Here is a 55,722-nt window from a genome sequence, read left to right as displayed (position 1 = left end):
CGCCGACTATGCCGGGAGCCACCTGCGCCGGAATGCCGCGGCCGACACCGAGGTCGCCCGACGTCTCGATGTCGACGGGATGATGACGACGCTCTCTCGTCAAGCCGAGATCGAGTCGACGAGCGTCGTCCTCGACGACCTCACCCGGGCGTCGGCAGTGGCTGCGGCACAGGCCTTCTCCGCGTCGGCGATACTCGCCGACGCACCCCGCAACGAGGCAGCGCTCTCCGACATCGGTGCCGATTTCGGCCGGATAGCGCACCTCTTGGACGCGGTCGACGACTATGACTCCGACGCCGAGCAGGGACGGTACAACCCACTCCGGTCCACCGGAACGTCGCCGGAGACCGCGCTCGAGCAGTGCCGGCGACTCGCCTCCGCGATCCGGACCCGCTACGCCGACCTCGAACTCGTCGACGACCGACTCCTACGAGTGGTGTTGCTCGACGGACTGCGCCACGCGATCCACAAGCGCATGCACCCGCACGCGGAGGCCCCTTCGGTGGTCGCCGACTCGCGCACCCAGTGGCCGCCGCACCGGCCGTTCGGCTATCCGACCGAGTGGCCGTACCCGCCACCCTTCAAACCGAATCGATCGTTCCACGAACGGATTCTGCCGTTCATCGGCGTCTCGTGCTTCGGCAAGGCCTGCTGCGTCGACCACTGGAATCACTTCACCGACAAGTACAAGGACGCGGTCTGCGACGACTGCGACTGCTGCGATTGTTGCGACTGCTGCGACCTGTGACCCGCCCGGGCGGGTCAATTGAGGAGCGAGCAATGCGCTCCCCCTGTGCTCCCTGAGCTGAGGTGCGAGCGAAGCGCCAACGCTCCTCGCACCTCAGGGGGCAATGGTTATGTCGTTCTTTCGGATCAGGGAGCAGAGGGGATCTAGCCGACGCCGCGGTCGGAGTCGGCCCAGTACTGGGACCGCAGCGCCTTCTTGTCCGGCTTGCCGAGCGCGGTCAGTGGCAGGGCATCGGCGAAGATCACCCGCTTGGGTGACTGCACCGCACCCTTGCGGTCTTTCACGGACTGCTGGATCTCGGCGGTGATCCGGTCCTTCGCCGCGTCGTCGGCGTCGGCATCGTTGCGCAGCACCACGATCGCGGTGACCGCCTCGCCCCACTTGTCGTCCGGGACACCGATCACGCCGACCTGACCCACTGCCGGGTGTTCGGCGACGACGTCCTCGACCTCGCGCGGGAACACATTGAAGCCACCGGTGACGATCATGTCCTTGGTGCGGTCGACGATGAACCAGAATCCGTCCTCGTCCTCGCGGGCCACGTCGCCGGTGCGCAGCCAGCCGTCGCGGAAGGTGTCCGCGGTCTGTTCGGGGAGGCCCAGGTACCCGCCGGCGAGAAGTGGTCCCGCGACGCAGATCTCGCCGGGTTCGCCCTGCGGGACGGGCTTGTCGTCGGGCCCGAGCAGGGCGGTACGCAGGAAGGCCGACGGCCGTCCGCAGCTGCTCAGCCGACGCTGGTCCTCACCGGGACCCGGATGGTCACCCTTCGCCAGGTAACTGATGACCATCGGCGCCTCGGACTGGCCGTAGTACTGCGCGAAGATCGGCCCGAAGCGCTCGATCGCCTCGGCGAGCCGGACCGGATTGATCGGCGACGCACCGTAGTACACAGTCTCCAGCGAGGACAGGTCGCGCGTCTTCGAGTCCGGGTGGTCCATCAGTGCGTACAGCATCGACGGCACCAGCATCGTCGCGGTGATCTTCTGCTCCTCGATCGTGCGCAGCACCTCGGCCGGGTCGAACTTGGACAGCACCACCATCGATCCGCCCTTCATGAGGGTCGGGACGAAGAAAGCGGCACCCGCGTGCGAGAGGGGCGTGCAGAGCAGGAACCGCGGGTGTTCGGGCCATTCCCATTCCGCGAGCTGGATCTGCGTCATCGTCGACATCGCGCGGGCTGTCCCGATGACGCCCTTCGGCTTGCCGGTGGTGCCGCCGGTGTAGGTGATGGAGACGACGTGGTCGGGTGAGAGATGCGCGGCGACAAGGGGCTTCGGCTCGAAGTTGTCGGCTTCGGCGATCACGTCCCGCGCGTGGGCGGCGAGTTGCTCCGGCACCGGCCCGAGGGTCAGCACCTGCTTGAGACCGGGAACCCGTTCGAGCAGTGCCGCGGCCCGCTCGACGAACATGGGCACCGGGTCGATGATGAGAGTCGACACGCCGGCGTCCGAGAGCACGTACGCGTGGTCGTCGAGTGAGCCCAGGGGATGCAGAGCGGTGCGGCGCCATCCCTGCGTCTGGCCGGCGCCGATCACGAACAGCACCTCGGGCCGATTCAGCGCAAGTAGGCCGACCGCGGTTCCCGTACCAGCACCCAACCCCTCGAACGCCTGGATGTAGCGGCTGATCGACGCCGCCATCTCACCGCCGGTCATCTCGGTGTCGCCGAGAGACAGCACGGTGCGGTCGGCGTGCCGCCGCAGCGCCGCGACCATCAGGTCGCCCATGTGCGTGCCCCCGCGCAGGTGATCGAAGTCGGCCGGTGCTGTCGTCGTACCCTCGTTCGTCATGACCACCAGACTAGGACGTGTTACAGCTCTAGGGAAGAATCTCCACCAAAACAGGCAGACCCAACGGTAGAACTTGTTCTAGATTTGCATTTCCGAGACGTCGTCCGACCCCCTGCGCACGCGCCGGATGTCCCCCACATGGGAACCACCGGTGACCTAGGATCGAGTCATGACTGATCTCGACCTCGCCACCACCCGGCGTGACATCGCCGACGCCCTGCTGACCGCCCTCGAGCGCCGCCACGAGGTCCTCGATGCCATCGTCGACGCCGAGAATCACGACGAGGCCGTCACCGCGATCGTCGACCTGCTCGGCAAATCCAAGCTCGGCGCCGAGGCCATCCTCGACATGAAGCTCGACCAGCTCACCAAGGACGACCGCCGCAAGAACCAGGCCGAACTCGACAACCTCAACAGCGCCCTCACCTTCACGCTCGCCGAACGTCCGGCCAGCAGTGGGGACACCCTTGATCTCCGTCCGTTCGACCCGTCCGCCGACGCCGAACTGTTCTCGGCGCGCACCAACGAGATCGGCACCGCCGGCGACGGTTCGGGCGCTCCCGCCGGCGATGTCGCGGCCGAGATCGATGCCGCCACCGCCCGGGTCGACGCCGAGGAAGCCGTCTGGCTGGTCGCCGTCGAAGGCGAGTCGAAGGTCGGCTTCGTGTTCGGCGAACTGAAGGACGGCGAGATCGACCTGCGCATCTGGATCCACCCGCAGTTCCGCAAGTCGGGGTACGGCACCGCAGCGCTACGCAAGTCCCGTTCGGAGATGGCGGCGTACTTCCCCGGCGTGCCGATGGTCGTCCGCGCGCCCAGCGCCTGACGGTCCACCTACAGTCGACGAACCCACCAGCCGTTCGGGGTGGTGGGTTCGTCTGTTGGTGGCGTGCCGGACGGTCAGGTCCGTTGGGGCCGCGGGAGGCCGAAGTGGGCGACGATCGCGCGGATCCGGTTGTCCTCGTCGACCACGAAGGTCTCGGACACGGTGGCACCCAGCCGAAGGGTCTTGGGTCGGACGTGGACGATGTAGCGCGTGGTGACGCTGTGCCCGTCCACCGTGGCGGTGAAGTCCGAGATCCGGTGGATGAGGCGGAATTGCGGGCCACGCGCGAGGCTGCGGGCGATGTGGTCGCCGTCGCGCCCGGTCCGCACACCGAACTCCACGCGGGTGCAGTCCGGGTGCAGGACGACCGACGACGGATCGTGACTCACCAAGGCGTCCACATAAGCGCGCGCCGCGGCGATCCGCTCGGCCGAGGGATCTCGGGGCGAGGTCATCGCGCGCCGTACACGGGCATCGGCACCGGCGCCTTGGCCAGGATCTCCTCGATCACCGGGCCGAGCTCGCCGGCCTCCCACCGAGAGCCCTTGTCCCGCTCGATGCTTCGCTGCCATCCATCGGTGATCGAGATCTTGCCGCCCTCGACTTCGAACACCCGGCCGGTCACCGAGCCCGCCGCGGGCGAACCCAGCCAGACCACGAGGGGCGAGACGTTCGCCGGATCCATCGTGTCGAAGGAACCGTCGGCGGGCGCCGCCATCTGAGCGGCCATCGCCTCACCGGCACCCATGGTCATCTGGGTACGGGCGGCCGGAGCGATCGCGTTCACGGTCACACCATACGACCCCAGTTCCGCGGCCGCCTGGATCGTCAGAGCCGCGATGCCGGCCTTCGCCGCGACGTAGTTGCCCTGCCCCACCGAACCGTACAGTCCCGCACCGGAACTCGTGTTGATGATGCGCGCCTGCGGAACGTCGCCGGCCTTCGCCTGGGCACGCCAGTGCGCGGCTGCGTGCCGCAGACCGACGAAGTGCCCTTTGAGATGTACGCGGACGACCGCATCCCACTCGTCCTCCGACAGCGAGACCAGCATCCGGTCGCGCACGAAACCCGCGTTGTTGACCAGTACGTCGAGGCGTCCGAACGCGGAGAGTGCGGTCTCGACCATGGCCGCACCCGAATCCCAGTCCGCGACGTCGCCCACCGACGCGACTGCCTGCCCGCCGGCGGCGACGATTTCGTCGACGACCTCACTCGCGGGGTCCTCGGCGTAGTCGTTGACGACGACCTTCGCGCCGTCGGCGGCGAACGCGAGGGCGTGGGCGCGTCCGATGCCCTGGCCGGCACCGGTCACGATGACGACACGACCCTCATTCAACTTGCTGGTCACTGATGTTCTTCCTTTCCGAAGTGTCTGCGGCCCCGAACCGCACACCGGGTCTCAGACTGCGTTACCGGCCGTGGCGGCGTCGAGGAATGCCGGCTTCTCGCCACCGCCGTGGACGGTCAGCGTCGACCCGGTGATGTAACCGGCAAGCGGTGACAAGAGAAAGGCGACCGCGTTGCCGACATCGGCGGGCGTGGCCATCCGCCCCATCGGGATGGTCTCGCCGACGGCTGCCACACCGGCGTCGTCCCCGTAGTGCAGGTGGGACTGTTCGGTGACGACCGGGCCGGCCACGACCGAGTTCACCCGAACCCGCGGCGCCCACTCGACGGCGAGCGAGCTCATCAGGTTGTCGAGTCCGGCCTTCGCCGCACCGTAGGCCGAGGTGCCGGGTGACGGCCGGTGGCCGCTCACGCTCGAGATGTTCACGATGGCACCACCATCGGACTGCGTCTGCATCACCGCGTTGGCCGCGCGGGCCACGGCCAGCGGGGCCAGCAGATTGAGGTCGACGATCTTGCTCGCGAACCGGGCCGACGCGTCGGCGGCCAACGCGAACGGGGAGCCGCCGGCATTGTTCACGACACCGTCGATGCGTCCGGCCCGCCCGATGATGTCGTCCATCATCGCCACGACCGCATCCGCGTCGCGGACATCGCAGGACACGAAGTCGAGATCGCGGAGGTCGTCGGCGAGATTGTCGGCGTTGCGACCACAGATCACCGGACGGGCGCCGAGCGAACCCAGGACGCGGGTGATCCCGGCACCCACCCCGCGCGCCCCGCCCGTGACCAGGATGACCTTCCCGACCAGGCCCAGCTCGACCTGTGACTGCGTCTGCATGGGTGCTACCCTACCAAACAACCAAGCACTTGCTTGGTGCGCTTCCGCAGTCCCCTCGGACTGTCCGGACCGCCCCATGAGAGGAGCCCGCGTGCCGATCACCACGACACGTTCCGATACCGGGATCGTGACCATCACCGTCGACTATCCGCCGGTCAACGCGCTGCCATCGGCCGCATGGTTCGAACTCGGCGACGCCATCACCGCCGCCGGCCGGGACCCCTCCACCCACGTGGTGGTGCTCCGCGCAGAGGGTCGGGGCTTCAACGCGGGCGTCGACATCAAGGAGATGCAGGCGACCGACGGCTTCGACGCCCTGATCGGCGCCAACCGCGGATGCGCCGCCGCCTTCAGCGCCGTCTACGACTGCGCCGTGCCCGTCGTCGTCGCCGTCAACGGGTTCTGCGTGGGCGGCGGCATCGGCCTCGTCGGGAACGCCGACGTCATCGTGGCCTCCGACGACGCCGTCTTCGGACTACCCGAGGTGGACCGCGGAGCACTCGGCGCCGCAACCCATCTCGCGCGGCTCGTGCCACAGCACATGATGCGCACCCTCTACTTCACCGCCAAGAACGTCACCGCCCAGCAACTCGAGCACTTCGGTTCGGTCTACCGGGTCGTGCCCCGCGAGGACCTGCTCGACGCGGCACTCGAGGTCGCAGAGGCCATCGCCGCCAAAGACACTCGCGTGATCCGCGCGGCGAAGGAGGCGATCAACAACATCGACCCCGTCGATGTCAAGGCGAGTTACCGCCTCGAGCAGGGGTACACCTTCGAGTTGAACCTGGCCGGCGTCGCCGATGAGCACCGCGACGCGTTCGTGTCGACCGGCAAGCCACTTGCCGCGAATTCCGCCTCGGATGGAGGACGTGCCTGACATGCCCACCGACAAGACAAGCACTTTCGACGACGTCATCGCCGAGCTACGCGACGGCATGACCATCGGCATCGGCGGATGGGGTTCGCGCCGCAAGCCGATGGCGTTGGTCCGTGCGCTCGCCCGCTCCGACGTCAAGGACCTCACCGTGGTGACCTACGGTGGCCCCGACCTCGGATTGCTCTGCGCGGCAGGGAAGGTGCGCCGCGCGTACTACGGCTTCGTCTCCCTCGACTCGGCCCCGTTCTACGATCCGTGGTTCGCCAAGGCGCGCACCAACGGCGAGATCGAGGTACGCGAGATGGACGAGGGCATGGTGAAATGCGGCCTCGAAGCGGCCGCCGCACGCGTGCCGTTCCTGCCCATTCGTGCCGGCCTCGGCTCGGACGTCCTCAACTTCTGGGAGGGTGAGCTGAAGACCGTCACCTCGCCCTATCCCGACGCCGACGGCCGGACGCAGACGCTGGTGGCCATGCCGGCACTGAAGCTCGACGCCGCATTCGTGCACCTGGATCTGGCCGATGCCCACGGCAATGCCGCCTACACCGGGGTCGACCCGTACTTCGACGACCTCTACTGCGCGGCTGCCGAACGACGCTATCTCGAGGCCGATCAGATCGTCTCCACCGAGGTGCTCGTCAAAACCGTTCCGCACCAGCGCCTTCTGCTCAACCGCATGGCCGTGGACCGGGTCGTCCACGCGCCCAACGGTGCGCACTTCACGTTCGCCGGTGACTACGGGCGCGACGAGAAGTTCCAGCAGTTCTATGTGGCGTCGGCGAAGGAGCCCGAGACCTGGGACGCGTTCTCGCGCCGATTCCTCCAGGTCGACGAACAGACCTACCAGCGAGAAGTGACCGCCTGGCAGGACGAGCAGAAGGAGACCGGACAGTGAGCACCGCCGAAACCGCGACCACGCCCGGTGAATCGTCCGGTACGGATGAACCCACCCGCGCCGAGTACTGCGTGATCTCCTGCGCCGACATCTTCGCCGGCGCCGGCGAGATCATGGCCTCGCCCATGGCGCCCACTCCCCTGCTCGGCGCCCGGCTCGCGCGTCTCACCACCGAACCCGACCTGCTGATCACCGACGGCGAGGCGCTGATCCTCGCCGACACCCCGCCGATCGGGAAGACCGGGCCGATCGAGGGGTGGATGCCGTTCCGCAAGGTGTTCGACGTCGTGGCATCGGGTCGGCGCCATGTTGTCATGGGCGCCAACCAGATCGACCGGCACGGCAACCAGAACCTGTCGGCGTTCGGTCCGTTGCAGCACCCCACTCGCCAGATGTTCGGTGTGCGTGGCGCGCCCGGCAACACCATCAACCACCCCACCAGCTACTGGGTGGCCCGCCACACCGCGCGCGTCTTCGGCGAGTCCGTCGACATCGTGTCGGGCGTCGGTTTCGACAAGGTCGATCCGGAGAACCCGGCCTTCGACGACCTGAACATCCATCGCGTGGTCACCAACCTCGGCGTCTTCGACTTCGGCGGACCAGGCCACACCATGCGGGCCCTGTCCCTGCATCCCGGGGTCGGCGCCGACGAGGTCGCCGAGAACACCGGCTTCGAGGTCGAAGGCCTTGCCGACGCACCCGAAACGCGCCGGCCGACGGCAGAGGAGCTCGGTCTGATCCGGGACGTCCTCGACCCGAAGGGCGTCCGCAACAAGGAAGTCCGATGAGCAGTCCCACCAGCGCACAACCGAGTCCCGCGCGCGCCGCCGGACTGTCGACGTCGTTCACCGAGCTCGTCGGCATCGAGTACCCGATCGTCCAGACCGGCATGGGATGGGTGTCCGGACCGTCGCTGACCTCGGCAACCTCGAACGCCGGCGGGCTGGGCATCCTGGCGTCGGCCACGATGACGTTCGCGGAACTCGAGGCGGCCATCGCGAAGACGAAATCGTTGACGGACAAGCCATTCGGTGTGAACATGCGTGCCGACGCGACCGATGCCCCCGAACGCATCGACCTGTTGATCCGAGAGGGCGTCAAGGTCGCCTCCTTCGCGCTGGCCCCGAAACCCGAACTGATCGCGAAGCTCAAGGACAACGGCATCGTCGTGATCCCGTCGATCGGTGCGGCCAAACATGCCGTCAAGGTCGCCTCGTGGGGTGCCGACGCAGTGATCGTCCAGGGCGGCGAGGGCGGTGGTCACACCGGACCGGTCGCCACCACCCTGCTGCTGCCGTCGGTGCTGGATGCGCTGTCCGCCAAGGGGATCGACATGCCGGTGGTCGCCGCGGGCGGGTTCTTCGACGGCCGTGGGCTCGCCGCCGCACTCGCCTACGGGGCTCAGGGTGTGGCCATGGGCACCCGGTTCCTGCTGACGTCGGACAGTGCCGTGCCCGACTCCGTCAAGCAGGCGTACCTCGCCCGCGGTCTCGGCGACACCGTTGTCTCGGTCAAGGTCGACGGCATGCCGCACCGCGTGTTGCGTACCCCGCTGGTAGAGGCGCTCGAGAGCGGGAGCCCGGCCCGGGCCCTCGTCGCCGCGGCCCGCAATGCCAACGAGTTCAAGCAGATGACCGGCATGCGCTGGACGACGATGCTCAAAGACGGGCGCACGATGAAGAAGTCGGGCGAACGCACGTGGCAGCAGGTCATCATGGCGGGCAACACCCCCATGCTGCTCAAGGCCGGCCTCGTCGAAGGTGACACCCGCGCCGGCGTGCTCGCCTCCGGCCAGGTCGTCGGCATGATCGACGACCTGCCCAGCTGTGACGAGTTGATCCAGTCCATCATGACCCAGGCGCACGAACGGCTGAAGGCTCTCGGGTCGTTGGGCTAGGGGCCGCGGCCGCCGGGCCTTCGAGGCTCGTCGCTTGCGCTCCTCACACCTCAGGCAGCGCAGGGCGGCCCGTCACCCCCCTCCCCCTGAGGAGGCCCGGAGCTTGCGGAGGGCCGTCACGAAGGGTCCGGTACCTTCGGACCGTGACGACCCCGGAAGTCCTGCGCCTCGATTCGGTCGACTTCGTGCGGCAGTCCCGCGCGATCCTCGCCGACATCGACCTCACCGTCCACGCCGGCGAGCGGTGGGCGCTCATCGGCCCGAACGGCGCCGGCAAGTCGACGATCCTGAGCCTGTGTGGCGCGGAACAGCATCCGACGCGCGGGACCGTCCATGTCCTCGGACACCAACTGGGGCGCGTCGAGACCCGGAAGCTGCGTGAGTCCATCGGCCACGTCAATCCGCGGCATCCGCTGCGGTCGCCGCTGTCGATCCGCGAGGTCGTGCTGACCGGTGCGACGGGCACGACCGAATTGATGGACCACCGGGAACCCGCACCGGAGACACTGGCCCGTGCCGACGAACTGATCGAGATGCTCGGCCTGAGCGCGCTCGCGTCGGCGCCGTGGACGAACCTGTCGCAGGGCGAGCGCGGCCGGACACTGATCGCCCGCGCGTTGCTGTCGGATCCTCGACTCCTGCTGCTCGACGAGCCGTCGACCGGCCTCGATGTGGCTGCCCGCGAGCGTCTTCTGCAGACCGTCGACCGGCTGCACCGGACACATCCCGATCTCGCGACGGTGCTCGTCACCCATCACCTCGAGGAACTCCCCGAGACGACCACGCATGCCGTGCTGGTGACCGGCGGCCGGATCCTCGCCGCGGGGCCGGTTCACGACATTCTCACCACAGCCCTGGTGACCGAGTGCTTCGACTACCCGATCGAGATCGCCCACGACGAAGGGCGGTGGTCGGCGCGGGGCGTCGCGACCACTTCTCCCTGAACTCAAGCACCGCGAGTGGTCCCCAGTGCGAAGGCCGCCGGCGACGAGATGGCCCCCTGCAGATTTCGTGCGCTCCGAGGTCGGTGGCGAACCCGGGCCCTCTTGTCGGCCAGCCGCTGTGTGACTGGTGGGGTGTCTGTTCACCACGGTTCACTGCGGTTCACCATCGGGACGTGTGTGACAGTGACTGTGGAACAACCATTTTCGACGAAATCGGGGTTGTGGAGAAATCTCGTCGTCGAACGTTCTGGCGAGTACCTTGGTGTCATGACCCCGATCACCGAGCTCCGCGACACCCTCATTGGTCTACAATTTCCACCCGACGACGGGAGTGGTCGAGCGACTCGACGAACTACGCGTGCTGCGCAACGTCCTCGATCACCAGATCGCCGTCCACATCGCCCTGTTGGAGGATTCGGGGGCACCGGCGCGAGCAGGGTCGACGACCCGATCCTGGCTTATCGAGATGGGCCTACCCCCGACGGCCGCGCACCGCGGTGCACGGATCGCCACCGGACTGGGATCGTTGCCGAAAGTCGCCGACTGCGCCGCCGACGGATATCTGTCTGTTGAGTGTGTTGATGCGATGGTCCGCGGTATCGCGTTCATCGACAAACAGGCAGCGACTGCGTTGTCCAGCGACGACCTATCGGCGTTCGAAAGCGAGCTGCTCGCGCAGGCCTTCTCCGGGGCCACCCCCGCCGAGATCAACACTCACGCCCGGAGCATCGCCACGCGGGTCGCCGATGACGATCCGCACGCGGTCGCGGCAGCCGATGATGCGTCGCTGAACACCTTGCACACCAGAGTGACCGACGAAGGCCGGGTCGCGATCACCGGCGATGTGACGGCGGTGATCGGCGAGAAGTTCCTGGCGATGATCGACGAACGCTCCTGTCCGCGTCCCGAACCCGACGGGGCCGACGACCGCCGTGATGTCGGGCAGCGTCGTGCGGACGGGTTGGAGCTACTGCTCGATCAGGCCGCGATCGGTGCGGCGATGACCACCGCAGGTGCACCCCGCACTCAGGTAGTGGTGACCATCCCCGCTGATGGTGTGGGCCCGGCGATTCTGCCGTGGGTGGGCGCGGTCACGGCATCGACGGCACGTCGGTTGTCGTGTGACGGCGGGGTCGCCGAGATCGTCCTCGACGACGAGGGGGTGCCGCTACGGATGGGGACGACGAAGCGGTTATTCCCGCATCATCTGCGTCAGGCGATCGTCGTGCGGGATGTGTGTTGCGTGAAATGCGGTGCACCAGCGGCGCATACGCAGGTGCATCATCTGGTGCCATGGGCTGACGGCGGACCGACTGATCTGGACAACGGATGTCTACTGTGTCAGCGCTGTCATACCCAGGTGCATCATCATGGGTGGGAGGTGATGATGGGCCCTGATCGTCATCCGTGGTTGATCCCACCGGCCGATATCGACCCGCGGCGTCTACCTCGGCCGGCTTACAACCGGCGCACCATGCGCCTGGACGACGCCCTCGTCTGACCTCACCCCGCCCCCACCAGACCCTCCGGCGTCGACACCGACCGACGCCACACGACCTTTGACAACTCCACAGCGTTCAACAAGCCCTGGCCGCCGGGGTCTGGTGGCGAAAATCTCTTGCGCGTTGCGCAATTTCGCTCCGAGATCCCGGTGGGCGGGGGGCGATCGGTCTCGGAACGAGGTCGACAGGTCCAGCCCGCTCTCACCGCCTCGGAAGGGCGCGCCTAAGCCGACGGCGTCAGCGTCCAGCCGGCAGCTGCGGTCCGCTGGTTCCAGAACTCGGTGTATCGCCCACCGCGGGTGAGCAGTTCGTCGTGGGTGCCGATGTCGTCGACGCCGCCCTGATCGTCGAGCACGACGATCTGGTCGGCGGCGATCACGGTGGACAGCTTGTGCGCGATGACCAGCACCGTGCTGCAGTCGGCGAGCCGGCGGATGGATTCCGCGACGTGGGACTCGTTCTCGGGATCGAGAGCGCTGGTCGCCTCGTCGAACAGCACGATCGGCGCGTCCTTCAGCAGGGCGCGTGCGATCGAGACTCGTTGCCGCTCACCGCCGGACAGGGCCGAACCGCCCTCACCGACGACGGTCTGCCAGCCATCGGGCAGCCGGTCGACGATCGAGGTGACCCCCGCGGTCTCGGCGGCTGCTCGGATCTCGTCGTCGGTCGCATCTGGCCGTCCGAGTTTGATGTTCTCCCACAGGGTGTCGTCGAAGAGGTAGACGTCCTGGAACACCTGGGACAACTGGCCCATGAGTGCACCGGTCTCCTGCTCCCGCACGTCGACGCCGCCGACCTTCACGACGCCGCCGTCGACGTCGTAGAACCGTGCGATGAGACGGAAGATCGTCGACTTACCCGACCCCGACGGGCCGACGAGTGCAGTCATCGTGCCGGGGCGGGCTCGCAGGGACACATCGCGCAGGACCTGCGCGCCGGTCTCGTACCCGAAAGCGACACCGTCGAGTTCGACAGCACCCGGTTCGGTGATCGGCGTGGGTTGATCGGGGGTGGGCATCCGGTCGGTGTCGAGCACCCCGGTGATGCGGTTGATCTCGTCGGTGGACATGCGCAGCGTCGAACCGAGTTCGGCGAGTTCGCCGATCGGGCCGAAGAAGCGGGCCGCGAGGCCGAAGACGGCGATCAGCAGGGCCGGCTCGATGTGGCCCGCCACGGCCAGCCCCGCGCCGAGCGCGAGCACGGCACTGAAGACGACCTGCACCGACAGTCCGTTCAGCAGGATGCCGAGGATCGAGCGCCAGAGCATCGACTTGCCCACGCGTGCTTGTTGTCCGAGTGCGTCGGCGAGCGGCTTGTGCGCGGAGTCCGAGTCGCCGAAGGCCCGCAGCACCGCCTGGCAGCGGGCGAACTCCAGGACCCGGTTGTTGACCTTGACGGCCTCGGCACGCTTACGGCCCTCGGACTTCGCGAGGAACGAACTCGACAGCTTGCCGACGTACATCAGCAGCAGCGTCCCTGCGACCATCAGAAGACCGATGCGCCAGTCGAAGAAGCAGATACCGATGACGACCACGACGGAGCTCACCATGTTGACGACGACCGGGGTGATGTAGTGCGCGCCGGTACTGCCCACGAACATCGTTCCCTTGACCGCGATCTGGGAGACGTCACCGACGCGGTCGCGGGTGAACCAGCCGAGCGGCAGCGTGACCATGTGATCGCCGAGACGGTGGTGCAGCATGCGCATCGCGTAGAGCGCCATCGTCATGCCCTTGAGCGACTGCACGTAGGCACTGACCGCACAGATGGCGACCAGAACGGCCAACGGCCACAACCACATCGCGGCGGCGGAGAGGTCACCGGTCAGCAGGTGTTCGACGATCGGGACCAGGGTCAGCATCGCCAGCCCCTGCGCGACGCCGTAGACGACCACCCAGGTCAGGAAGACGACCATCCGGGCACGTTCGGAACCCAGGATCGTATAGAAACCGCGGATCATCGTGCCGCCTCGCTGCTCGTGACCGCGCCCCGCGCGATCTCCTCGTCCTGCCTGGTGGTCCCGGCCTCGTAGGAGGCCCACATCGACGCGTACAACCCGCCGCGGGCAACCAGTTCGTCCTGCCGGCCCTGTTCGACGACCCGACCCCGATCCAGGACGACGATGTTGTCCGCGTGCGTGATCGAGCCCAGACGGTGCGCGATGACGAGCACCGTGCGCCCGACCATCAACGCGCCGATGGCCTGCTGGATCTGCGCCTCCGACTCCGGGTCGGCGAAGGCGGTGGCCTCGTCGAGGACGAGGATCGGGGTGTCGGCGAGCAGGGCCCGCGCGATCGAGACACGTTGCGCCTCACCGCCGGAGAAGTGCGCCCCGTCGCCGACCACGGTGTCGTAACCGTCGGGCAGCTCCAGGATGCGGTCGTGGATCTGGGCGGCGCGGGCGGCGTCATAGACCTGCTCGTCACTCGCGTCCGGACGGCCGAGCCGGATGTTGTCGCGCACCGACATCGTCAGCAGCTGCACGTCCTGGAGCACGAACCCGACGTGGCGATAGAGCTCGGTGGGCGCGATGTCGCGGACATCGACCCCACCGATGCGCACCGCACCGGAGTCGGGATCGCCGAAGCGGGGCAGCAGCGTCGCAAGCGTCGACTTACCGCTTCCCGACGGCCCGACGAGAGCGGTCACGGTTCCCTCGGCCAGTTCGACACTGACCCCGTCGAGCGCCTTCACCCCGGACGGGACACCGAGGCGCGGCGGGTAGGTGAAGTGCACGTTCTCGATCCGCACATCGTGCCCGGCGGGCACCTGGGGGTTCTCCGGAACCGTCAGCTCTGGTTCGGCGAGCAGCGAGGCGATACGCAGGGCGGCGGCCGAGGCCTGCTGACGGGTGTGGACCGCGGTCGAGACCGTGAGCAGCGCGGTCGGCAACACCATCGCGATCAGCGTCGACCCGACGAGCTCGATCGGCTGGACCCACCCGTTGTCGACGAGCCAGTACCCGACGCCGAGGTTGACCAGCAGGATCAGCGGCGCGCTGATCAGGACGGTGGTGACCGCCTGTACGCGGAGCATCGGCCCCATGTAGCCGGCGAAGTCGTCGTTGAACTCGTCGGCGGCATCGACGAACCGCCGGTGTGCCTTGCCGGTCTGCCCGAAGGTCTTCACGACGGCGACGCCCGAGATGAACTCGACGATCGTGGCGCTGATCCGCGCGACGCCCTTGTCCATCTTCTCCATCTCGGTCGTCAGGTCACGAGCCATGTAGGAGTACGTCAGCGCGTACAGCGGCACCGTCGCGATCGCGAGCAGCCCCAGGCGCCAGTCCAGGTAGAAGCAGTAGATCAGCGCGAAGATCGGCGACAGCATCGCGGCCGTGGCCTCGACGGTCGCGTGCGCGACGAGATAGTGCAGGTCGGCGACATCGTTCTGCACCGACTTGCGGACCGCACCCGAGCTGGTCCGGCTGAACCACCCCAGCGGCAGCCGACCCAGCTTGTCCGCGATGCGGATTCGAAGTTGCGCCTGGAGATCGAGATCGGCGAAGTGGGTGATCGCGAGCGCGAGGAAGCTGAAGGCGGCGCGAGCGCCGAGCCCACCGACCACCAGCCACACGACCATCCAGACGCGCCCGGAATCGACCGGTCCCGGTTCGAGCAGGATGCGCCCGAGTTCGACGATCCCGATGAACGGCACCACCGTGGCGGCGGAGGCGAAGACCTGGACGAACTGGGCGAGCAGCGTGCGCTTCTTCACCGGGGCCAGGACGTCGGCGAGGGCAGCGGCTTTCGCCTTGGACTCGGATCTGGCCTGAGCGCGCGCGGCTTTCGGATCGTCGGGTTCGACGTCGACGTCGGAGACTGGTGCCGGCGCGGCCACATCGGTTCCGCCAATTGTCATACGCGCACAATAACGGCCAGACGCTGGGAAAGGAAAGCTACCCTAACTTCGACGCGCGTGGTCAGCGCGGCAGGATGCCGTCGAGGACCACCGACAGGTACTGATCGGCGATCGAGTCGACCGTCATCGAGCCCCCGGGCCGATACCACCGCACGGCGACCCACACGGTGTCGCGCATGAAGCGGTAGACGAGTTCGACGTCGAGATCGGCCCGGAATTCCCCGTTTTCGACGCCGCGCTGCAGCACCGACTGCCACAACTGCCGGAACTCGACGTTCAGTTCGGAGATATAGGCGAAACGTTCCTGGCCCGAGAGACGCTTCGCCTCGTCCTGGTAGATCGCGACCGCGTTGCGTTCGGCATCGATGGACTCGAACGACGCGATGACGAGCCCCCGCAGGGTCTCGGTCGCCGACTTGCTCGACGCCGCGATCTGCCGGTAGCGAGCGAACAGGTCGTCGAGGAAACCCCGCAGGATCTCGTCGACCATCGACTCCTTCGAGTCGAAATGGTGATACAGACTCCCAGAGAGGATTCCCGCCGCGTCGGCGATGTCCCGGACCGTCGTCGAGCGCAGCCCTTGCTCGGCGAACATGCGCCCGGCGGTCGCCAACAACTCGTCCCGGCGCGACGAACGAGTCGGCGCGTCGGCGGCACTCGCAGCGGTCCGTCCGTTCGCGTCGATCCTGGTCTGACCTCGTGGTGACAAGCGCATCCTCCTGGAAGAGTCTGCGCTCACCCTAGCAAGCGCTTGGCCGGGACCGTCGGACGACGATCCCGGCCAAGACGACCGATGTTATGCGCCGAGGCGCTTGCGCACCTTCTTCATGGCGCGGTTGTTGAAGAACTTCCACAGCTTGAGCTGGTTGTTGGTCAGCCTGGTGTCCTTGGGCAGGAACGGCGGCGACATCATCTCGGCTACGCTGACCGGCAGCGTCGAGAACGCGACGGCCCGAGCATGGCTGAAGGTCTCGAAACCGGTGCGGCCGTGATACCCGCCCATTCCGCTGTTACCGACGCCGGCGAACGGCAGTTCGCCACTGAACAGGTGGATGGCGAAGTCGTTGCCGTTGATCGAACCACTGCGGGTGTTGTCGGCCAGCTTCTGGAACCGCTCGTTCTGATCGCCGCACCAGTACATGGTCAGCGGATGCGGGTGCGAGCCGATCTGGCTGATGACCTCGGACAGGTCGCGGTAGGGGTACACGGTCAGCACCGGACCGAAGACCTCGTCCTCCTCGATCTTCATGCCCGCCTTGACACCGGTGAGCAGCGTCGGCGGGATCTTGCGGCGTTCGGCGTCCGGTAGGGGTTCGCCGCCGGGGATCACCTGACGCTTGGTGGCGCCGAGCTGCTCTGCGTCGTCGATGAGCCCGAGGATCCGCTCGTAGTTCTTCTGGTTGATCGTCGACGTGAACTGCTCGTTGTCGATGATCGTCGGGAAGTTCTCGGTCCACCGCGCGACGACCTTGTCGGTGAACTCACCGAGCTTGGCCTCGGGAACGAAGACGTAGTCCGGGCACAGGCACACCTGGCCGCCGTTGACCATGCGGGCGTCGGCGAGCATCGTCGCGGCCTTGTCGATGTCGGCGTCGACGTCGACGACGGCCGGGTTCTTGCCGCCGAGTTCGAGGGTGACCGGGATCAGGTTCTTCGCGGCTTCCTGGGCCACCGAGGCGCCCACACCGGGCGAGCCGGTGAAGAACATGTGGTCGACCTTGAGTTTGGCGAAATCCGATCCGGAGCCGTGCTTGGAGGTGGCGATCGCCAACTCCTCGATCGAGAAGTAGTTCGGTGCGTGCTTGGCGATCACGTCGGTGGTCTTCGCGGTCACCGACGACGGTCGCATGATGACCCGGTTACCGGCGGCGAACGCCGAACCCGCGGGCACGACCGTCAGCTGCAGCGGGAAGTTCCACGGTCCCATGATGCCGACGACGCCCAGCGGGTCGTGGCGGATGCTCTGCTTGTACCCGAGCAGGCCCTGCACCTTCGCGACCTTGGACTCGGCCATCCACTCCTTGACCCCGCGACGCTGGTGGGCGAGGTCGATCATGCAGCCGGCCACATCGGCGGCGAGCGAGAGCTCGCGCGGGCGGGCACCGAAGTCCTCGGCCAGCGCGGCGGCGATCTCGTCGGCGTTGTCGAGGAGCAGGGCTGCAAGCCGCGTGATGCGGTCGATGCGCGTGTCGGCGTCGGGGATCCCGTCGCGCAGGAACGCCGCGCGCTGGATCTCGACCAGTTCGGTCAAACTATGCGCTTCCGACGAGACGCCACGCGTCGCGCCGGTGGCGCCGGTGCTGGTGTGCTCAGCAGGCTTGGTCATCGAGATCCCCTCAGCTAGGTCGTGCTTGCACCTGACGTGCGGCGGTTGGAACGAAATGGTCCGCGTGTGCCACACAATAGTATGCGCCAGATCACACCCGTATGTGGGCACGCCTGTTGTCAGAATGGTACGGCCTCGAGAGGGGAACGTCGAGGGGTGAACTCCGGCTCTAGTAGCAGAGGGGTCGCTCAGCCGAGCCGCTCGATGATCGTGACGTTGGCGGTCCCGCCGCCCTCGCACATCGTCTGGAGTCCGTAGCGGCCGCCGGTGCGCTCGAGTTCGTTGAGGAGGGTCGCGAACAGCTTGGCGCCGGTGGCGCCGAGGGGGTGACCGAGTGCGATGGCGCCACCGTTGGGGTTGACCTTCGCCGGGTCCGCGCCGGTCTCCTTGAGCCACGCGAGCACGACCGGCGCGAACGCCTCGTTGATCTCGACGACGTCGATGTCGTCGATGGACATGCCGGTCTTGTCGAGGGCGTACTTGGTGGCCGGGATGGGTGCGGAGAGCATCATCACGGGGTCGTCGCCGCGCACGGACAGGTGGTGGATGCGGGCCCGCGGTGTCAGGTTGTGTTCCTTCAGCGCGCGTTCGGAGACGACGAGGGTCGCCGACGACCCGTCGGCGATCTGCGAGGCGACGGCCGCGGTGAGCCGGGAACCGTCGGCGAGGACCTGCAGGCCGGCCATCTTCTCCATCGAGGTCTCGCGCGGGCATTCGTCGACGACGCAGTCACCGAGGGCGACGTTCTCGTTGTCGAACTTGCCGTCGGCGATCGCGGCCCGGGCCCGCTCGTGCGACTGCAGCGCCCAGCGTTCCATGTCCTCGCGACTGATGTCCCACTTCTTCGCCATCATGTCGGCGCCGAGGAACTGCGAGATCTGCGCGTCGCCGAAACGTTCCTGCCAGCCGGCGGATTCGGCGGTGGGCGTGGTGAATCCGAACTCCTTGCCGGAGATCATCGCCTGCGAGATCGGGATGGCGCTCATGTTCTGCAGGCCACCGGCGACGACGATGTCCTGGGTTCCGCTCATGATGCCCTGCGCGGCGAAGTGGATGGCCTGCTGGCTGGACCCGCACTGCCGGTCGACGGTGGTGCCGGGCACCTCGAGCGGGAGACCGGCTGCCAGCCAGGCGGTCCGGGCGACGTTGCCGGCCTGGCCACCGATGGTGTCGAGACAGCCGAACACCACGTCGTCGACGGCCGCCGGGTCGATGCCGGTGCGCTCGACGAGGGCGGAGATGATGTGGGCGCCGAGGTCGGCGGGGTGGGTCTTGGCCAGTGAGCCGTTGCGCTTGCCGACCGGGGTGCGGACGGCGTCGACGATGTAGGCCTGGGGTGTGGTCATGGTCGGTGCTCCTTGGTTCGGTGGAAGTCGTTGTCCGTCAGGCGCGTTGGCTGGAGATCGAGACGACCTCGCCGGTGAGGTAGGTGGTGTAGTCGCTGGCGAGCATCGCGACGGTCGCGGCGACCTCCCAGACCTCGGCGGCACGCCCGTAGGCTTCGCGGGAGGCGAGTTCGTCGAGGAGGTCGTCGCTGGTGACCTTCGCCAGGAACGGGTGTTTGGCGATCGACGGCGCGATCGCGTTGATGCGCACCCCGACGTCGGCGGCTTCGAGTGCGGAGCAGCGGGTCAAAGCCATGACGCCTGCCTTGGCCGCGGCGTAGTGCGCCTGTCCGCGCTGGGCACGCCAGCCGAGGACGGAGGCGTTGTTCACGATCACCCCGTTGTGTTCGACCGAGCCGAAGTACCGCAGGGCGGCTCGGGTGGCGCGGAAGGTGCCGGTGAGGGTGATGTCGAGGACGCGGTCCCATTCCTCGTCGGTCATCTCGGCGACCGGGGTCTCGCCGCCGAGACCGGCATTGTTCACCAGGACATCGATGCGTCCGAGTTGGGTTGCGGCGTCGGCGATCAGCGCGTCCACCTCGGCGGTGACCTGGACATTGCAGGTGCGCTGGGTGACCGTGCGGTCGGGGAATTCGGCCGCGAGCTTCTCGGCGGCCTCACCGAGACGCCGCTCGTGCCAGTCGCTGATGAGCACGTCCGCACCCTCGAGCAGTGCGCGACGTGCCGACGCGAAGCCGATGCCCGTTCCGGCGGCGGCGGTCACCACGACCTTCTTGCCCAGCAGCAGGCCGTGCCCGGCGATCTCGTCCGGCGGTGTGGCCAGCGGAGAGACCGCCCGGCCGTTGACATGCGCCCCGTTGAAGTCGATTCCGGTCATCTCAGCGTGCCTCTCGGGGTAGGCCGAGCACCCGCTCGGCGATGATGTTGCGCTGCACCTCGTTCGAGCCGCCGTAGATCGTGTCGGCGCGCGTGAAGAGGTACAGCCGTTGCCATTCGTCGAGTTCGACGTGCTCGGGGTCGGTGATGTCGTTGGCCCGACCCTCCGCCGTCGCGACGGGACCGATCAGCGCCGGTGCGCCGACGACGTCCATGGCGAGTTCGCCGAGATCGCGATGCCAGTTCGCCCACAACAGCTTCGAGACCGACGCCGCGCCGGCTTGCGAAGTGACATCGCCGTCGAGTGTCCGCTGGGCGTGGGCGCGCATGACCATCAACCCGATGTCCGCCCGGGCCAGCCGCGACGCGATCTCCGGGTCGTCCAGCGCCCCGTTGGCTCGCGCGAGATCGGTGAGATTGCCCAGCTCGCGCGCGAATCCGACCTGCTGACCCAGCGTCGACACCCCGCGCTCGAACTGCAGCAGCCCCATCGCCACCTTCCAGCCGTCGCCCGGGTCACCGACGATGAGATCGGCATCGGTTTCCGCGTCGTCGAAGAACACCTCGTTGAATTCCGAAGTGCCGGTGAGCTGTTGGATCGGACGGACGGTGACGCCCGGTTGGTCGAGCGGCACCAGCAGGAAACTCAGTCCGGCATGGCGCGACGATCCCTTCTCGGTACGCGCGATCACGAACACCCATTGCGCCACGTGGGCGAGCGAGGTCCAGATCTTCTGGCCGTTGATGATCCACTTGCCGTCTTCGAGCCGCGCCGACGTGGACACGCCCGCGAGGTCCGATCCGGCGCCCGGCTCGGAGTAGCCCTGCGACCACAATTCGGTGACATCGACGATGCCGGGCAGGAAACGCCGCTTCTGCTCGTCGGTCCCGTAGGCGATGAGCGTGGGGCCCAACAGTTCCTCACCCAGATGATTCACGCGCGCAGGTGCGTTGGCGCGTGCGTACTCGCGATGGAAGATGATGCGCTGTTCGAGCGTCGCACCACGACCGCCGTACTCGACCGGCCAACCGATGCAGGTCCACCCGGCGCGCGCGAGGTGACGATCCCATTCGAGGCGCTCGGCGAAGAACTCGTGTTCGCTGCCCGGCCCCCCACGACCCTTCAGATCGGCGAAGTCGCCGGCGAGGTTCTCGTCGAGCCACGCACGCACCGCGGCCGCGAACTCGGTGGTGGCGTTCGGTGTCGATTTCGCCCATTCACCCAGGTCGACGGCACGATCGGCGAGATTCGTCGTGGTCATGGGCGCTAGCATAACGCACCAAGCAAGTGCTAGGTTGGGCGCATGGCGCAGACCCCACTGCACGAGGTCCTCCCCACGCCCACGACCCCGGCCGCACTGCGCCGGGCGGCGCAGACCTGGCCCGACCGTATCGCTCTCGTCGACGGTCAGTGGCAGTCTTCGACGCATCCGCGCATCGAGTCGACCTGGACCCGTCTCCACGAGTCCGTCCGGGATTTCGCGGCAGCGTTGGTGTCCTCGGGTATCGAGGCCGGCGACCGGGTCGCCATCTGGTCGCCGAACAGCTTCCACTGGCCGATTGCGGCGCTCGGGGTCCACTACGCCGGTGCGACGCTCGTCCCCTTGAACACGCGCTACACCGCGGGCGAGGCGATCGAGATCATCGAACGGTCCGGGGCCCGGGCCGTCGTCGTGTCCGGCGAGTTCCTCGGTGCCGATCATGCGGCCGAGTTGTTGCGCGATCACCGCGCCACGATGCCCGACGTCGTGATCCGGGTGTCGCTCACGGACGACGCCGCCCCGCTCGACGGTGCCGTCGACTGGGATGAGTTCCTCAGTCGGGCGGCAACCCCCGACGCACTCGCCGAAGCCGACCGACGCGCCGATGCCGTCTCCCCCGACGATCTCTCCGACATCCTCTTCACCTCCGGCACGACCGGAAAGTCGAAGGGTGTGCTGGCGACCCACCGGCAGACCCTGACCGGCTCGTACGGCTGGGGCGCGAATGCCGGCCTGGGCCCGGACGACCGCTACCTGATGGTCAACCCGTACTTCCACACCTTCGGGTACAAGGCGGGCATCCTGCCGAGCGTGCTGTTCGGCGTGACCATGCTGCCACTTGCCGTCTATTCACCGGACCAGGCGATGAAGCTCGTGTCCGACGAGCGCGCGACGGTCTTCCCGGGCGCGCCCACCATCTTCCAGACCATCCTCGACGACCCAAAGCGCGCCGACCACGATCTCTCGAGCCTGCGCATCGTCATCACCGGCGCGGCGATCGTGCCCGTCGTCCTCGTCGAACGCCTCCAGCACGACCTGGGCGTCGACACCGTCATCACCGCCTACGGCCTGACCGAGGCGAGCGGCTTCGTCTCCACCTGCACCCCCGACGACGACGATGCGACGGTCGCCAACACCTGCGGACGTGCGTTCCCGGGTATGGAGATCACGCTCTCCGACGACGGTGAGGTGCTGGCGCGCGGAGACATGGTGATGGTCGGCTACCTCGACGACCCGGAGGCCACCGCCGCGACAATCGACGCCGACGGGTGGCTGCACACCGGCGACATCGGGACCCTCGACGAGCGCGGCAACCTCAAGATCACCGACCGGCTCAAAGACATGTACATCTGCGGCGGGTTCAACGTCTACCCCGCCGAGATCGAGCAGACCCTCGCGCGGCTCGACGGTGTCACCGAGTCCGCGGTCGTCGGCGTGCCCGACGACCGGCTCGGCGAGGTCGGCCGCGCCTACCTGACGGTCCGGGCGGACGCCGACCTCGACGAGGCGCAGGTCATCGCGTTCGCCAAGGAGCACCTCGCCAACTTCAAGATCCCCCGGTCGGTGGTCTTCGTCGACGAGTTCCCCCGCAACGCGTCGGGCAAGATCCTCAAGCGCAACCTCACCTGACCCCCAGGGATTTCGTAGCGCCAATGCGCGCTATTCACACACTGACGCTACGAAGTTCGGGGCTGGGAACCGGCCGGACGTGCGGTGCGTCGAAGTGTGTATGACCGACGACCTGCGCGCCATGATCGCTTCCCACGACGGCGTCTTCACCACGCATCAGGCACACTCGCACGGCGTATCGGCCGACGGCATCCGGCATCGGGTTCGGACCGGACAGTGGGTCCGGGTCACGCGAGGTGTCTTCCGGGTGGCCGACCGAACGGTCGACGATCGGATGCGGATGCGGCTCGTCGGGGTTCGCCACGCGCGCGGGCGATGCTGGAGGCGATGTCGTCGGGCGCGAGGTCGGAGGCGGAGCGGATCACCGCGAAGCTACTCGACGGCAGCGGGTTCACGGGGTGGTCGGCCAACACGCCGGCGTGTGGCTACGTCCTCGACTTCGCGTTCGAGGCGTCAAAGATCGCCATCGAGATCGATGGGATGGCTTTCCATAGTGACGCCGTCGCATTCCAGCGAGATCGCACCCGACAGAACGACCTCGTCGCCAACGGCTGGACTGTCCTCCGGTTCACCTGGAACACGGAAATCCGTAGCGTAGATGCGGATATAGCGCGTATCCGCGCTACGAAATCCCGTCAGGTGCGGGGCTTCACCAGCGGGAACAGGATGGTGTCGCGGATGCCGAGGCCGGTGAGGGCCATCAGCAGGCGGTCGATGCCCATGCCGGTGCCGGTGGTCGGGGGCATGCCGTACTCCATCGCGGCGAGGAACTCCTCGTCGAGGACCATCGCCTCGTCGTCGCCGGCGGCGGCCAGGCGGGCCTGGTCGGCGAAGCGCTCACGCTGGATGACGGGGTCGACGAGTTCGGAGTATCCGGTCGCCAGCTCGAAGCCGCGTACGTAGAGGTCCCACTTCTCCACGACGCCGATCTGCGACCGATGTGCGCGGACGAGCGGCGAGGTCTCGACCGGGAAGTCGCGGACGAAGACCGGACGGTCCAACTTCGCGCCGACCATGTGTTCCCACAGTTCCTCGACGAGCTTGCCGTGCCCGTATCCCTTGTCCTTCGGGATCTCGAGGCCGACGCGCGCCGCGATGGCCAGCAACTGCTCGACGGTGGACTCGCCGTCGGCGCCGGCCGGGACGATCTGCTCGCCCAGCGCCTCCGACAGCGACGGGTACATCTCGAGTGCGGTCCACTCGCCCGAGAGGTCGTAGGTGGAACCGTCCGGCATGGTCGGGGTCTGGGTGCCGAGCGCCGCCTGCGAAACCTCTTGCACCAGTTCGCGGATCATGACGGCGGAGTCGTCGTAGGTGCCGTAGGCCTGATAGGTCTCGAGCATCGCGAACTCCGGCGAGTGCGTGGAGTCGGCACCCTCGTTGCGGAAGTTGCGGTTGATCTCGAAGACGCGCTCGATGCCGCCGACCACACAGCGCTTGAGGAACAGCTCCGGTGCGATGCGCAGGAACAGGTCGATGTCGAAGGCGTTGGAGTGCGTGACGAACGGTCGCGCGGCCGCCCCGCCGTGCAGGGTCTGCAGCATCGGGGTCTCGACCTCGAGGAAACCCCGACGGCCCAGCGCCGCACGGAGTTCGGCGATCACCGAGATCCGGGTGCGGGCGATGCTGCGGGCCTCCGGGCGCATGATGAGGTCGACGTAGCGCTGCCGGACGCGAGTCTCCTCGTTCATGTCCTTGTGCGCGACGGGCAACGGCCGCAACGACTTCGACGCCATCTGCCAGCCGTCGGCCATCACCGAGAGTTCGCCGGTGCGCGAGCTGATGACCTCGCCCGAGATGAACACGATGTCCCCGAGGTCCACCTCGGACTTCCACCGCGCCAGCGCTTCCTCGCCGACGCCGTTGAAGCTGACCATCGCCTGCAGCTGCGTGCCGTCGCCCTCCTGCAGCGTGGCGAAGCAGAGCTTGCCCTTGTTGCGCAAGAAGATCACGCGTCCGCTCACGCCGACGTGCAGTCCGGTCTCGGTACCGGCCTCGAGGTCGGGGTAGGCGGCGCGGATCTCACCGAGGCTGTGGGTGCGCGGGATCGCGACCGGGTAGGCCTCACGACCCTCGGCCAGGATCCGCTCACGCTTCTCGCGGCGGATGCGCAACTGCTCGGGCGTCTGCTCGTCGGTCGCTTCGGGGGTGGCGGTGCTGGTCGGGCTGTCACTCACCCCACGCACCCTATCGGGGCCGGTCATCGACTCCAACTCACTGCCGCGTGGTGACCGCGGCCACAACCGGGTCGGCCTGGGCGGGTTCAGCTCTCGTGGGCGGAGATGACGGCGAGGTCGTCGGGCCGAATCCGACCGTTGACCCGTGCCGACCGCATCCGACGGTGCCCGCCGACGACGAACACCGCGCCGTGCACCCCGCGCGCCTGCAGGTGCCAGGCGAGCCATTCGGCCTCGTGCCCGTCCTCGCTGACGAGGATCCATCGTGATTCCGGCCGGGCGACGCGCAGTGAGTCCGGGGTGTCCGGGGTGAGCCGGTCGAGAACCTCGACGGCGTCGATGGCCAGGGCCCCGAACAGTGCGCCGTCGAGCTGACGGCGCCGGTGGGAGCGGACGTCGACGGGGGTGGCACCGGCGGCGACGGCGGACGCGTAGTCCTCGACCCGCAACGACAGCGGCGCAGACGGGGCCGGGGCGACGGTCGGCGGAACAGCGGCAAACACCGAAGCAGGGGCGAACACCGTACCGGCGGAAGAAGGACGAACAGAAGAAGCAACCGAAGCGGTCATGAGAGGGAGTCCTCAGGTGATCGAGATCGAGCGGGGAGCGCGAAGGAGGGCAGCCGCAGACGCGGTATCAGCCCTGACAACACTCCCGACAGCTCGTGATCACGACGACGAGTATGCCACAGCACACCCCCACCGGCCAGACCCCAATCGGACCGAGGTCGTCACACTTCCGGCGGCTGCCACCGCTGCACGCGTCGCATCTGTGCGTTCAGGACGGCGTCGGGCGTCATGCGCAGAGCGAGGTCGCGCGCCCAGACAGCGGGGCCGGCACGCAGTTGCCCGACCCGGCCGATCATCGACGCCTGCCGCGCGATCTGCTGGGTCCGCGGGCGTCGGAGCCGGTCGTAGGTGCGCAAGGCCTCGTCGAGGTCAGCGCGGCCGTGCCGGCGTAGCAGCGCGGTCAGGGTGGCCGCGTCCTCCATCGCCTGGTTGGCACCTTGACCCAGGTTCGGGGTCATCGCGTGGGCGGCGTCGCCGACGAGAACACTCGAGCACCCCCGGCCCGCTCTGACGAACGTGGGCAGCGGCTTGGCGAGCTCCTCGATCGGCAGGTATCCGACGGTCGCCGGATCGGTGGCGTCGAGCAACTCCCCGATCGGTCGATGCCACCCCGAAAACCGTTGCCGCACTGCATCGAGACCGCCCTCCGAGTCGCCCCCGTCGTCCGACACCGAGGCGAACCAGTAGACATGCCCGTCAGGGAGCGGCGCAATCCCGAAACGCGCCCCACGTCCGGTCGTCTCGCCGGCCGCGTCGACCGACACCGGGGTCGTCGTGATGGCCCGCCACGCGGAGTAGCCACATCGCCGGACGCCCGGGTCCTCGACGACCGCGGCACGCACCCGGCTGCGCAGACCGTCGGCGCCGACGATCAGGTCGCAGTCACCGATCTCGGTGCCGTCGGCCAGCCGCACGAGACCGCGGTCGGGCGCGATGTCGTCGACCCCGGAACCGGTCCTGATGTCCACGACGGCGGCCGCGGCGGCGAGGAGGGCCGCGTGGAGATCGGTGCGGCGGACGACGCGCATGTCGGTCAGCGACGCCGGATCGAACCGACTGAGCCATCGCCCGCCCGGTGTCCGGGTTCCGCTGGTCGGCGGGGTCGACGCTGCGGCGCCGCCGAGGACCGACCGCATACCCAATGCGTCGAGTGCGCGGACCCCGTTGGCGAAGATGCTCAGGCCGGCACCCCCGCCGCGTACCTCGGGCGCGCGCTCGACGACCGTCACCCGGGCACCCGTCGACGCCAGTCCGACCGCGGTACACAGGCCGGCGATCCCGGCCCCCACCACGACGACCTTCATGAGACTGTTCTCCACATGGAGAAGAAGCTAGCAGATAAAATTCTCCGCGTGGAGAAATCAGTCAATGGGTCGACACGCGATCTGCTACTGGACACCGGCATCACCCTCATCGGCACCGTCGGGAGCCGGCAGGCGTCGGCACGCGCGGTCGAAGACGCGTCCGGGGTGCCACACGGGAGCGTTCGGCATCATTTCGGCGGTCAGAGCGGTTTTCTCGCGGCTCTCGTCGAGCATGTGTTCAGCGCCGACCGCGCTGCGGAGGGCGAGTCGACCCAGGAGGTGATCGTCCGCTGGTTGGGCACCGACCGCGTCCGCACCAGGGCGCGGTACGAGCTCATGCTCCTGGCGACACGCGACGAGGACCTGCGACGGGCGATGGTCGGGCACCGTGAGCGCTACGTCGACGGACTCGTCGACGGCGGGTTGACCCGTACCGAGGCCCGGCAACTGGTCGCCGCGCTCGACGGCCTCGTCCTCGACGCGCTCCTGCGGAACTCCGACGGCACCGACGCCGACCACGATCCCACTCCCCTGCTGCGCGCGTTCCGCTGACGATCCGGGGTCACGTCGTCCCGATGAGATCGGCGGCCAGCGCACGGAGGTGTGCCGCGAGCTCGTCGACACCGGGCTGCTCGACCGGGAAGTGCCCGCACCCGGTCAGCAGATGGATGTCGGCGCGCGCCGCGATCCGGCGCGCGAAGCGCACGCTGACCTCCGGCGGCGTCCACGAGTCGGCCGCCGGATGGACCAGCAGCACCCGTGGACCCCGGTACCCCTCAGGGGTTGGCACCTCGTGCGTCATCAGGTCCGCCAGGAACCCCAGCGACACTGACGATCCGGCACCGAGACGGTCGTCGACGCAGGCCCGGGACAGGTCCGGGTCGAGACTCATCGCCGACATCGGCGCCACCCAGCGGATCGGAAACCGCATCCGGGCGAGCACCCCGACGCGGGCGAGCACCGGCATCAGCGGGGTGAGGCGACCGAGCGCCGGCGTACGCGCGACGGCTCGACGCGCGTCGGGATCCCCGGCCAGATCGAGCAGGCAGGTCGCGACGACCGCGGCCACCCGTCCGGTCCGGCTCGCGACCTCGTAGGCGAGCATCCCACCGAGACTCGCACCCAGCACGACGAGGGGACGCGGGTCATCGTCGGTCTCGGTCGTCACGAGATCGCAGATCAGATCGACCCAGTCCTGGTAGCGGACCCTGCCCGGACCGGCCACCCGCGTGCGTCCGTACTGCGGCAGATCGGGGGCGAGGACCTCGAACCCCTCGTTCGCGAGGATCGCGCCCAGCGGCCAGACCAGGGCACTGTGTCCGCCACCGCCGTGCAGCAGCAACACGCGCAGCGGTGCCGCGCTCGGGCTCGCCCGCAGGATGTGGACGTCGACCTCCCCGCACGCCCGGCCGGAGCTCGACGGCCAGGTCCACCAGGTGGATTCGGCCGCGACCCCGGCGGCGACGGACCGCCACGGCTCGGGCAGGAACCGAAGGTAGGATTCGGGGGTTCCGGATCGGCGGATCATGTATCCATCGTCGAACCGGCGGCGGGACTCCACAACTCGCATTCCCCGAGGATCGATCAGATGCGCAAAAGGCCACGGCAGCAACGCTCTTCGTTCACCGTCGACACGATTCTCGAGGCGGCCACTCAGCTTCTCGACACCGAGGGCGCGGAGATGACGACCAACCGCATCGCCGAGAAGGCCGGGGTGTCGGTGGGCTCGATCTATCAGTACTTCGGCGACAAGCAGGCGATCTTCGACGAACTGGCGCTCCGCCATCTCGACGCCGCCGCCGGGGCGATGACGGCCGTCCTCGACGACCACCCGCCCGGTTCGTGCCCGTGGCCGGAGGTGCTGCATGCGGTGATCGAGGTCGCGGTCCGCGAGAACTCGACGCACGGCCGCGCCCATGGGCGGCTGCGCGAACTGGCCGACCCGACACGCCTGGCCACGGAGTACACCACCCTGATCGATTCGCTGATCGACCGGTTGAGCGCTCATCTCGTCGCCGACGGCTGGACGGCGCAGTCCGCGGCAGCTGACCTCCGGCTCGCCTTCGCCGCGGTCGACGCACAGATCCACCAGCTGGCCGGCACCGACCTGACCGCCGGCGAACTGACCGACCGCATCACGGCCTACACCGAGGCAGCACTCCGCGCGCACCGTTGACGCGACGAATCCCCGTGCCGCTGTTCGGTTCGCCTAGTGTCCCGGGTCGGAAATTCGTTTCATGAGTTCGGCGGTCCAGGTGGATGCATCGCGAGGCGGCGGAGGACGCAGCTACTGGATGTACCTGCGACGACGCCAACGAAGCGAGGCGCCGCCTGGGCGTCGCAATCATCAACGAATTTCCGGCGCGGGACACTAGATCTACTTCCCGCGACGCGGATTCGCCTTGGCCCGTTCGTGGACCAGACGTAGACCATCCAGGGTCAGGTGCGGGTGATGATCGGTGAGGGAACGACACTCGTCGAACATCAGCGGGGCGAGAAATCCGGTGGCGACCACCGTCACGTCGTCGCCGTCGAATCCCGGGACGGTGTCGCAGACGCGGTCGACCAACCCGTCCACCTGACCGGCGAAGCCGTACAGGATGCCGGACTGCAACGCTTCGACGGTGTTCTTGCCGAGCACGCTGCGGGGCGGCATCAACTCGACCTTGCGCATGGTCACGGTGTGCTCCGACAGCGCCTCGACCGCGAGGTTGACGCCCGGTGCGATGGCCCCGCCGAGGAACTCGCCCGTCGCCGAGACCGCGTCGACGACCGTTGCGGTACCGAACGCGACCACGATGCAGGGCCCGCCGAATTCCGTGTGCGCGGCAAGGCAATTGGCGACCCGGTCGGTGCCGACCTCTTTCGGGTTGTCGACCAGGAGGGGAACCCCGGTCCGCACACCCGGTTCGAGCAGCACGTGTGGCCCGTTGCCGAAGTAGCGCGGCACCATCACGCGCAGTTCGCGCAGGAGCGACGGAACCGTCGACAGCGCACTCACCCCGGTCACCTGCTCGATGTCGTCGCCGAGCATGCCGCGGAACGCCCACGCCAGTTCGTCGGCGGTGCAATGCGGGTCGGTGTGGATTCGCCAATCACGCACCAGGCGCGCGTGATCCCCGACCCCGGCGTACACGCCGAGATGGATGTTGGTGTTGCCGACGTCGACGGTGAGCAGCATCGAAGGTCGTCGCCGCGTCAGAGCGAGGCGTCGGCGAAGATCGGGCTGTCGAGGTGACGCGGGTCGAGCAGGCCCGACCCCGCGGGTACGTCGGCCGGATCGTCGCCCGTGGTCACGATGCGGTTCTGCGCGTCGACGAACACCACGTTCGGCGAGTACTCACGCAGCTCGGCCGCATCGAGCATGCTGTAGGCGATGATGATGACGAGATCGCCCGGGTGGACGAGATGCGCTGCCGCACCGTTGATCCCGATGACACCGCTGCCACGCTCGCCGGCGATCGCATAGGTCACCAGCCGGGCGCCGTTGTCGATGTCGACGATCGTGACCTGCTCCCCCTCGAGCAGGCCCGCGGCGTCGAGCAGATCGGAGTCGATGGTCACCGAGCCGACGTAGTGCAGGTCGGCCTGGGTCACGGTGGCGCGGTGGATCTTCGAGGTCATCATGGTGCGCAACATGGTCATCGTCCCTCTGTCGTGGTTGTGGTGGCATTGGTCCAGGCGATTTCTTCTTCGAGCGCGGCGACGCCGCCGACCGTCACGCCGACGTTGTCGATCAGGCGTGCGCCGCCGAGCCGGGCGGCGACGAGCAGCCGTCCCGCGCCCTTCTCCGGCGGCTCCTCGAGCTGACGCCCGCGCAGGTCCAGGTAGTCGACCTCGATCTCCGGGACCGTGGCGAGCACCGACCGTGCGGCGGCGAGAATGGCATCGCGTCCGCCTTCGGCCGCATGGGCCCCCGCGACGAGCGACGCCGAGAGCGTCGTCGCCAGCTCCCGCTGCTCCGGGGTGAGATAGCGGTTGCGTGACGACATCGCCAGCCCGTCGGACTCGCGGACGGTCGGGACGCCGACGATGTCGACGTCGAGGTTCAGGTCGGTCACCATCTGCTTGATGAGCACCAGCTGCTGATAGTCCTTCTCACCGAAGAACGCCGCATTGGGTCCGACGATGTTGAGCAGCTTGAGGACCACCGTCAGCATCCCGGCGAAGTGTGTCGGCCGCGAGATCCCGTCGAGGATTCGGCCCACCTCGCCCGGGTGCACCGTCGTCCGCGGACCGTTCGGGTACATCGACGACGCGGACGGCGCGAACACCAGCTCGACGCCCAGCGGCTCGAGGAGCGCGAGGTCGGCGTCGAGGGTGCGCGGGTAGGCGTCGAGGTCCTCGCCGGCGCCGAACTGCAACGGGTTGACGAAGATGGACACCACCACCACGGTGTTGCCCTTCGCCTTGGCGGCCCGGACGAGCTGCAGATGGCCGGCGTGCAGGGCACCCATGGTCGGGACGAGCACGACACGTTTGCCCGCGGCCCGCAGCGCGCGGGTGACGCGGCTCAGGGACGCCGGCTCTCGATGCACGGTCATCTTGCCGGCCGAGTAGGTGGGCTGTGCGTCGGACGGGCCGCTCACGCCGTCTCCTCCGCTTGATGTCATCGGTCCTCCAATGCGTCGATCAACGCCTGCGGTGCGTGGCTGTGGTCCGCGGCGCGCCGGGCGAGTGTGCGATATGCCTCGGCGATGCCGTGCGGTCCCGGGCCGGCGGGGACGGTGCGCAGCGCCGCCAGGTGTCGGGCGACCGCGGGCGCGTCACCGCGGGCGACGGGCCCGGTCAGCGCCGACGGGCCGAGTTCCAGCACGTTTCGCAGCGACGCCGCGGCCAACGGCCCGAGGATGCGTTCGGCGAGGCGGTTACCGTGTCCGTCGACGGTCGCGGTGTCGCGGCCGGAGTGGTCGATGGCGGCGTTGAGTGCGAGGACCGCGTCGGAGATCAAGGCGATCAGGTGGTTGGCGCCGTGGGCCAGTGCGGCGTGGTAGAGCGTGCGCTCGGCTTCGGCGATCCGCACCGGGTCACCGCCCATTTCCAGCACCAGCGACGACGCGATGGCCTCGCCGACCGCATCGGCGGCGGTGATGGCGAAACAGGCGTTGGTGAGGCGCGCGGTGTCGTCCTCCGAACCCACGAACGTCATCGCCGGATGCAGTGCGATCCCCAGTGCACCGCGGTCGGTCAGCGGTTGCAGCACGGCCACCCCGTGCGCGCCCGCGGTGTGCGCGACGATCGTCCCCGGACGGAGCGAGTCGGACGCCGCGATCTCGTCGACCACGGCGGCGAGCTCGGAGTCGGGCACGCTGACCAGCAGCAACTCGGATCGCGCGACGACCGCGTCGAGGTCGAGGACCTCGGAATCGGGGAGTCGACTCACCGCGCGGGCCCGGGACTCGGGCGACCGCGCCACCACGGCTCCGACCACGTGCCCGGCCTTCTCCAGCGCCTCGCCTAGAGCCGTCCCGACGCGGCCGGCGGACACGAGGCCGACGGTGAGGCGAGCGGGCGTCGGCAGATTCGTCATGCCGGGGAAAGGGTCGGTGAGACCGGAACGGAGGTGCGAGCCATCGCCGAAGGCGTCATCGCCACCGGTTCGCCGTGCAGACGGCATACCGGCATCACCGCTCGGTGAGGTCACCGCTGTCCTCCAGAGTGTCGTTCCAGTCCCGCCTCCGCCGACACTTCCGTCGCATGAGCGGACTCATCGCGGCGGGGTCGGCACGGGTACCAGACGTTGCAGAGCAAGAGTAGGTCCGACACCGCGGCCGGTGCCAACGTCTGTGACAGGTGTCACCTCGTGGGCGGCCGGTCGATCCGCCGGTCGTGCCGACCGATCCACCGAACCACCGGTGACCTGCGCCGACGCGGCGTAGTCTGAGACAGCCGCAGTCCGCCCGGGATTGCCGGCCCGGACGACATCGACACACCCGCGCACACGAAGGTCCCGCCCATGAGCTTGGAACCGGGCACAGAGTTCGCCGGTTACCGGGTCGTGCGCAGGATCGGTGCGGGCGGGATGGGTGAGGTGTACCTCGTCCGCCATCCCCGGCTCCCGCGCCATGACGTGATCAAGGTCCTCGCCGAGCAGGTGTCGAACGATCCGATCTTCCGAGCCCGGTTCACCCGCGAGGCCGACCTCGCCGCCCAGCTGGACCACCCGTGCATCGTCAGTGTCTACGACCGGGGCGAAGTGGACGGACGACTCTGGATCTCGATGCAGTACGTGCCCGGCACGGACGCCGCGGCATTGCTCGCCACCAGCCCCGGCGGGCTCCCGCTCGCCGACGTCGCGGCCGTGGGCGACGCGATCGGCGCGGCGCTCGATCACGCGCACCGCTCCGGACTGCTCCACCGCGACGTCAAACCGGCGAACATACTGATCAGCCCCGAGGAGTCCGATCCGCGACTCCCCCAGCACGTCACCCGCCGGCGTATCCGGCTGGCGGACTTCGGGATAGCGCGCCCGACCGACGGTGGTGCCACCTCGCTCACCTCGACGGATCTCGTCATCGGCTCATTCCCCTATTCGTCACCCGAACAGCTCTCGGCCGAGACCCTCGATGCCCGCAGCGACGTCTACTCACTGGCCTGCAGCGTCTTCGAATTGATCGCGGGCACAGTGCCGTTCGCCGCACGGACGCCCGCCATGATGATCCACCACCACCTCAGCACCCCGCCCCCGGAGCTGTCCGACCTCCGGCCCGACGTGCCGCCGGCGGTGTCCGACGTGGTGCGCTCCGGTCTCGCAAAGAACCGGACGGACCGTCCGTCGTCGGCGGGGGCCTTTGCCGCCGAACTCCGTTCGGCGATCGACTCGACGGTATTCGCCCCGGCGCCACCGCGGCCGGAGCGCACCGTGCGCGGCCACGCCGCGGCGGCACCGATGTCCGGTCCACCGATGTCCCGACCCGCACCGCCGGCGCTGCCCCCGACCGCCTTCGCACCCACTGTTGCGATCCCGGTCACCGGTGCCACCCGGCCGGGGGACGACGGGTCTCGGCCCACCATCGCACGGGGCGCGACGGCGTACTCCGGACTCCCCGGACACGCTGTCCCCCAGCATGATCCCGGGTCGTCGACGGTCCGCGCCTCGCGCGATCTACCGGTGCTGGACCCACCTCGGCCCGGCCCGGGTGCGACCCGGCGGACCACCGCGTCGCTCGCATGCGGTGTGGCGGCGATCCCGTTGAGCGTCGTCGGTGGACTGGGCCTGCCGGTAGGCGTGGCCGGCTGGTATCTCGCCGGCCGTGGTCAGCCGGGTTCGGCCGGGCGGTTCGCCCGTGTGCTGTGCGTCCTGGGCGTCGTGCTGAGCCTGGGGTTCATCGCGTTCACCGTCGGACGCGCCGTGGCGATGCAGTTCTGACTTCGACGTCGTGGCAACGGATTTCGTCAGCGCCAGCTCCCCGGCCGGGACTGCTGCGGCTCACGCGCCTGCCTGGACAACGCGCCGAACACGGCGTCGACCACCCACAGGGTCAGGATGCCCGCCACGATGTCGACCACGTCGTCGAACGGTGAACGGAATCTCGGCGAGAACGGGTCCAGTACCTGCGAGGCCGGGACGTCGAGGAGTCTCCCGGTGCCGTCGACGATCGCGTCGACCGGGTTCGACGCCCAGCCCTCGTACGCGTTGATCGCCAGCAGCATGATGACCGGAATCGCCAGCACCCACCAGAATCCACGTCGACGCGCGACCGACCACGCCACGATCAGCATCACGACGAAGGCGGGCATGTGCTCCGAACAGAACGTGAGCACGGGGTAGTCTCCCGATCGCACCAGGACCGGGACCTGACCACCCCAGAATCCGAGTGCCCCGACCGCGCCGATCACCACCGCGATCCCCGACCGCATCGGATTACGAGCCCAGATCCCCAGCACGAGAACCATGTACAGCGGCATCAGAGCCGTCAGCGACCAGATGAGCAACAGGCTCGTCTCGGGACCGTTGGCCTGGAGGTTCGCGTGGTACTCGGGGAACGGGGTGCCGTCGAGCGGGTCGAAGGTGAAGAGCCACAACACCGTCGGCCACCACGCGATGACCGGCAAGAACACCGCGGTGCTCACCAGCGACTGCTTGACCGCGTTCCCGCGCTCGGTATGGCGGATCGCGGCCATCGACGGATCGGACCCCGGCCCGAGACCGAACTCCCCACCCGCGAGCGTCTCGCTCATACGGGAATACTAGGGCGATCGTCCAACTCGTATCGGCGAATCCGCGGCAACGCCGCAGATGCACCCGGACGGATGACACGGGCGTCGGACCGCAACCCGGCAGTGTCGCAAGCAGCCGGGCCCGCCCGGGGTCGCAAGCAGCCGGGCCCGCCCGGGGTCGCAAGCAGCCGGGCCCGCCCGGGGTCGCAAGCAGCCGGGCCCGCCCCGGCGGATCAGCCGTTCCGTCGGCGCCGTCCGCCGCCGGTGGACTCGGTCTGTGACCGCAGCTGGCTCAGGAGTTCGGAGACGGGCAACCCCGCCGAGTGTGCCGATTCCGCGTCGTCGGCGACCGCTCGGCGTCGACGACCACCGCCGAAGGACTCCGCGGGCCGACCGCCCGGCTGATTCTCGTGTCGTCCAGCGGACCCGAGGAAGGGCGGGGGCTCCACGTCGTCGGAAGCATCCGCGCCGTCCGGGGTCTCATCGCTCTCGGGTGCTTCGCCCGACGCCGACCGGGTCGACCATTCGTCGGTCGGGGTGTCGTCGGTGTAGAGCGGTTGATTCGCGTCCGCGACCGGCGACTGCGATCCCGGGCCTCGGGTATCCGACGCGTCGGCATCGCTTCCGAGGTAGAAGCCCCCGGAGAACGGCACGGACGCGGACTCTCCGGCGCCGGTTGACGCACCACTGTCCGCACCCGAGGTCTCGCCGCCGGCGGTGGCTTCCGTGCCGCCGGGGTGATCGGTGTCGACGATCTCGGCGTCGGAGACGTCCGCATCGGACGTCCCCGTCGCGGCATCGGGTTCGGCCGGCGCGCTCGTCGCCGCGGCCTCGTCGGGCGATATCTCGGTGGCGATGCGGCCCGAGATCGGGTCGTCGGTGACGACCGGGATCACCTCGGTCATCTCGTTGGGATCGACCGGTCCCGTATGCCTGCCGTCGTCCGCGGTCGGAGCCGTCGCCGCGAAGTCGCGCGCGGCGAGCACCCCGTCGTCGGCGTAGGTGGCGCCGTAGGACGACACGCCACCGATATCACCGGAGAAGCCACCGCCGTAGGGTGCACCGGATCGACGACCCGCGCGTGATTCGTCGTTCAGGCCCGAGGCCAGTTCGCGCATCTTCTCACTCGACAGGGCGACCCGCTGATCCGGGAGCGGTTCACCGAGGAGCATCTCCAGGCTGGAACGCAACGCCAGCACCTGGGCCTTGAGCTCGGAGAGTTCTTCGTTCGACTCGGCGGTGACCTCTTTGCGGATGGTCGTCTCGACATCGAGTTCGTACTGCCGACGCGCGGCGATTTCGCGTTCCAGCTGCAGTTCGTAGACCAACCGGAGGTCACGGCTCTTCGCCTCGGCGCTCTCGGCCTGTCGACGGAACTTCGTCACCAGGATCGCGCCGATGACGGCCGCCCACAACGCCGCGATGACTGCCAGCGAGCCGGTGATCGACAGCCTGTCCGTGAAGACCATCAGGATGCTGGCGATCAATGCGAGCACGATCAAGAGGCCGAGCAACCACTGAGCCGTCGACCGACTCGAGCGGCGCGAGTCGGCGGCACGGCCGTTCGAGGTCGTCATGATCGTGAATTTACCCGCTGTGAGTGCATTCGGACGGCAGGCGGGTGCGGAGTTTCTCCGATAGTCGACATGTTAGGCGACGAGTGCGCGGGGCGTCCGACACTCGCCCCGACCCTCACGGACCGCCGACGGCGGACGGATCGTCGGGTGCTCGGCAGCAGTACTCGAGCCACAGCGCGGCACCGACGAGGACCACCCCGCCGATCAGTCCGACGATCGCGCCCGGCCGGTCGTGGTCGGCAGCGGCCAGATCGTGTTGGCCGAGCAGGAAGGCCAGCAGACCCAGCCACACCCCGACGGCGATGGCGCCGAGGATCGCAGAAGCCTTGGCCAGGGCCAGCACTCGCGCGGCCGTGAGTGGATGGAGCTGTCCCCGCGCGCGACCGACATCCCGCGAATCAACCCGGGAACGGACGACGAAGGCGATGACGATCTCGAGTGCGGCAAGCACATACAGCACCACACCGGCGAGCAACGGCAGCGGCGGGAAATCGGAGTAGTTGTACCGCACCAGGATCCACGCGACGATCGCCGTGACCGCCGCGATGACGGCGAGATCGCGGACCCGGGTGGGACCGAGACCGGTCTCCTCGTCGTCCTGATCCGGCCGGCGCGGATCCGGCGCGGTCACGACTCGACCCCGGTCAGGCGGCCGACCGGACGCACCGCGTCCCGCTCTGCGGCGTCGAGCCCGGCCACGAGATCGGACACCGCGCACGTACCGTCCGGGGTCCAGAGGATGGCATCGGGTTCGATCTCGAGCCACGGGACGAGGACGAAAGCCCGTTGCGCGGCACGGGGATGGGGCAGTGTCAGGTCCGGGTCCCCGGACACGACGACCTGGCCGGACTCGGACACGGTGACGACGTCGACGTCGAGAGTTCGCGGCCCCCAGCGGATCTCGCGCGTCCGTTCGGCCGCCCGCTCGAGTTCGAATCCGCGCTCGAGCCACCCGCGCGCATCATGCGGGCCGTCGACGACGAGCGTGATGTTGCGGAAGTCCTCCTGCTCGACCCCGCCCCACGGCGGCGTCGAATAGACCGCGGACACCGCGACCAGGTCGTCGGCGAAAGCCTCGACGACCGAACGCAGGTGCGCGGTCGGGTCACCGATGTTGGAACCGGCCGAGAGCACCGCGCGGCTCATCGCGTCCCCTTGCGGGAACGTCTGGTCACCACCGCGACGTCGTCGAAGGTCAGTGGGATCGGCGCCGACGGCTTGTGCACGGTCACCTCGCAGGCATCGATGCGCTCGTCGGTCATGATCGACTCCGCGACCTCGGCCCCCACCTTCTCGATGAGGTTGCGCGGTTCGCCCCCGACGATGCCGGCGACCTGCTGCGCGAGCGTGCCGTAGTCGACGGTGTCGGCGAGGTCGTCGGACTCGCCGGCGGCCCGTAGGTCCAGCCAGAGCACGACGTCGATGTAGAAGTCCTGGCCGTCGGCCCGTTCATGGTCGAACACACCGTGATTGCCGCGCACCTTGAGGCCGCGCAGTTCGATCCGGTCAGCCATTCGAGTCTCCTACCGAGGACGAGGTTCGGGAACCGCCGGTGCGCCAGGCCGCCGCGACCGCGACCGCGTCGCGACTGCTCGCGACGTCGTGGACGCGCACCCCCCACGCGCCCGCGGCGGCGGACAGCGCCGAGACCGACGCGGTGGCGACATCACGTCCGGCGGGCGGCCGATCCGCACCGTCGCGACGCAGCAGCGACCCGAGGAAGCGTTTGCGGGAGGCTCCGACCAGCACCGGGAAGCCGAGCCCGGTGATGGTGGGCAATGCGTTGAGCAGGGCCCAGTTGTGCTCGGCGGTCTTGGCGAAGCCCAGCCCCGGATCCAGGATGAGGCGGTCGGCGTCGACGCCGGCCGACACCGCCGCGTCGACCTGGGCCAGCAGTTCCCCACTCACCTCGGCGACCACGTCCCGGTACCCGTCGACGTCTCCACTGCGGTGCGTGAACCGCCGGTCCGTGCTGTCCCCGGCCGGGCGCCAGTGCATCAGGATCCACGGCAATCCCGCGTCCGCGACGACCCGCGCCATGTCGGCGTCGGCACGCCCGCCGGACACGTCATTGACGATCGCGGCGCCGGCCCGGATCGCGGCGGCCGCGACCGGGGCGCGCATCGTGTCGACCGACACGGTCACCCCGCGCGCGGCGAGTTCGCCGATCACCGGGACCACGCGCTCCGCCTCGAGACCGGGGTCGACCCGGACCGCGCCGGGCCGGGTCGATTCGCCACCCACGTCGATGAGGTCGGCACCCTGCTCGATGAGTTCGAGCCCATGCGCGATGGCCGCATCGGCGTCGAGGTAGCGACCGCCGTCGGAGAAGGAGTCGGCGGTGACGTTGAGGACGCCCATCACGAGAGTCCGGTGCACACCGCCGCCGGCGGGGACTGCGTGCGCCTGCGTCACCGGGTGATCAGGTCGAGGGCTTCGCCGCGGGACACCGCACTGGTCTTGAAGATGCCGCGCACCGCCGACGTGGTGGTCGTCGCGCCGGGTTTGCGGATACCGCGCATGGCCATGCACAGGTGCTCGGCCTCGATCACCACGATCACCCCGCGGGGCTCGAGTCTGCGCATCATCGCGTCGGCGATCTGGCTGGTGAGCCGCTCCTGGACCTGCGGACGCTTCGCGTACAGGTCGACCAGGCGCGCCAACTTGGACAGCCCGGTCACCCGGCCCGAGGTGCCGGGGATGTAGCCGACGTGGGCGACACCGTGGAACGACACCAGGTGATGCTCGCAGGTGGAGTACATCGGGATGTCCTTCACCAGCACCAGCTCGTCGTGGTCCTCGTCGAACGTCGTGGCGAGGACCTCATCGGGCTCGGTGTACAAGCCGGCGAACATCTCCCGGTAGGCGTTCGCCACCCGCGTGGGCGTCCGGATCAGACCTTCCCGATCCGGGTCCTCGCCGACGGCGAGCAGCAACTCGCGGACCGCAGCTTCGGCGCGTGCCTGGTCGAAGTCGGACCGGGGTCCCTCGAGTACGGCGTCCCGCCGCTCGCTGATACTCATCCGGCCACTTTACGAACTCGGACGCGAGTCGTCGTCACCGGCGCGATGACCCCAGCCGTTCGTGTCGCCGTTGCGACCCGACCGCGGGTCGGGCTCGGGTGGCCAACCGGGTGCGGACCAATCGCGCGGCGCGCCGTAATCCGGACGCGTGCCGCCCCCGTACGGCCCACCCGACCCGGGTGCCGCCGTCCGGCCGTTGCCCGGGTCCGGATACTGCGGGTTGGGGTAGTTCGGGTTCGGATACTGGGGGTTCGGATATTGGGGATTCGGATAGTGGGGGCCGGGATCGGCCGGCGGATATCCGTGGTCGGGGAACCGCGGTTCCGGATTGCCCTGCGTCGGGGGTGTCGGACCACCCGGCTCGGGATACATCGGCGGGTAGTTCGGCACTTGGCCGGGGACCTGCGGCCCACCGGGATAACCGGCACCCACCGGCTCGGGGATCTTGGCCTGCTCCGGCGGCGGCCACGGCTCACCGCGTTCGATCGCCAGCTCTCCCGGCGTCTTCACCGGCGGTTTGTCACTCGGAGTGCGTTCGCCGAAGTCGTTGAACGCGGTGATCCGCGGACGCTTGTCGACGTCGGCGAAGATCTTCTCGAGGTCCTTGCGGGTCAGCGTCTCCTTCTCGAGGAGCTGCGTCGCGAGCACGTCCAGGGTGTCCCGGTACTCGGTCAGGATGGCCCAAGCCTCGGTGTGCGCGGCCTCGATGAGCCGGCGCACCTCGTCGTCGATCTCGCTCGCGATTTCCGCGGAGTAGTCGGTGTGCGAGCCCATGGACCGGCCGAGGAACGGATCGCCCTGGTCCTGGCCGTAGCGCACTGCACCCAACTTCGAACTCATGCCGTACTCGGTGACCATCGCACGCGCGATCTTCGTCGCCTGGTCGATGTCCGACGACGCGCCGGTCGTCGGCTCGTGGAAGACCAGTTCCTCGGCGGCACGGCCGCCCATCGCCATCACCAGCCGCGCGATCATCTCCGAGCGGGTCATCAGGTCCTTGTCCTGCTCGGGGACGGCGAGCGCGTGGCCGCCGGTGCGCCCGCGCGCCAGGATCGTGACCTTGTAGATCGGGTCGAGATCGGGCATCGCCCAGGCAGCAAGAGTATGGCCGCCCTCGTGATAGGCGACGACCTTGCGCTCGTGTTCGCTGATGATCCGGGACTTGCGGCGCGGACCGCCGATGACCCGGTCGACCGCCTCTTCGAGGGCCTCGGCGGTGATCGTCTGCTTGTTCTCCCGTGCGGTGAGCAGCGCCGCCTCGTTGACGACGTTGGCCAGATCCGCTCCGGACATGCCGGGCGTGCGCTTGGCCAGACCGTCGAGATCGGCGTCGGAGTCGATCGGCTTGCCCTTGGCGTGGACCTTGAGGATGGCCCGGCGACCGGCCATGTCGGGGTTGCCGACCGGGATCTGCCGGTCGAATCGGCCGGGGCGCAGCAGAGCCGGGTCGAGGATGTCGGGGCGGTTGGTGGCCGCGATCAGGATGATGCCCGAGCGGTCGCCGAAACCGTCCATCTCGACGAGGAGCTGGTTGAGCGTCTGCTCACGCTCGTCGTGGCCACCGCCGAGACCCGCGCCGCGCTGCCGGCCGACGGCGTCGATCTCGTCGACGAAGATGATGCACGGACTGTTGTTCTTGGCCTGCTCGAACAGGTCACGCACGCGCGACGCGCCGACGCCGACGAACATCTCGACGAAGTCCGAACCGGAGATCGTGAAGAACGGGACGCCCGCCTCGCCGGCCACCGCGCGGGCCAGTAGCGTCTTGCCGGTTCCGGGAGGGCCGAAGAGCAGCACACCGCGCGGGATCTTGGCGCCCAGCGCCTGGTACCGCGTCGGGTTCTGTAGGAAGTCCTTGATCTCGTAGAGCTCTTCGACGGCCTCGTCGGCGCCCGCGACGTCGGCGAAGGTCGTCTTCGGCATGTCCTTGGTGAGCTGCTTGGCCTTCGACTTGCCGAAGCCCATCACGCCGCCGCGGCCACCGCCCTGCATACGGCTCATCACGAAAAAGAACAGACCGAACAGCAGGATCATCGGCAGCACGAAGATGAGGATCTGCCACAGGACGGACTGCTCGTTGACGTTGGTCGTGTACGGGGCGCCGGTGCCCTGGACGGCCTCGAAGACCTGGTCCCCCGCCTGCGCCGGGTACTTGGCGCTGATCTTGTCGGCGTCGGCGTCGTTGACCTTGATCGGGGTGTTCAGCTCGATGCGCAGCTGCTGCTCGCGGTCGTCGATGCTGATGAACTTGGTGTTCTTGTCGTTGAGTTGCTGCAGTGCGACAGAGGTGTCGACGCCGCGGTACTCCCGACCGGAGTCGCTCATCACGCTCCAGCCCCACAGGGCGAGCAGGATGAGCGCCAGGATGGCGAGGTTGCGGAAGACTGTCTTACGGTTCATGCCAGTTGGTGGGGGTCGTGCGGGCTCACGGGATCGAGTCCCGGTGCCGACGCCGTTCCCATGTCCTTCCCGTCGACGTACACATTGAGGCTACCGGTCAACGATCGCGCTGGTGAAACCGTTCCCTCGCAGGTCGGACACGCGGGCGCCGCGTCATGCGCCGGCGATGGATCAGTGCGTGTACACCGACGGCTTCAGTCGTCCGATGTAGGGAAGGTCGCGGTATCGCTCCGCGTAGTCGAGGCCGTATCCGACGACGAACTCGTTGGGGATGTCGAACCCGACGTCGGCGACCCGGATGGTGGAACGCACGGCGTCCGGCTTGCGCAACAGAGCGCACACCTCCAGGCTGCGTGGCGACCGTGTGGCGAGATTCTTCATGAGCCAGGACAGCGTCAGACCGGAGTCGATGATGTCCTCGACGATCAGGACGTCGCGTCCCTCGATGTCGCGGTCGAGGTCCTTGAGGATGCGGACCACACCCGAGGACGAGGTCGACGACCCGTAACTGGAGACCGCCATGAACTCCATCTGCGACGGGATCGGAAGCGACCGGGCGAAGTCGGTCATGAACATGATCGCGCCCTTGAGGACACCGATGAGAACCAGATCCTCTTCGATGTCGGCGTAGCGCGACGCCACGGACTGGGCGAGTTCGGCGGTGCGCTCCTTGATCTCGTCCTCGGTGATCAGGACAGCGTCGATGTCGGCGGCATACGGATCGGCAAACTGCACGGTCCCAGCTTCGCATGTTTCGGCCGCACCGCGATGAACGGGGGCCGCACCGGGGTCGTCGCCATAGGCCGAAGAAATGACCGACCGTCCACCTGGGGGTTTTCCGAGAAATTCCTGCTCACATCATTGTCGCCCTTTCATATCGATATTTCGCCGAATTGCCGTGCAGATAACGGTCGCATAACAAGTCGCCACACCGGCACCAATCCGAGTGGTTGCGTTTCGGAGTGGATCAAGCGTCTGACATTCTCGAGAACAGAGATCTGAGTAACCAGGCCTCGAAATTCCCCTCCCTTCTCACGCCCTGTCCCCGTGTGGACAAGAAGGAGCGCTCGTGTCCCCCACTTCGCGTTCTCCCCTGCGCAGAAAACGTTTCAGCGCCATCCTGTGCCTGGTCACCGCGGTCGTCACCGTATTCGCCGCGACCGCCGAAGCCGCACCTCAGCGGGCCTCCGCCGCGACCTACGATGCGTCGTGGAATGCCTCGGCGCTCACTCTCACGGTGCACAACGCGTCGGTCAGCACGGCGAACGGAAATCTGACGATCCGGGACACCGCCGGCGCGGAACTCTTTCGCATGCCGCTCATGTATCGCAGCGAGTATCGGCAGTTCCCGATCGACACGCGGACCACGGGAAACAAGGTGACCCTCATTCCGTCCCGTGAGGTCGCACGTTCGACGACACTCAATCCGACCGCGGTCGATCAATTACGCGGGGCGGCCCGACACAATGTCGCGGCGCCGCAAACGCGCCAGGAGCGCGACGACCAGGCGCTCGAACGTTTCCGTTCGCAGCTCGCCGCGGGAACGTCGATCGGGACATTGGTCGGAACGATCGTCGGTGCCATTGTCGGCGGAGTGATCGGGTGCGTCATCGGTCTCGCAGCAGCCGTGGTGGGTTGCCTCGTGGGTGTCGCTCCGGCGGCGGCCATCGGCGGCCTGGTGGGACTCTCCCTGGTCGGTGGCGGCACGCTCATCGGTGCCGGCATCCACTACTTCCAGACGATCAACTCGCCGTTCACCCCGCCGCGTCGCTGATCGCCCGGGTCTTCACGACGGTCCGTCTCACCTCGCGGTGAGGCGGACCGTCAGTGTTTCCCCGGCACGTACGACGACGCGTCGTGCTCCGGGGTCGCCGCCGATGGCCACCTGCGACCGTGCGTTCCCGGTGGTCGCCATCAGATCGTCGACGGCCGAGATGACGCGGTGCGTCGGTTCGGTGGCGCCGACGCCGAGCAGCCAGGCGCGCAGGACACGCGTGCGGACCGCGAGCGGCACGGCGAGCAGCGGCGCAACCGCCAGCCCCTCGTCGCGCCCGGCCTCGGCGAAGACACTTGCCGCCCACTCGTCCAGCGCGTCGTTGTCGGCCCGCAGGCCCTCGGCGGTCCGGCCCAGCGCGTCGACGACTCCGCCGTGCAGGACCTCCTCCAGCAGCGTCAGCACCTCGGTCCGCAGACGGACGCGGGTGAACCGCGGATCGTCGTTGTGCGGATCGCGATGGGGCACGAGACCGAGTTCGGTGCAGGCCGCCAGCGTCTGCTGCCGGCGGACGCCGAGCAACGGCCGGGCCCAGGGGTCGTTCCACGCACGCATGCCGGCGATCGACCGCGCCCCGGAACCCCGGGCCAACCCGAGCAGCACGGTCTCGGCCTGGTCGTCGGCGGTGTGGCCGAGCAGGACGGGACGATCCGCACGGGCCTCGTCGAGCGCCGCATACCTGGCGTCGCGCGCACCGGCCTCGAGGCCGCCACGGCGCCCGACGCGCACCGGTAGCACCCGGACGCGGGCGCCCAGACCCCCTGCCACCTCTCCCGCCGTCGCGGCGACCTGTGCGGAGTCCGGCTGCAGTCCGTGGTCGACGATCAGCGCGGTGACGTCCAGACCGGCGCCGACGGCGGCTGCGGTCAGCGCGAGCGAGTCCGGTCCGCCGGAGAGGCCCACACAGACCTGCGGCCCCGAGAGATGAGCGGCCGCGAACTCCGCGACCGCCCGTCTCACAAGACCCGCTGAATCCATGCCTGCGGGTCGTCGATCTCGCTCGGCAGCGGCATCGTGTCCGGCGAGGTCCACACGACGTTGAACCGCTCCATCCCGACGGCCTCGACCACCACGTCGACGAAGGCCTTGCCGCGGATGTACTGCGCGAGCTTGGCGTCCATCCCGATGAGCGCCCGGATGAGTCGCTGGACCGGGTTCTGGGGAGCGGTGCGTCGTTTGTCGAACGCGGCTCGGATGCTCGCCACCGACGGCACATGCGCCGGACCCACGGCGTCCATGACATGGTCGGCGTGACCCTCGAGCAGCGTGCCCAGGACCATCATGCGTTGGAAGGCGGCGTGCTGCTCCGGGCTCTGCAGCAGTTGCATCGCCCCGATCACACCCTTTTCGCGCGGACCGTCGGAACCCTTGAGCGCCTTGGTCATCCGCGTGACGATCTCGGTGGTCGACTCGCCGGCGTCGGAGGTCAGCACGGCCACGTTGTCCTGCATGTAGTCGCGCAGCCACGGGTTGGCCGAGAACTGCACCCGGTGGGTGACCTCGTGCAGGCACACCCACAGGCGGAAGTCCGACGGGATCACCTTGAACTGACGTTCGACGTTGATGATGTTCGGCGTCACCACCATCAGCACACCCGGTTCGCCGGTCTCCGGGTCGGGCGTGAACGGGTCGTACTGGCCGAGGATCGCGGTGGAGAGGAAGGCGAGCAACCCGCCGGCCTGGAGGCCGCCGAATCGGGCCCCGAGTCCGGGCGATCCCGCATCGATCGACTCGTCGGAGCCGAGCATCGAGCGCATCGACCGGGACGCGGCGTCGATCCACCCGGCCCGGTCGAGGACCCGGGTGGTCGGTACGCGCAGGCCGTCGGCGAGCCCGGTGACCTCACGGACCGGGGCTTCGGCCCGGGTCGCGGCGTCGGCCAGTTCCGCACGGGCCGCCTCGTAGGTGTAGGCCGTGGTCTTGGGACCGGGACGGGCGAGACGTTTCGCGGTTGACGCCGCGAGCGACCAGTCGATCTGCGACCCGATGCCCGGTTGACGGTCGGCGGTCTCGGCGACCTCTGTGGTCCCGGCGTCGGTGACGTCCGACCCGGCGGTTCCTGAAGTGGTCATCGGCACCCGCACTCTCTCAGTTGACCCACCACGGCGTCGAGGGCGGGTCGCGCGTCCGCCGGCGAGGTGCCGCCGGACATCAGGGCGAACGACAGCACGCGGCCGTCGACTGTCTGCACTATGCCGGTCAACGAACTGACCCCGGTGAGTGTTCCGGTCTTGGCGCGCGCCCAGCCCGCGCCCGGGTTGCCGGGGGCGTCGAACCGGTCCGCGAGCGTGCCGGTGCCACCGGCGATCGGCAGCCCGTCGAGCATCGGGCGCAGCGCCGGCCGGCTGGGTCCGCTCGCGGCCGTCATCACGGCGTCGAGCAGTTCCGGCGTGGTGCGGTTGGCGTACGAGATCCCCGACGCGTCGTGCAGGGTGGTACCCGCCCACTGGTCCGGGAACATCGACGACAGCACCTGTTCGATCGCCTCGACGCCGCCGGCGTGCGTCGGCGGCCCGCCCCGGTGCACCGACAGTTCGATGGCAAGCGTCTCCGCGAGCACGTTGTCGCTGTAGCGCAGCATGTCGTTGACCCGGGTGACCAGCGGCGCCGACTGGACCTTCGCGATGACGCGGTCGTTCCCGGATGCGGGTGCGCCGGAACCGGTCACCTCCGTGACGGGACCCTCGACGCCGAGAGCCGCGGCCAGCGCCTCGCCGGCCATGATGCCCGGGGCCGCGGTGCGCGGCGAGTACTCGTCGAGCGGTTCGAGCCGGGCGCCGTCGACCATCAGCGATTCGATCGGCGCGATGTCGCCACCCTGGATGTCCCGGCGGTCCCAGGTGGTGTCCATCGTCGGACCCGAGAACGCGCGCAGGTCGACGGCCACCGACGTCACCGGGATCTCGGTGTCCTCGATCTGCCGCGCCAGGTCGGCGATGCGACCGGGGTCGGTGTAGAAGGTGTCGGTGCCGGCGGGCTGTGCGGACAGGGTCGGGTCACCCGCACCTCGGAGGATGATCTGCCCGTTGCTGCCGGCCACCACCGTCGTGGTCAGTCGCTGATCGTGCGGCACGGCTTCGAGCACGGCAGCCGCGGTCAGGATCTTGGCGTTCGACGCGGGGATCCGCGGACGCTCGGGGTTGCTGGTCCACAGGACGGTGCCGGTCAGCGAGTCGCTGATCATGCCGGTGAGTTCGCCGAGCGCCGGATCCCGCAGTGCCGGCGCGATGGCCCGCGACACACCGCTCGGCGTGGGCTCCGGCGCGGAGGCGACCACCGGGTCGATCCGGGGGTCGACGGCGATCGCGGCGGGCTGCGGGGGAACCCCCGGCGGCAGTTCGGGTTCCCGGTCGAGCCGGAGCGCGATGACCACCGAGGCCGTCGCGACGAGGGCCAGGATCACCACCGCGGTGATCGTCCACCACAGAAGTCTCCGACCGGAACGACCGCCGTTTCGGGTGGATGCGCCCACAAAGCCTCCGGGTCTCTCGCGGTTGACGGTCGATGGAACGGCCCGGACATACGCACAACGAGGGGTACGAACATCGAGGTCGCCGGACCAACAGTATCGTTGGGGCAGCGTGCGGGCGTTTCGGCCCGACGCGGCATCCCCGATCAAGACTGCCAGGAGGAACTGTGGAATTCGATGTGACCATCGAGATCCCCAAAGGTGGCCGCAACAAGTACGAGGTCGACCACGAGACGGGCAAGGTCTACCTCGACCGCTACCTGTACACCTCGATGGGCTACCCGGCCGACTACGGCTACATCGACGGCACCCTCGGTGAGGACGGCGACCCGCTCGACGCGATGGTCCTGCTCCCCGAGTCGGTGTTCCCCGGCATCATCGTGCGCGCACGGGTCGTCGGCATGTACACCATGACCGACGAGGCCGGTGGCGACGACAAGCTGCTCTGCGTCCCCGCCAAGGACGTGCGCTGGGACCACATCAAGGACATCTCCGACGTGTCCGAATACGAGCTGGGACCCATCGCCCACTTCTTCGAGCACTACAAGGACCTCGAGCCGGGCAAGGAGGTCGACCCGGGCGGATGGGTCGGCCGCGACCAGGCCGAGAAGATCGCACAGGAGGCCATCGATCGCCTCGCTGCGCACCCCGACGCGGCCAACGAGCCCTCGCGCGGCTGATCTCTCCCACACACGAGACCGCCGGCACCATCATCCGAGATGGTGTCGGCGGTCTTGTCTGGTCACCAGGTGGCTTCGACTCGGCGCCTCGACCTCCACGCGCTCCTTCGTCGCTTGCTCGGCCCGGCGGCTACGCTCGGTGCCGGCTCAACCAGCAGTGGGTCAGGCCACGCGGTACCGCTGCTCGGCGAGCACCGGCAGGATCTGTTCGCGGATGCGGCGTTCGGTGGCCGCGCCGTCGATCGGGATGAGGATCACGGCGTCGGCGACCTCGGCTGCGTAGATGTCGCGGACCAGCGTGATCAGTCCGTGTGTCGTCCCGATGTAGCGGATGGTCCCCGAGCCCGTCTCCGACGACGCGTTCACCGCCGCAGCAGCGGCCGTGCGCGCCGACGCGGCGTCCGGCGCGACGGCCACCTCCACCTCGAGTGCGACCACGAAATTGGCCTGATCGTGGCTGCCGGCCCGGAGCAGGGAGCGGGCGCGCTGCGCCTCGCGGAGGGTCTCCCGCCGCACGACGATCGGAAACGTCTGTGCGAGATCGTCTCCCGCGAGCGCGATCTGGAATCCCGGACGTCCGATGCTGATCGGGGCCGTCGGGGTGGCAGTCTGTGCGGCGATCACGGTGCCGCGGTCAGCACGTGCGTCGAGTTCGATGGTCATCTATTCACCCCTGGTCGAGTTCGGTCGGTCTGTTCGGTTCGCGCCCGGAATGCATCGAGAATCCGGTCGATGTCGTCGACGGTGGTGCCCGCTCCGAAACTCGCGCGCACCGTGTCGGCCGGCGGTGCGAGGCCGTCGACGGTGTAGCCCGCGACTCCCGCGCGGTCGGTGGAATCGGTGAAGATCCGCAGCGGCGTGAAGCTGCCGATCGCGGCCAGGCCGGCGTCGAGACGTTCGGCGAGGCGGCGTTCATGCAGGCCGATCGTCTCGGGTCCGAGATCGGCGAGCACCCGACACGCCTCGGCGACCGCGATCGCCCCGGGAACGCCGTCGGCGTCCGGCGAGGCATCGACATCGGCGGCGTCGAACCAGTCACGACGACCGATGAGAACGCCGGCGCCATCCGTCCTACGACCTGGTTCACCGAACGCCAGGTAGTCGATGCCGTGGCTGACGACGGAGACGGGCCGGTGCCCGACGAGTTGCGCGGCGTCGACCAGGATGCGGGCCCCGGACCGGTGCGCGAGCGAGGCGAGCCGGCCGATCGGCAGCACCTCGCCGGTGATGTCCGATACCGCGGTCACGACCAGGAACGATGCCGGCGCCGAGGCGAGCTCGGTCTCCAGCGCGACCAAGGTGTCCTCGATGGTCTCGCAGGCCGGGACGAACCGCGCCCGGTCGCGCCCCTGCCGTGGTGCGCACCACCGCAGCAGGTCGGCGCCCTGCCCGATGTCGAGGACGACGACGTCGCCAGGAGTGATGCGCGCCGCGAGGTCGAGGGCAACGGCGGCATCGCGGGTGAAGACGACGGTGTCGTCGACCCGCGCACGGACGAACTGCCGCACCGATTCCCGGGCGGCGTCGAAGCGGACGTCGACTGCGGGCGACAGGCGACCGGCGGGTGCGGACAGGACAGCGGTCACGGCAGGAAACTCCTCAGACAATTCGCGCTTGCCGCGTCCGGTCGGTACGCGGCCGGGTCGTCACCCGGAGCACCCCACCGCGAAGGAGGGTTGCCGACCAGCGAGCCGGGGCTTGTCACTGGCACTCATGACCTACGACCAAGGGTCGTCGATCTCGCGCGGACGTGTCAATTTTCACTCAACGTGATCGGAAGTTAGGGCACACTTACCTGTAGCGTGTCAGGGGTGTCAGCGACTGATGTGTTCGTGTTGTCCCGCCCGCACGGCACCGTGCGGGGCATGGGCGCGGTCCGTGCGTTCACCGACGTCGACGCCGCCTCGGCCGCCCTGCGCGCCGGGACCGTCGACGGTCTGACCGGCGCGATCCCCTTCGACCTCGCCGAGCCCGCCGCGCTGGTGGTGCCCGAAGTCCTGCACGTCGACGCGGCGCCGCTGGCAGGCACACCACCGCTGACGCGCACCCCGGTGTCGACGACCCTGCACCCCACGGCCGACGAGCACCGCGAACGTGTCGCACACGCGGTGAAGCGGATCGTCGCCGGCGACGTCGGCAAGGTCGTACTCGCCCGCAGCGTCGACATCGTGCTCGACGCCGAGGTCGAGCCTCTGCAACTCCTCGACGCACTGGCGGGCGGCAATGCCGGACACAACGCATTCGGTGTCGATCTCGGCGCGGCCACCGGCTCGGGTTCGTGGCTGTTGGGCGCGAGTCCCGAAGTGCTGCTGCGCAAGTCGGGTTCCGTCGTCACCTGCCACCCGTACGCGGGATCGGCGCCGCGGTCACCCGACCCGGTCGTCGACCGCGCCGCTGCCGACGGATTGTTCTCCTCGGCGAAGGATCTCGCCGAGCACGCCTTCGTCGTCGACCACCTGCGAGACCGGCTGGGACACCTCTGCGACGACGTCGACGCGCCGTCGACCCCGCAATTGCAGTCGACCGGGGAGGTCTGGCATCTGGCCACCCCGATCCGCGCGCGGCTTCGGGACCCGGCGACCACTGCGCTCGATCTCGCACTCCTGCTCGGCCCCACCCCGGCGGTCTGCGGCACGCCGAGTGATGTTGCTGCGCAGATCATCCGCGAGGTCGAGGGTGAGCGCGGCTTCTATGCGGGGGCGGTCGGCTGGTGCGACGCCGCCGGCGACGGGGAGTGGATGGTCACCATCCGGTGCCTCGAACTCGAGGCCGATCGTCGCAGCCTCCGGACGTGGGCCGGCGGCGGTATCGTCGAACACTCCGACCCGCAGGGCGAACTCGAGGAGACGGCGTTCAAGCTGCGGACGGTCCTGAACGCGTTGGGCATCGCCGCACTCGACTGAGCGGATCAATTGCGGACGCGCGCGATCTTCGCCCGTTACGCTCGTCGATGATGCCCGACGACCTGATCATCGCCCGAAATCCGGAACAGGGCTCCTCACTGCCCTTTCTGGTCCGGATTCCGCTCGGCAGTGACGGGATCGTCTTGAAGGTGAGGGAGACCTGGCCGCGAACCAGCAAGGTCTATTGTCATCGCGCCGACGAATGGCCGACCACACCGCAGATCGTCGAACGTCTTCCGGTTCGGTCGGTGACGCGGCGCGGGGCGGCGATCGATCTGGTGCTCGACCGCGCTCGCGAGAATCGGTCACAGTTCGTCGTCACGCGGGCTCGCGGACGCGAGATGATCTTCTGGCAGACGCGCAAAACCACCAAGCAGGCGCGTCCAAACGTCACGCTTCCCAAGGCTCGGGCACACGGCCAGGCGCTCGAGATCGTCGTCGACACAGGCGAGAAGTACGCCTACTCCTTCGGTCATCAACAGGCGACCACCACTCGACACCGCCTCGATGCCGGCGATTACGCGATCGTCGAGGACGACCAGGTGGTCGCCGCCGTCGAACGCAAGTCGATCGACGACCTCGGCAACGGTCTCATGAAGGGAACTCTCACCTACCAGTTGGCAGGTCTCGCGGGACTCCGACGCGCCGCGGTGGTCGTCGAAGCCTCATACAGCAAGGTGTTCACGCGCGAATACGTCAGCGGCGCCGCGCTGGCCGAGGCAGTCGCCGAGGCGCAGGTCCGGTTTCCGACCGTGCCGATCGTCTTTTGCGACAACCGCAAACTCGCCGAGGAATGGACCTACCGCTGGCTCGGTGCCGCGCTACACGAATGGCGGCTCACCGTCGGCAGCGAGCCCATCGTGCAGGGCCTGCACGGTCCACCGGCGACACCGTCGGAGATCAGGGCGTGGGCTCGCGCCCAAGGGATCGAGGTGCCCTCCAAGGGACGGATCCCGAGTACGGTGCGAGCGGCCTGGGATCGCCGGAACGACTGAATGGCACCACCCTCCGGGGACTCGGCCCCGCTCACCGAGGCGGATTCGCGCTGTGCCGCAACGGAATACGTCAGCGCTTACCCTCACCCCAGCGCGTGGTCCAGGTCGCCCAACAGGTCGTCGACCCCTTCGAGGCCGACCGACAGCCGCACCACCGAGTCACTCAGACCGATCGCCGCGCGTCCCTCGGGACCCATCGCACGATGAGTGGTGGTCGCCGGATGCGTGATCAGCGACTTCGAATCTCCGAGATTGTTGGAGATGTCGACGATCCGCAGGCCGTTGAGGACCTCGAAGGCGCGCTTCTTGCCGTCGATGCCGTCGTGGTCGTTGAGCTCGAAGGTCACCACCGTGCCGCCGCCGGACATCTGCGACTTCGCCAAGTCGTACTGCGGGTGTGACTGCAGGAAGGGGTATTTGACCCAGCGCACGCGCGGATCGCTCTCGAGGAACTCGGCGATCCGCAGCGCCGACGACACCGAGGCGTCGACGCGCAGACGCATCGTCTCCAGCCCCTTCACGAGGGTCCAGGCGTTGAACGGACTGAGTGCCGGACCGGTGTGTCGCATGAGTTGCTGCACCGGACCGTCGACGTACTCCTTGGTCCCGAGTACCGCGCCACCCATGACGCGCCCCTGGCCGTCGATGTGTTTGGTGCCCGAGTAGACGATGACGTCGGCGCCGAGTTCGAGACCCCGCTGCAGCAGCGGGGTGGCGAAGACGTTGTCCAGCACCACCTGTGCGCCCGCGGCGTGCGCCATCTCGGACACCTTCACGACGTCGACGAGGCTCTGCATCGGGTTCGACGGTGTCTCGAAGAACACCGCGTCGGTGGGCTTGGACAGGGCCCGCTCCCACTGCTCGAGGTCTTCACCGTCGACGAACTCGGTCTCGATCCCCCAGCGCGGGAGGATCTCGTTGCAGACCACGAAGCAGGAACCGAACAGGCTGCGGGCGGCGACGAGACGGTCGCCGGCCTTCAACAGTGCACCGAGCGCGACGAACACCGCGGCCATGCCGCTCGCGGTGGCGAAACACGCCTCCGCGCCCTCGAGCCGGCGCAACCGCTCCTGGAACATCTCGACGGTCGGATTTCCGTAGCGCGAGTAGACGAATCGTTCGTCCTCGCCGGTGAAGGCTCGCTCGGCGGCCTCCGCGGAGTCGTAGACGTAACCGCTCGTGAGATAGAGCGCCTCGGCCGTCTCGTGGAAACCCGAACGCGCCAGCCCGCCGCGAACCGCGATCGTGTCAGCCGAGAGCCCTTCAGGCAGTTCACGACTGACGGGCAGATCAGAACTCACGATTGCCTCCACGGCAGGTTCTCGGCACGCCAGCCCGACGTCCCGCGGTGGTCGTTCTCGTCGAGGGCGCCTTCGAACCCGTCGATCACGTTGTATGCCTTCGCGATACCGTCGGCGGTCGCGGCCTCCGCAGCGCCGATCGACCGGTGCCCCGAACGGCAGATGAAGATGACCTCCTGGTCGTCGGAGACACCGGAATCACGCAGCTGTGCCACGAAGTCGTCGTTGCGACGCCCCTCGGGGAAGGTGGTCCACTCGGCGAAGATCGCGCGCTTGCCCAGGACCTCGAGGTCGGGCACGCCGACGAACGACCACTCCGCCTGCGTGCGACAGTCGACCAGCACCGCATCCGGGTTGTTCTCGAGCTTCTCCCACGCCTCGCGCGGGGTCAGGTCACCGGCATAGCTCATGAGGAACACACCTTCCACTCGCCGTTCTCGCGCACCACGATCGTGTCCACGACGTTCACGTCATCGGGGGTCTTGTCATAGTGCCAATGAACCTTCGCGGTCGCCCGGTCACCGTCGACCACCAGCTCGGTGATCTCCGGGATCTCGATGTGACCGTTGGCGAGCAGCGACTCCCGGTTGTCGGCGAGGAACTGTTCCTCGGAGACGAAGTCGGCCGCCTCGACGTCGGCCGCGCAGGTGTTCGCCCGGTATTCGCCGAAGTTCGGACCGTTGCGCGCGGTGTAGATGTCGTTGATCGCGTACTGGACCTGAGCCGAGTCGCCGGCCCGGTCCTCGGCCGGACGGGTCACATTCGACAGCACGACGCCGAGCACCACGAGTCCCACGACGCCGGCCGCGACGAAGAACGGCCAGGCGTTCTTCCACGACGGGGGCTTCTGGTCGCCCTCACCTGCAGCTTCGGCCATGGCGGGCAGTCTATCGAGCGTCCCGGCGGCGGTTGAGACCGGCGTCGTCGGAGCCCGGACGCACCGGGCAGAGCGCCGAACGACGTCGACATCGAACACGTCCTGCGTAAGGTGGCCCTAAGTTCCGCGGCGAACGACGTCGCCGACCGCAACGACCAGCGAGGACCCGGATGCGCGCTTCCACCCACCGTTCCCTCATCCTTCTCGTCGGGCTGCTCGCGGCAGCCCTGGTGGTGACCTCGTGTTCGCCGCCGGACGAGACGGTCGACTCCGGCACGGCCCAGGTCCCCGCGCCCGAGGCCGGCGCGATCCCGGTCACCGTGCAGCAGGCCTACGCCCCCGCGACCGTCGACCAGGCACCCAAGCGCGTCGCCGCGATGGGCGTGGGTGACGGCGACACCCTCCTCGCACTCGGTGTCACCCCCACCACGATCGCCCCGTTCGCCGACCCCGACCAGGCGTCGGCGCCGTGGAACGCCGAACTCCTGGCGGACTCCGACCCGGTGGTGCTGCCGAACGCGTCCGGCGCGTTCGGCGACGAGATCCCCAAGGCGCTGGCCACCGAGCCCGACCTCATCACCGCCGTCGGCGCCGATCCCACCCGCGACCAGTTCGATCTGCTGAGCAAGACCGCCCCGACGATCCTGCGGCCCGCCCAGTTCCAGCCGTGGCAGGTGCCGTGGGACGCGCAGACCCGCCAGATCGGTACCGCCGTCGGCCTGCCCGAACTCGCCGATCGCAAGGTGACCGAGACCGAGCAGTTCCTCGCGAACGTGCGGGAGCAGAACCCGCAGCTGGCCGGGAAGACGGCGGTCGTGGTCACCGCCAGCCCCACCGGCGGCGTGTCGATCTACGGCCCCGGCGACGGGCGCGGACAGACCCTCACCGGTTACGGACTCACCTTCCCGCCCGCGCTGCAACCTTCGGTGACCAGCGGTTTCTACGGTGACCTGCCGGCCGAGAGCCTGAACCTGCTGGACTCGGCCGACGTCGTCGTCGCCGTCGACTGGCAGGGTTCCAACGACCGGCTCAAGTCCAACGCGGCGTTCAACCGGCTGGCGGTCGCGCAGTCGGGCCGCGTGGTCTATCTGCCCCAGGAGGTCGGCAGCGCGATGTCGGTGCCGACGGTCCTGACGATCCCGTGGGTCGCCGAGCAGGCCGTCGGACCGATCGCCGCGGCCGCCGGCAAGGCGTAGCGGGCCCGAACCCGCCGGACACCGCGCACCCGCCGAGTGAGGGTTACCTCACAGACGGATTTTGGTCGGGGACAGCAAGCGCCTACCGTAGAAGGGATAGGCCTTATCCATACGCGCGGACCTGGGGGTCACCGAGATTTGCTTGTCCTCGCGTGCTGAGCAACGGAAGACACCTACTCCATGAGCGACAACAGCCGCCCGCTGCGGGTTGCGATCGTCGGTGCCGGTCCCGCCGGGATCTACGCCGCCGACGCGTTGATGAAGTCCGACACCGCCAAGGACCGCGGGGTCAGCATCGATCTGTATGAGCGCATGCCTGCTCCGTTCGGTCTGATCCGTTACGGCGTCGC

Annotated in this window: 53 protein-coding genes, 3 pseudogenes and 1 riboswitch (2 of these 57 running past the window's edge); of the genes and pseudogenes, 20 read left to right on the top strand and 36 right to left on the bottom strand. The window is 68.5% G+C overall.

Going from position 1 to position 55,722, the window contains the following annotated elements; translation table 11 throughout:
• Nucleotides 1–748: the 3' portion of a DUF5685 family protein gene (locus ACFUEJ_RS04950; protein WP_388027879.1), read on the top strand. The gene continues 371 nt to the left of window position 1, outside the view; the window shows 748 of its 1,119 coding nt (coding positions 372–1,119); the start codon falls outside the window, past its left edge; its stop codon occupies nt 746–748.
• 143 nt (nt 749–891) lie between these two features.
• On the opposite strand, the gene fadD8 is transcribed toward ACFUEJ_RS04950, so the two are convergent.
• Nucleotides 892–2,538 carry a fatty-acid--CoA ligase FadD8 gene (gene fadD8 / locus ACFUEJ_RS04945; protein ID WP_058253926.1) on the bottom strand — a complete coding sequence of 549 codons (1,647 nt, stop codon included), beginning with the start codon at nt 2,536–2,538 and terminating at the stop codon, nt 892–894.
• Between the two features lie 169 nt (nt 2,539–2,707).
• On the opposite strand from fadD8, the gene ACFUEJ_RS04940 reads away from it, so the two are divergent.
• Entirely contained in the window at nt 2,708–3,364 is a 657-nt protein-coding gene (locus ACFUEJ_RS04940; RefSeq protein WP_065629767.1) for a GNAT family N-acetyltransferase, read from the top strand.
• A 74-nt stretch (nt 3,365–3,438) separates the two neighbouring features.
• Here ACFUEJ_RS04940 and ACFUEJ_RS04935 read toward each other — a convergent pair whose 3' ends face one another.
• The 3 genes from ACFUEJ_RS04935 to ACFUEJ_RS04925 are packed head-to-tail and all read right to left on the bottom strand — an operon-like array spanning nt 3,439 to nt 5,552.
• Nucleotides 3,439–3,819 carry a hypothetical protein gene (locus ACFUEJ_RS04935; protein ID WP_065629768.1) on the bottom strand — a complete coding sequence of 127 codons (381 nt, stop codon included), beginning with the start codon at nt 3,817–3,819 and terminating at the stop codon, nt 3,439–3,441.
• Nucleotides 3,816–4,712: an SDR family oxidoreductase gene (locus ACFUEJ_RS04930; protein WP_065629769.1), complete on the bottom strand. Its 897-nt coding sequence runs from the start codon at nt 4,710–4,712 to the stop codon at nt 3,816–3,818. Before ACFUEJ_RS04930 ends, ACFUEJ_RS04935 begins: the two co-directional genes overlap by 4 nt.
• A gap of 51 nt (nt 4,713–4,763) precedes the next feature.
• Complete coding sequence (locus tag ACFUEJ_RS04925) at nt 4,764–5,552, bottom strand: SDR family oxidoreductase (protein ID WP_137810457.1); 789 nt, start codon at nt 5,550–5,552, stop codon at nt 4,764–4,766.
• A 91-nt stretch (nt 5,553–5,643) separates the two neighbouring features.
• Here ACFUEJ_RS04925 and echA20 point away from each other — a divergent pair, with 91 nt between their 5' ends.
• The 6 genes and pseudogenes from echA20 (at nt 5,644) to ACFUEJ_RS04895 (ending at nt 11,666) form a co-directional block, all read left to right on the top strand.
• Complete coding sequence (gene echA20, locus ACFUEJ_RS04920; protein WP_388027873.1) at nt 5,644–6,429, top strand: (7aS)-7a-methyl-1,5-dioxo-2,3,5,6,7,7a-hexahydro-1H-indene-carboxyl-CoA hydrolase; 786 nt, start codon at nt 5,644–5,646, stop codon at nt 6,427–6,429.
• A gap of 1 nt (nt 6,430) precedes the next feature.
• Nucleotides 6,431–7,324, top strand: a complete 894-nt coding sequence (locus ACFUEJ_RS04915; protein ID WP_137810459.1) for a CoA transferase subunit A — start codon at nt 6,431–6,433, stop codon at nt 7,322–7,324.
• Nucleotides 7,321–8,112, top strand: a complete 792-nt coding sequence (locus tag ACFUEJ_RS04910) for a CoA-transferase subunit beta (RefSeq protein ID WP_078113609.1) — start codon at nt 7,321–7,323, stop codon at nt 8,110–8,112. The genes ACFUEJ_RS04915 and ACFUEJ_RS04910 overlap by 4 nt, the downstream gene beginning before the upstream one ends.
• Nucleotides 8,109–9,221, top strand: a complete 1,113-nt coding sequence (locus ACFUEJ_RS04905; protein ID WP_205333804.1) for a nitronate monooxygenase family protein — start codon at nt 8,109–8,111, stop codon at nt 9,219–9,221. The genes ACFUEJ_RS04910 and ACFUEJ_RS04905 overlap by 4 nt, the downstream gene beginning before the upstream one ends.
• Before the next feature lie 143 nt (nt 9,222–9,364).
• Nucleotides 9,365–10,165 carry an ABC transporter ATP-binding protein gene (locus ACFUEJ_RS04900; RefSeq protein WP_388027869.1) on the top strand — a complete coding sequence of 267 codons (801 nt, stop codon included), beginning with the start codon at nt 9,365–9,367 and terminating at the stop codon, nt 10,163–10,165.
• Between the two features lie 267 nt (nt 10,166–10,432).
• Nucleotides 10,433–11,666 (top strand): annotated as a pseudogene (locus ACFUEJ_RS04895) (DUF222 domain-containing protein).
• Nucleotides 11,667–11,890: 224 nt separating this feature from the next.
• Here ACFUEJ_RS04895 and ACFUEJ_RS04890 read toward each other — a convergent pair.
• The 7 genes from ACFUEJ_RS04890 to ACFUEJ_RS04860 form a co-directional block, all read right to left on the bottom strand.
• Nucleotides 11,891–13,627, bottom strand: coding sequence for an ABC transporter ATP-binding protein (locus ACFUEJ_RS04890; RefSeq protein WP_058249911.1), 1,737 nt, complete (start codon nt 13,625–13,627; stop codon nt 11,891–11,893).
• Nucleotides 13,624–15,528, bottom strand: a complete 1,905-nt coding sequence (locus tag ACFUEJ_RS04885) for an ABC transporter ATP-binding protein (RefSeq protein WP_226513979.1) — start codon at nt 15,526–15,528, stop codon at nt 13,624–13,626. The genes ACFUEJ_RS04890 and ACFUEJ_RS04885 overlap by 4 nt, the downstream gene beginning before the upstream one ends.
• Before the next feature lie 61 nt (nt 15,529–15,589).
• The gene (locus ACFUEJ_RS04880) at nt 15,590–16,237 is read right to left on the bottom strand and encodes a TetR/AcrR family transcriptional regulator (RefSeq protein WP_068971993.1); all 648 of its coding nucleotides are present in this window, start codon (nt 16,235–16,237) and stop codon (nt 15,590–15,592) included.
• An 87-nt stretch (nt 16,238–16,324) separates the two neighbouring features.
• Complete coding sequence (locus ACFUEJ_RS04875; protein ID WP_068971976.1) at nt 16,325–17,854, bottom strand: aldehyde dehydrogenase family protein; 1,530 nt, start codon at nt 17,852–17,854, stop codon at nt 16,325–16,327.
• Between the two features lie 188 nt (nt 17,855–18,042).
• Nucleotides 18,043–19,200: an acetyl-CoA C-acetyltransferase gene (locus ACFUEJ_RS04870; protein WP_058249908.1), complete on the bottom strand. Its 1,158-nt coding sequence runs from the start codon at nt 19,198–19,200 to the stop codon at nt 18,043–18,045.
• A gap of 37 nt (nt 19,201–19,237) precedes the next feature.
• Nucleotides 19,238–20,077: an SDR family oxidoreductase gene (locus tag ACFUEJ_RS04865; protein WP_137809931.1), complete on the bottom strand. Its 840-nt coding sequence runs from the start codon at nt 20,075–20,077 to the stop codon at nt 19,238–19,240.
• Between the two features lies 1 nt (nt 20,078).
• Nucleotides 20,079–21,338 carry an acyl-CoA dehydrogenase family protein gene (locus ACFUEJ_RS04860; protein WP_068971974.1) on the bottom strand — a complete coding sequence of 420 codons (1,260 nt, stop codon included), beginning with the start codon at nt 21,336–21,338 and terminating at the stop codon, nt 20,079–20,081.
• Nucleotides 21,339–21,380: 42 nt separating this feature from the next.
• Here ACFUEJ_RS04860 and ACFUEJ_RS04855 point away from each other — a divergent pair, with 42 nt between their 5' ends.
• The 3 genes and pseudogenes from ACFUEJ_RS04855 to ACFUEJ_RS04845 form a co-directional block, all read left to right on the top strand.
• Nucleotides 21,381–22,967, top strand: coding sequence for a FadD3 family acyl-CoA ligase (locus ACFUEJ_RS04855; protein WP_388027862.1), 1,587 nt, complete (start codon nt 21,381–21,383; stop codon nt 22,965–22,967).
• A 100-nt stretch (nt 22,968–23,067) separates the two neighbouring features.
• Nucleotides 23,068–23,160, top strand: a pseudogene (locus ACFUEJ_RS04850) (hypothetical protein); the annotation flags it as partial.
• A gap of 122 nt (nt 23,161–23,282) precedes the next feature.
• Nucleotides 23,283–23,507, top strand: a pseudogene (locus ACFUEJ_RS04845) (endonuclease domain-containing protein); the annotation flags it as partial.
• 95 nt (nt 23,508–23,602) lie between these two features.
• On the opposite strand, the gene lysS reads toward ACFUEJ_RS04845, so the two are convergent.
• From lysS to ACFUEJ_RS04830, 3 genes are all read right to left on the bottom strand, one after another.
• A complete protein-coding gene (gene lysS, locus ACFUEJ_RS04840) occupies nt 23,603–25,171 on the bottom strand; it encodes a lysine--tRNA ligase (protein WP_388027859.1) in 1,569 nt (522 codons plus the stop codon).
• Between the two features lie 59 nt (nt 25,172–25,230).
• A complete protein-coding gene (locus ACFUEJ_RS04835) occupies nt 25,231–25,713 on the bottom strand; it encodes a rhodanese-like domain-containing protein (protein ID WP_226513987.1) in 483 nt (160 codons plus the stop codon).
• Between the two features lie 161 nt (nt 25,714–25,874).
• Complete coding sequence (locus ACFUEJ_RS04830) at nt 25,875–27,017, bottom strand: FAD-dependent monooxygenase (RefSeq protein WP_247450116.1); 1,143 nt, start codon at nt 27,015–27,017, stop codon at nt 25,875–25,877.
• 81 nt (nt 27,018–27,098) lie between these two features.
• On the opposite strand from ACFUEJ_RS04830, the gene ACFUEJ_RS04825 reads away from it, so the two are divergent.
• Nucleotides 27,099–27,569, top strand: coding sequence for a TetR/AcrR family transcriptional regulator (locus ACFUEJ_RS04825; protein WP_068971992.1), 471 nt, complete (start codon nt 27,099–27,101; stop codon nt 27,567–27,569).
• Nucleotides 27,570–27,579: 10 nt separating this feature from the next.
• Here the strand turns inward: ACFUEJ_RS04825 and ACFUEJ_RS04820 are convergent, their stop codons facing one another.
• Entirely contained in the window at nt 27,580–28,545 is a 966-nt protein-coding gene (locus ACFUEJ_RS04820) for an alpha/beta hydrolase (RefSeq protein WP_068971991.1), read from the bottom strand.
• A 60-nt stretch (nt 28,546–28,605) separates the two neighbouring features.
• Between ACFUEJ_RS04820 and ACFUEJ_RS04815 the strand changes: the two genes are divergently transcribed.
• Nucleotides 28,606–29,193 carry a TetR/AcrR family transcriptional regulator gene (locus tag ACFUEJ_RS04815; protein WP_259935968.1) on the top strand — a complete coding sequence of 196 codons (588 nt, stop codon included), beginning with the start codon at nt 28,606–28,608 and terminating at the stop codon, nt 29,191–29,193.
• A gap of 201 nt (nt 29,194–29,394) precedes the next feature.
• Here the strand turns inward: ACFUEJ_RS04815 and ACFUEJ_RS04810 are convergent, their stop codons facing one another.
• Genes ACFUEJ_RS04810 through ACFUEJ_RS04795 form a run of 4 tightly spaced genes read right to left on the bottom strand, consistent with a single transcriptional unit; the run spans nt 29,395 to nt 32,661 of the window.
• Nucleotides 29,395–30,198, bottom strand: a complete 804-nt coding sequence (locus tag ACFUEJ_RS04810; protein WP_338855783.1) for a type III pantothenate kinase — start codon at nt 30,196–30,198, stop codon at nt 29,395–29,397.
• A gap of 17 nt (nt 30,199–30,215) precedes the next feature.
• Nucleotides 30,216–30,656, bottom strand: a complete 441-nt coding sequence (panD, locus tag ACFUEJ_RS04805; RefSeq protein WP_338857790.1) for an aspartate 1-decarboxylase — start codon at nt 30,654–30,656, stop codon at nt 30,216–30,218.
• 2 nt (nt 30,657–30,658) lie between these two features.
• The gene (gene panC, locus ACFUEJ_RS04800) at nt 30,659–31,606 is read right to left on the bottom strand and encodes a pantoate--beta-alanine ligase (protein ID WP_338855784.1); all 948 of its coding nucleotides are present in this window, start codon (nt 31,604–31,606) and stop codon (nt 30,659–30,661) included.
• 20 nt (nt 31,607–31,626) lie between these two features.
• Entirely contained in the window at nt 31,627–32,661 is a 1,035-nt protein-coding gene (locus ACFUEJ_RS04795; RefSeq protein WP_165629656.1) for a Rossmann-like and DUF2520 domain-containing protein, read from the bottom strand.
• Between the two features lie 312 nt (nt 32,662–32,973).
• Between ACFUEJ_RS04795 and ACFUEJ_RS04790 the strand changes: the two genes are divergently transcribed.
• Complete coding sequence (locus tag ACFUEJ_RS04790) at nt 32,974–34,386, top strand: serine/threonine-protein kinase (RefSeq protein ID WP_165629655.1); 1,413 nt, start codon at nt 32,974–32,976, stop codon at nt 34,384–34,386.
• Nucleotides 34,387–34,412: 26 nt separating this feature from the next.
• Here ACFUEJ_RS04790 and ACFUEJ_RS04785 read toward each other — a convergent pair whose 3' ends face one another.
• The 9 genes from ACFUEJ_RS04785 to hpt all read right to left on the bottom strand — a co-directional run bounded on the left by ACFUEJ_RS04785 (nt 34,413) and on the right by hpt (nt 42,912).
• On the bottom strand, nt 34,413–35,198 hold the full coding sequence (locus tag ACFUEJ_RS04785; protein WP_165629654.1) for a hypothetical protein: 786 nt from the start codon (nt 35,196–35,198) through the stop codon (nt 34,413–34,415).
• Nucleotides 35,199–35,410: 212 nt separating this feature from the next.
• On the bottom strand, nt 35,411–36,754 hold the full coding sequence (locus ACFUEJ_RS04780; RefSeq protein ID WP_165629653.1) for a DUF6779 domain-containing protein: 1,344 nt from the start codon (nt 36,752–36,754) through the stop codon (nt 35,411–35,413).
• Nucleotides 36,755–36,869: 115 nt separating this feature from the next.
• Nucleotides 36,870–37,385, bottom strand: a complete 516-nt coding sequence (locus ACFUEJ_RS04775; RefSeq protein ID WP_068971963.1) for a DUF3180 domain-containing protein — start codon at nt 37,383–37,385, stop codon at nt 36,870–36,872.
• Nucleotides 37,382–37,900 carry a 2-amino-4-hydroxy-6-hydroxymethyldihydropteridine diphosphokinase gene (gene folK / locus ACFUEJ_RS04770; protein WP_165629652.1) on the bottom strand — a complete coding sequence of 173 codons (519 nt, stop codon included), beginning with the start codon at nt 37,898–37,900 and terminating at the stop codon, nt 37,382–37,384. The genes ACFUEJ_RS04775 and folK overlap by 4 nt, the downstream gene beginning before the upstream one ends.
• Entirely contained in the window at nt 37,897–38,268 is a 372-nt protein-coding gene (folB, locus tag ACFUEJ_RS04765) for a dihydroneopterin aldolase (protein WP_058249892.1), read from the bottom strand. The genes folK and folB overlap by 4 nt, the downstream gene beginning before the upstream one ends.
• Nucleotides 38,261–39,115: a dihydropteroate synthase gene (folP, locus tag ACFUEJ_RS04760; RefSeq protein ID WP_058249969.1), complete on the bottom strand. Its 855-nt coding sequence runs from the start codon at nt 39,113–39,115 to the stop codon at nt 38,261–38,263. The genes folB and folP overlap by 8 nt, the downstream gene beginning before the upstream one ends.
• Nucleotides 39,116–39,165: 50 nt before the next feature.
• The gene (folE, locus tag ACFUEJ_RS04755; protein WP_058249891.1) at nt 39,166–39,777 is read right to left on the bottom strand and encodes a GTP cyclohydrolase I FolE; all 612 of its coding nucleotides are present in this window, start codon (nt 39,775–39,777) and stop codon (nt 39,166–39,168) included.
• A 9-nt stretch (nt 39,778–39,786) separates the two neighbouring features.
• On the bottom strand, nt 39,787–42,177 hold the full coding sequence (gene ftsH, locus ACFUEJ_RS04750; RefSeq protein ID WP_058249890.1) for an ATP-dependent zinc metalloprotease FtsH: 2,391 nt from the start codon (nt 42,175–42,177) through the stop codon (nt 39,787–39,789).
• A gap of 171 nt (nt 42,178–42,348) precedes the next feature.
• Nucleotides 42,349–42,912: a hypoxanthine phosphoribosyltransferase gene (gene hpt, locus ACFUEJ_RS04745; protein ID WP_058249889.1), complete on the bottom strand. Its 564-nt coding sequence runs from the start codon at nt 42,910–42,912 to the stop codon at nt 42,349–42,351.
• A 334-nt stretch (nt 42,913–43,246) separates the two neighbouring features.
• Between hpt and ACFUEJ_RS04740 the strand changes: the two genes are divergently transcribed.
• Nucleotides 43,247–43,951 carry a glycine zipper family protein gene (locus ACFUEJ_RS04740; protein ID WP_388027847.1) on the top strand — a complete coding sequence of 235 codons (705 nt, stop codon included), beginning with the start codon at nt 43,247–43,249 and terminating at the stop codon, nt 43,949–43,951.
• 27 nt (nt 43,952–43,978) lie between these two features.
• Here ACFUEJ_RS04740 and tilS read toward each other — a convergent pair whose 3' ends face one another.
• Genes tilS through dacB form a run of 3 tightly spaced genes read right to left on the bottom strand, consistent with a single transcriptional unit; the run spans nt 43,979 to nt 47,423 of the window.
• On the bottom strand, nt 43,979–44,911 hold the full coding sequence (gene tilS / locus ACFUEJ_RS04735; RefSeq protein ID WP_388027844.1) for a tRNA lysidine(34) synthetase TilS: 933 nt from the start codon (nt 44,909–44,911) through the stop codon (nt 43,979–43,981).
• On the bottom strand, nt 44,908–46,023 hold the full coding sequence (locus tag ACFUEJ_RS04730) for a zinc-dependent metalloprotease (RefSeq protein ID WP_388027842.1): 1,116 nt from the start codon (nt 46,021–46,023) through the stop codon (nt 44,908–44,910). The genes tilS and ACFUEJ_RS04730 overlap by 4 nt, the downstream gene beginning before the upstream one ends.
• Nucleotides 46,020–47,423, bottom strand: a complete 1,404-nt coding sequence (gene dacB / locus ACFUEJ_RS04725) for a D-alanyl-D-alanine carboxypeptidase/D-alanyl-D-alanine-endopeptidase (RefSeq protein WP_388027839.1) — start codon at nt 47,421–47,423, stop codon at nt 46,020–46,022. The genes ACFUEJ_RS04730 and dacB overlap by 4 nt, the downstream gene beginning before the upstream one ends.
• A 164-nt stretch (nt 47,424–47,587) precedes the next feature.
• Between dacB and ACFUEJ_RS04720 the strand changes: the two genes are divergently transcribed.
• A complete protein-coding gene (locus tag ACFUEJ_RS04720; RefSeq protein ID WP_058249886.1) occupies nt 47,588–48,100 on the top strand; it encodes an inorganic diphosphatase in 513 nt (170 codons plus the stop codon).
• A gap of 162 nt (nt 48,101–48,262) precedes the next feature.
• On the opposite strand, the gene ACFUEJ_RS04715 is transcribed toward ACFUEJ_RS04720, so the two are convergent.
• Entirely contained in the window at nt 48,263–48,763 is a 501-nt protein-coding gene (locus ACFUEJ_RS04715; RefSeq protein WP_058249885.1) for a hypothetical protein, read from the bottom strand.
• Nucleotides 48,760–49,686 carry an aminotransferase class V-fold PLP-dependent enzyme gene (locus ACFUEJ_RS04710; RefSeq protein ID WP_058249884.1) on the bottom strand — a complete coding sequence of 309 codons (927 nt, stop codon included), beginning with the start codon at nt 49,684–49,686 and terminating at the stop codon, nt 48,760–48,762. Before ACFUEJ_RS04710 ends, ACFUEJ_RS04715 begins: the two co-directional genes overlap by 4 nt.
• A 19-nt stretch (nt 49,687–49,705) precedes the next feature.
• Nucleotides 49,706–49,819, bottom strand: a riboswitch (SAM riboswitch).
• Nucleotides 49,820–49,926: 107 nt separating this feature from the next.
• Between ACFUEJ_RS04710 and ACFUEJ_RS04705 the strand changes: the two genes are divergently transcribed.
• Nucleotides 49,927–51,003, top strand: a complete 1,077-nt coding sequence (locus ACFUEJ_RS04705) for an isochorismate synthase MenF (protein WP_058249883.1) — start codon at nt 49,927–49,929, stop codon at nt 51,001–51,003.
• A gap of 50 nt (nt 51,004–51,053) precedes the next feature.
• Nucleotides 51,054–51,998, top strand: a complete 945-nt coding sequence (locus tag ACFUEJ_RS04700) for an ERCC4 domain-containing protein (RefSeq protein ID WP_058249882.1) — start codon at nt 51,054–51,056, stop codon at nt 51,996–51,998.
• Between the two features lie 83 nt (nt 51,999–52,081).
• On the opposite strand, the gene ACFUEJ_RS04695 is transcribed toward ACFUEJ_RS04700, so the two are convergent.
• Genes ACFUEJ_RS04695 through ACFUEJ_RS04685 form a run of 3 tightly spaced genes read right to left on the bottom strand, consistent with a single transcriptional unit; the run spans nt 52,082 to nt 54,176 of the window.
• Nucleotides 52,082–53,299, bottom strand: a complete 1,218-nt coding sequence (locus ACFUEJ_RS04695; RefSeq protein WP_058249966.1) for an O-succinylhomoserine sulfhydrylase — start codon at nt 53,297–53,299, stop codon at nt 52,082–52,084.
• Nucleotides 53,296–53,709 (bottom strand): rhodanese-like domain-containing protein, encoded by a 414-nt coding sequence (locus ACFUEJ_RS04690; RefSeq protein ID WP_058249965.1) that lies wholly within the window; start codon nt 53,707–53,709, stop codon nt 53,296–53,298. Before ACFUEJ_RS04690 ends, ACFUEJ_RS04695 begins: the two co-directional genes overlap by 4 nt.
• Nucleotides 53,706–54,176 (bottom strand): hypothetical protein, encoded by a 471-nt coding sequence (locus tag ACFUEJ_RS04685; protein WP_065629636.1) that lies wholly within the window; start codon nt 54,174–54,176, stop codon nt 53,706–53,708. The genes ACFUEJ_RS04690 and ACFUEJ_RS04685 overlap by 4 nt, the downstream gene beginning before the upstream one ends.
• A gap of 170 nt (nt 54,177–54,346) precedes the next feature.
• Here ACFUEJ_RS04685 and ACFUEJ_RS04680 point away from each other — a divergent pair, with 170 nt between their 5' ends.
• Together ACFUEJ_RS04680 and ACFUEJ_RS04675 are read left to right on the top strand one after the other, a co-directional pair.
• A complete protein-coding gene (locus ACFUEJ_RS04680; RefSeq protein WP_205333821.1) occupies nt 54,347–55,372 on the top strand; it encodes an ABC transporter substrate-binding protein in 1,026 nt (341 codons plus the stop codon).
• Between the two features lie 180 nt (nt 55,373–55,552).
• Nucleotides 55,553–55,722, top strand: partial view of an FAD-dependent oxidoreductase gene (locus ACFUEJ_RS04675; RefSeq protein ID WP_205333822.1) — the 5' end (the start) only. It continues 1,228 nt past the right edge of the window; the window shows 170 of its 1,398 coding nt (coding positions 1–170); it begins with the start codon at nt 55,553–55,555; the stop codon falls past the right edge of the window.

Origin of the sequence: Gordonia sp. NPDC057258 (genome assembly GCF_042668985.1) — a bacterium.
GTDB lineage: Bacteria > Actinomycetota > Actinomycetes > Mycobacteriales > Mycobacteriaceae > Gordonia > Gordonia hongkongensis.
Note: the sequence above shows the minus strand (reverse complement) of the source record. Positions and strands in the feature narration are given on the sequence as shown.

What these genes read in the sequence shown, in the direction of transcription:
- fadD8 (WP_058253926.1), bottom strand. Translation starts at nt 2,538, where the DNA reads ATGACGAACGAGGGTACGACGACAGCACCGGCCGACTTCGATCACCTG.
- ACFUEJ_RS04940 (WP_065629767.1), top strand. Translation starts at nt 2,708, where the DNA reads ATGACTGATCTCGACCTCGCCACCACCCGGCGTGACATCGCCGACGCC.
- ACFUEJ_RS04935 (WP_065629768.1), bottom strand. Translation starts at nt 3,819, where the DNA reads ATGACCTCGCCCCGAGATCCCTCGGCCGAGCGGATCGCCGCGGCGCGC.
- ACFUEJ_RS04925 (WP_137810457.1), bottom strand. Translation starts at nt 5,552, where the DNA reads ATGCAGACGCAGTCACAGGTCGAGCTGGGCCTGGTCGGGAAGGTCATC.
- ACFUEJ_RS04915 (WP_137810459.1), top strand. Translation starts at nt 6,431, where the DNA reads ATGCCCACCGACAAGACAAGCACTTTCGACGACGTCATCGCCGAGCTA.
- ACFUEJ_RS04905 (WP_205333804.1), top strand. Translation starts at nt 8,109, where the DNA reads ATGAGCAGTCCCACCAGCGCACAACCGAGTCCCGCGCGCGCCGCCGGA.
- ACFUEJ_RS04890 (WP_058249911.1), bottom strand. Translation starts at nt 13,627, where the DNA reads ATGATCCGCGGTTTCTATACGATCCTGGGTTCCGAACGTGCCCGGATG.
- ACFUEJ_RS04885 (WP_226513979.1), bottom strand. Translation starts at nt 15,528, where the DNA reads ATGACAATTGGCGGAACCGATGTGGCCGCGCCGGCACCAGTCTCCGAC.
- ACFUEJ_RS04875 (WP_068971976.1), bottom strand. Translation starts at nt 17,854, where the DNA reads ATGACCAAGCCTGCTGAGCACACCAGCACCGGCGCCACCGGCGCGACG.
- ACFUEJ_RS04870 (WP_058249908.1), bottom strand. Translation starts at nt 19,200, where the DNA reads ATGACCACACCCCAGGCCTACATCGTCGACGCCGTCCGCACCCCGGTC.
- ACFUEJ_RS04865 (WP_137809931.1), bottom strand. Translation starts at nt 20,077, where the DNA reads ATGACCGGAATCGACTTCAACGGGGCGCATGTCAACGGCCGGGCGGTC.
- ACFUEJ_RS04860 (WP_068971974.1), bottom strand. Translation starts at nt 21,338, where the DNA reads ATGACCACGACGAATCTCGCCGATCGTGCCGTCGACCTGGGTGAATGG.
- ACFUEJ_RS04855 (WP_388027862.1), top strand. Translation starts at nt 21,381, where the DNA reads ATGGCGCAGACCCCACTGCACGAGGTCCTCCCCACGCCCACGACCCCG.
- lysS (WP_388027859.1), bottom strand. Translation starts at nt 25,171, where the DNA reads ATGACCGGCCCCGATAGGGTGCGTGGGGTGAGTGACAGCCCGACCAGC.
- ACFUEJ_RS04835 (WP_226513987.1), bottom strand. Translation starts at nt 25,713, where the DNA reads ATGACCGCTTCGGTTGCTTCTTCTGTTCGTCCTTCTTCCGCCGGTACG.
- ACFUEJ_RS04830 (WP_247450116.1), bottom strand. Translation starts at nt 27,017, where the DNA reads ATGAAGGTCGTCGTGGTGGGGGCCGGGATCGCCGGCCTGTGTACCGCG.
- ACFUEJ_RS04820 (WP_068971991.1), bottom strand. Translation starts at nt 28,545, where the DNA reads ATGATCCGCCGATCCGGAACCCCCGAATCCTACCTTCGGTTCCTGCCC.
- ACFUEJ_RS04815 (WP_259935968.1), top strand. Translation starts at nt 28,606, where the DNA reads ATGCGCAAAAGGCCACGGCAGCAACGCTCTTCGTTCACCGTCGACACG.
- ACFUEJ_RS04810 (WP_338855783.1), bottom strand. Translation starts at nt 30,198, where the DNA reads ATGCTGCTCACCGTCGACGTCGGCAACACCAACATCCATCTCGGCGTG.
- panD (WP_338857790.1), bottom strand. Translation starts at nt 30,656, where the DNA reads ATGTTGCGCACCATGATGACCTCGAAGATCCACCGCGCCACCGTGACC.
- ACFUEJ_RS04790 (WP_165629655.1), top strand. Translation starts at nt 32,974, where the DNA reads ATGAGCTTGGAACCGGGCACAGAGTTCGCCGGTTACCGGGTCGTGCGC.
- ACFUEJ_RS04785 (WP_165629654.1), bottom strand. Translation starts at nt 35,198, where the DNA reads ATGAGCGAGACGCTCGCGGGTGGGGAGTTCGGTCTCGGGCCGGGGTCC.
- ACFUEJ_RS04780 (WP_165629653.1), bottom strand. Translation starts at nt 36,754, where the DNA reads ATGACGACCTCGAACGGCCGTGCCGCCGACTCGCGCCGCTCGAGTCGG.
- folK (WP_165629652.1), bottom strand. Translation starts at nt 37,900, where the DNA reads ATGAGCCGCGCGGTGCTCTCGGCCGGTTCCAACATCGGTGACCCGACC.
- folB (WP_058249892.1), bottom strand. Translation starts at nt 38,268, where the DNA reads ATGGCTGACCGGATCGAACTGCGCGGCCTCAAGGTGCGCGGCAATCAC.
- folP (WP_058249969.1), bottom strand. Translation starts at nt 39,115, where the DNA reads ATGGGCGTCCTCAACGTCACCGCCGACTCCTTCTCCGACGGCGGTCGC.
- folE (WP_058249891.1), bottom strand. Translation starts at nt 39,777, where the DNA reads ATGAGTATCAGCGAGCGGCGGGACGCCGTACTCGAGGGACCCCGGTCC.
- ftsH (WP_058249890.1), bottom strand. Translation starts at nt 42,177, where the DNA reads ATGAACCGTAAGACAGTCTTCCGCAACCTCGCCATCCTGGCGCTCATC.
- ACFUEJ_RS04730 (WP_388027842.1), bottom strand. Translation starts at nt 46,023, where the DNA reads ATGACCACTTCAGGAACCGCCGGGTCGGACGTCACCGACGCCGGGACC.
- ACFUEJ_RS04715 (WP_058249885.1), bottom strand. Translation starts at nt 48,763, where the DNA reads ATGACCATCGAACTCGACGCACGTGCTGACCGCGGCACCGTGATCGCC.
- ACFUEJ_RS04700 (WP_058249882.1), top strand. Translation starts at nt 51,054, where the DNA reads ATGCCCGACGACCTGATCATCGCCCGAAATCCGGAACAGGGCTCCTCA.
- ACFUEJ_RS04690 (WP_058249965.1), bottom strand. Translation starts at nt 53,709, where the DNA reads ATGAGCTATGCCGGTGACCTGACCCCGCGCGAGGCGTGGGAGAAGCTC.
- ACFUEJ_RS04685 (WP_065629636.1), bottom strand. Translation starts at nt 54,176, where the DNA reads ATGGCCGAAGCTGCAGGTGAGGGCGACCAGAAGCCCCCGTCGTGGAAG.
- ACFUEJ_RS04680 (WP_205333821.1), top strand. Translation starts at nt 54,347, where the DNA reads ATGCGCGCTTCCACCCACCGTTCCCTCATCCTTCTCGTCGGGCTGCTC.